Annotated in this window: 57 protein-coding genes and 1 rRNA gene (1 of these 58 running past the window's edge); 33 read left to right on the forward strand and 25 right to left on the reverse strand. The window is 73.7% G+C overall.

Going from position 1 to position 56066, the window contains the following annotated elements:
- Positions 1–88 (forward strand): 5S ribosomal RNA (rrf, locus tag CRP30_RS23440); the annotation flags it as partial.
- A 62-nt stretch (positions 89–150) separates the two neighbouring features.
- Here rrf and CRP30_RS11390 read toward each other — a convergent pair.
- From CRP30_RS11390 to CRP30_RS11405, 4 genes are all read right to left on the reverse strand, one after another.
- The gene (locus CRP30_RS11390; protein WP_097184141.1) at positions 151–1059 is read right to left on the reverse strand and encodes a CE1 family esterase; all 909 of its coding nucleotides are present in this window, start codon (positions 1057–1059) and stop codon (positions 151–153) included.
- A gap of 76 nt (positions 1060–1135) precedes the next feature.
- The gene (locus CRP30_RS11395; RefSeq protein ID WP_097184142.1) at positions 1136–1831 is read right to left on the reverse strand and encodes a hypothetical protein; all 696 of its coding nucleotides are present in this window, start codon (positions 1829–1831) and stop codon (positions 1136–1138) included.
- Positions 1831–2778, reverse strand: a complete 948-nt coding sequence (locus CRP30_RS11400) for an ABC transporter ATP-binding protein (RefSeq protein WP_097184143.1) — start codon at positions 2776–2778, stop codon at positions 1831–1833. Before CRP30_RS11400 ends, CRP30_RS11395 begins: the two co-directional genes overlap by 1 nt.
- Positions 2775–3137 (reverse strand): GntR family transcriptional regulator, encoded by a 363-nt coding sequence (locus CRP30_RS11405; RefSeq protein ID WP_097184144.1) that lies wholly within the window; start codon positions 3135–3137, stop codon positions 2775–2777. Before CRP30_RS11405 ends, CRP30_RS11400 begins: the two co-directional genes overlap by 4 nt.
- 171 nt (positions 3138–3308) lie before the next feature.
- On the opposite strand from CRP30_RS11405, the gene CRP30_RS11410 reads away from it, so the two are divergent.
- The 10 genes from CRP30_RS11410 (at position 3309) to CRP30_RS11455 (ending at position 11997) form a co-directional block, all read left to right on the forward strand.
- The gene (locus tag CRP30_RS11410; RefSeq protein ID WP_097184145.1) at positions 3309–3611 is read left to right on the forward strand and encodes an urease subunit gamma; all 303 of its coding nucleotides are present in this window, start codon (positions 3309–3311) and stop codon (positions 3609–3611) included.
- Positions 3608–3940 (forward strand): urease subunit beta, encoded by a 333-nt coding sequence (locus CRP30_RS11415; protein WP_304528901.1) that lies wholly within the window; start codon positions 3608–3610, stop codon positions 3938–3940. Before CRP30_RS11410 ends, CRP30_RS11415 begins: the two co-directional genes overlap by 4 nt.
- Positions 3940–5661 (forward strand): urease subunit alpha, encoded by a 1722-nt coding sequence (locus tag CRP30_RS11420; protein ID WP_097184146.1) that lies wholly within the window; start codon positions 3940–3942, stop codon positions 5659–5661. The genes CRP30_RS11415 and CRP30_RS11420 overlap by 1 nt, the downstream gene beginning before the upstream one ends.
- A gap of 13 nt (positions 5662–5674) precedes the next feature.
- Positions 5675–6307, forward strand: coding sequence for an urease accessory protein UreF (locus CRP30_RS11425; RefSeq protein ID WP_097184147.1), 633 nt, complete (start codon positions 5675–5677; stop codon positions 6305–6307).
- Positions 6308–6325: 18 nt separating this feature from the next.
- The gene (gene ureG, locus CRP30_RS11430) at positions 6326–7012 is read left to right on the forward strand and encodes an urease accessory protein UreG (protein WP_097184148.1); all 687 of its coding nucleotides are present in this window, start codon (positions 6326–6328) and stop codon (positions 7010–7012) included.
- Positions 7009–7734 carry an urease accessory protein UreD gene (locus CRP30_RS11435; RefSeq protein WP_097184149.1) on the forward strand — a complete coding sequence of 242 codons (726 nt, stop codon included), beginning with the start codon at positions 7009–7011 and terminating at the stop codon, positions 7732–7734. The genes ureG and CRP30_RS11435 overlap by 4 nt, the downstream gene beginning before the upstream one ends.
- Positions 7731–9047: an allantoinase AllB gene (gene allB / locus CRP30_RS11440; RefSeq protein ID WP_097184150.1), complete on the forward strand. Its 1317-nt coding sequence runs from the start codon at positions 7731–7733 to the stop codon at positions 9045–9047. Before CRP30_RS11435 ends, allB begins: the two co-directional genes overlap by 4 nt.
- A gap of 25 nt (positions 9048–9072) precedes the next feature.
- Positions 9073–10194, forward strand: coding sequence for an allantoicase (alc, locus tag CRP30_RS11445; RefSeq protein ID WP_097184151.1), 1122 nt, complete (start codon positions 9073–9075; stop codon positions 10192–10194).
- Between the two features lie 76 nt (positions 10195–10270).
- Positions 10271–10582: a DUF4333 domain-containing protein gene (locus tag CRP30_RS11450; RefSeq protein WP_159961702.1), complete on the forward strand. Its 312-nt coding sequence runs from the start codon at positions 10271–10273 to the stop codon at positions 10580–10582.
- A 35-nt stretch (positions 10583–10617) separates the two neighbouring features.
- A complete protein-coding gene (locus tag CRP30_RS11455) occupies positions 10618–11997 on the forward strand; it encodes an 8-oxoguanine deaminase (protein WP_235003339.1) in 1380 nt (459 codons plus the stop codon).
- A gap of 25 nt (positions 11998–12022) precedes the next feature.
- Here CRP30_RS11455 and egtE read toward each other — a convergent pair whose 3' ends face one another.
- Genes egtE through CRP30_RS11470 form a run of 3 tightly spaced genes read right to left on the reverse strand, consistent with a single transcriptional unit; the run spans position 12023 to position 14498 of the window.
- A complete protein-coding gene (gene egtE, locus CRP30_RS11460) occupies positions 12023–13153 on the reverse strand; it encodes an ergothioneine biosynthesis PLP-dependent enzyme EgtE (protein ID WP_097184153.1) in 1131 nt (376 codons plus the stop codon).
- A gap of 27 nt (positions 13154–13180) precedes the next feature.
- Positions 13181–13915, reverse strand: a complete 735-nt coding sequence (locus CRP30_RS11465) for an anti-sigma factor (protein WP_097184154.1) — start codon at positions 13913–13915, stop codon at positions 13181–13183.
- Positions 13896–14498, reverse strand: a complete 603-nt coding sequence (locus CRP30_RS11470) for an RNA polymerase sigma factor (RefSeq protein WP_097184155.1) — start codon at positions 14496–14498, stop codon at positions 13896–13898. The genes CRP30_RS11465 and CRP30_RS11470 overlap by 20 nt, the downstream gene beginning before the upstream one ends.
- Positions 14499–14664: 166 nt before the next feature.
- Here CRP30_RS11470 and CRP30_RS11475 point away from each other — a divergent pair, with 166 nt between their 5' ends.
- Genes CRP30_RS11475 through CRP30_RS11485 form a run of 3 tightly spaced genes read left to right on the forward strand, consistent with a single transcriptional unit; the run spans position 14665 to position 17146 of the window.
- Positions 14665–15135: a DUF309 domain-containing protein gene (locus tag CRP30_RS11475; protein ID WP_097184156.1), complete on the forward strand. Its 471-nt coding sequence runs from the start codon at positions 14665–14667 to the stop codon at positions 15133–15135.
- Positions 15136–15175: 40 nt separating this feature from the next.
- Complete coding sequence (locus CRP30_RS11480) at positions 15176–15616, forward strand: SRPBCC domain-containing protein (RefSeq protein ID WP_159961704.1); 441 nt, start codon at positions 15176–15178, stop codon at positions 15614–15616.
- A gap of 36 nt (positions 15617–15652) precedes the next feature.
- Positions 15653–17146, forward strand: a complete 1494-nt coding sequence (locus CRP30_RS11485) for an NAD-dependent malic enzyme (RefSeq protein ID WP_200814706.1) — start codon at positions 15653–15655, stop codon at positions 17144–17146.
- Here CRP30_RS11485 and CRP30_RS11490 read toward each other — a convergent pair.
- Positions 17118–18266, reverse strand: a complete 1149-nt coding sequence (locus CRP30_RS11490; protein WP_159961706.1) for a glycosyltransferase family 87 protein — start codon at positions 18264–18266, stop codon at positions 17118–17120. The genes CRP30_RS11485 and CRP30_RS11490 overlap by 29 nt on opposite strands.
- A 202-nt stretch (positions 18267–18468) precedes the next feature.
- On the opposite strand from CRP30_RS11490, the gene CRP30_RS11495 reads away from it, so the two are divergent.
- Positions 18469–19332, forward strand: a complete 864-nt coding sequence (locus tag CRP30_RS11495) for an Fpg/Nei family DNA glycosylase (RefSeq protein WP_235003340.1) — start codon at positions 18469–18471, stop codon at positions 19330–19332.
- Positions 19333–19424: 92 nt separating this feature from the next.
- On the opposite strand, the gene CRP30_RS11500 is transcribed toward CRP30_RS11495, so the two are convergent.
- From CRP30_RS11500 to CRP30_RS11520, 5 genes are all read right to left on the reverse strand, one after another.
- Entirely contained in the window at positions 19425–20633 is a 1209-nt protein-coding gene (locus tag CRP30_RS11500) for an MBL fold metallo-hydrolase (protein WP_200814707.1), read from the reverse strand.
- Positions 20634–20758: 125 nt separating this feature from the next.
- A complete protein-coding gene (locus CRP30_RS11505; RefSeq protein WP_097184159.1) occupies positions 20759–23230 on the reverse strand; it encodes an FtsX-like permease family protein in 2472 nt (823 codons plus the stop codon).
- Between the two features lie 3 nt (positions 23231–23233).
- Positions 23234–23992, reverse strand: coding sequence for an ABC transporter ATP-binding protein (locus CRP30_RS11510; RefSeq protein WP_097184904.1), 759 nt, complete (start codon positions 23990–23992; stop codon positions 23234–23236).
- A 200-nt stretch (positions 23993–24192) separates the two neighbouring features.
- Entirely contained in the window at positions 24193–24903 is a 711-nt protein-coding gene (locus CRP30_RS11515; protein WP_097184160.1) for a response regulator, read from the reverse strand.
- Positions 24900–26081, reverse strand: a complete 1182-nt coding sequence (locus CRP30_RS11520) for a sensor histidine kinase (protein ID WP_097184161.1) — start codon at positions 26079–26081, stop codon at positions 24900–24902. The genes CRP30_RS11515 and CRP30_RS11520 overlap by 4 nt, the downstream gene beginning before the upstream one ends.
- Positions 26082–26171: 90 nt before the next feature.
- Here CRP30_RS11520 and CRP30_RS22500 point away from each other — a divergent pair, with 90 nt between their 5' ends.
- Entirely contained in the window at positions 26172–26315 is a 144-nt protein-coding gene (locus tag CRP30_RS22500; protein WP_159961708.1) for a hypothetical protein, read from the forward strand.
- A gap of 3 nt (positions 26316–26318) precedes the next feature.
- Here the strand turns inward: CRP30_RS22500 and CRP30_RS11525 are convergent, their stop codons facing one another.
- Both CRP30_RS11525 and CRP30_RS11530 read right to left on the reverse strand, forming a co-directional pair.
- Positions 26319–27614 (reverse strand): Rieske 2Fe-2S domain-containing protein, encoded by a 1296-nt coding sequence (locus CRP30_RS11525; protein WP_097184905.1) that lies wholly within the window; start codon positions 27612–27614, stop codon positions 26319–26321.
- A gap of 59 nt (positions 27615–27673) precedes the next feature.
- Positions 27674–28732 (reverse strand): PP2C family protein-serine/threonine phosphatase, encoded by a 1059-nt coding sequence (locus CRP30_RS11530; RefSeq protein WP_097184162.1) that lies wholly within the window; start codon positions 28730–28732, stop codon positions 27674–27676.
- Between the two features lie 377 nt (positions 28733–29109).
- Between CRP30_RS11530 and CRP30_RS11535 the strand changes: the two genes are divergently transcribed.
- The 6 genes from CRP30_RS11535 to CRP30_RS11560 all read left to right on the forward strand — a co-directional run bounded on the left by CRP30_RS11535 (position 29110) and on the right by CRP30_RS11560 (position 35088).
- Positions 29110–30234 (forward strand): sensor histidine kinase, encoded by a 1125-nt coding sequence (locus CRP30_RS11535; protein ID WP_097184163.1) that lies wholly within the window; start codon positions 29110–29112, stop codon positions 30232–30234.
- Positions 30231–30971, forward strand: a complete 741-nt coding sequence (locus CRP30_RS11540; RefSeq protein WP_097184164.1) for a LytR/AlgR family response regulator transcription factor — start codon at positions 30231–30233, stop codon at positions 30969–30971. The genes CRP30_RS11535 and CRP30_RS11540 overlap by 4 nt, the downstream gene beginning before the upstream one ends.
- Before the next feature lie 3 nt (positions 30972–30974).
- The gene (locus tag CRP30_RS11545) at positions 30975–31349 is read left to right on the forward strand and encodes a hypothetical protein (protein WP_097184906.1); all 375 of its coding nucleotides are present in this window, start codon (positions 30975–30977) and stop codon (positions 31347–31349) included.
- Positions 31346–32875 carry a sodium/solute symporter gene (locus tag CRP30_RS11550; RefSeq protein WP_200814708.1) on the forward strand — a complete coding sequence of 510 codons (1530 nt, stop codon included), beginning with the start codon at positions 31346–31348 and terminating at the stop codon, positions 32873–32875. Before CRP30_RS11545 ends, CRP30_RS11550 begins: the two co-directional genes overlap by 4 nt.
- Positions 32876–33068: 193 nt before the next feature.
- Entirely contained in the window at positions 33069–33452 is a 384-nt protein-coding gene (locus CRP30_RS11555) for a DUF485 domain-containing protein (protein WP_097184165.1), read from the forward strand.
- Positions 33445–35088, forward strand: coding sequence for a monocarboxylic acid transporter (locus CRP30_RS11560; RefSeq protein WP_097184166.1), 1644 nt, complete (start codon positions 33445–33447; stop codon positions 35086–35088). Before CRP30_RS11555 ends, CRP30_RS11560 begins: the two co-directional genes overlap by 8 nt.
- Before the next feature lie 135 nt (positions 35089–35223).
- Here CRP30_RS11560 and CRP30_RS11565 read toward each other — a convergent pair whose 3' ends face one another.
- The 3 genes from CRP30_RS11565 to CRP30_RS11575 form a co-directional block, all read right to left on the reverse strand.
- The gene (locus CRP30_RS11565) at positions 35224–35466 is read right to left on the reverse strand and encodes a hypothetical protein (protein WP_097184167.1); all 243 of its coding nucleotides are present in this window, start codon (positions 35464–35466) and stop codon (positions 35224–35226) included.
- A 104-nt stretch (positions 35467–35570) separates the two neighbouring features.
- The gene (locus CRP30_RS11570) at positions 35571–36431 is read right to left on the reverse strand and encodes a manganese catalase (RefSeq protein ID WP_097184168.1); all 861 of its coding nucleotides are present in this window, start codon (positions 36429–36431) and stop codon (positions 35571–35573) included.
- Between the two features lie 192 nt (positions 36432–36623).
- Entirely contained in the window at positions 36624–37313 is a 690-nt protein-coding gene (locus tag CRP30_RS11575) for a sensor histidine kinase (protein WP_235003341.1), read from the reverse strand.
- Between the two features lie 118 nt (positions 37314–37431).
- Here CRP30_RS11575 and CRP30_RS11580 point away from each other — a divergent pair, with 118 nt between their 5' ends.
- The gene (locus tag CRP30_RS11580; protein WP_097184170.1) at positions 37432–38112 is read left to right on the forward strand and encodes a response regulator; all 681 of its coding nucleotides are present in this window, start codon (positions 37432–37434) and stop codon (positions 38110–38112) included.
- 10 nt (positions 38113–38122) lie between these two features.
- Here the strand turns inward: CRP30_RS11580 and CRP30_RS11585 are convergent, their stop codons facing one another.
- Complete coding sequence (locus CRP30_RS11585) at positions 38123–39427, reverse strand: Nramp family divalent metal transporter (protein ID WP_097184171.1); 1305 nt, start codon at positions 39425–39427, stop codon at positions 38123–38125.
- 125 nt (positions 39428–39552) lie between these two features.
- Between CRP30_RS11585 and CRP30_RS11590 the strand changes: the two genes are divergently transcribed.
- Positions 39553–40848 carry a glutamate mutase L gene (locus tag CRP30_RS11590; RefSeq protein ID WP_200814709.1) on the forward strand — a complete coding sequence of 432 codons (1296 nt, stop codon included), beginning with the start codon at positions 39553–39555 and terminating at the stop codon, positions 40846–40848.
- Here the strand turns inward: CRP30_RS11590 and CRP30_RS11595 are convergent.
- Both CRP30_RS11595 and CRP30_RS11600 read right to left on the reverse strand, forming a co-directional pair.
- Positions 40820–42325: a PH domain-containing protein gene (locus tag CRP30_RS11595; protein WP_235003343.1), complete on the reverse strand. Its 1506-nt coding sequence runs from the start codon at positions 42323–42325 to the stop codon at positions 40820–40822. The two genes, CRP30_RS11590 and CRP30_RS11595, sit on opposite strands and share 29 nt — an antisense overlap.
- Positions 42322–42834, reverse strand: a complete 513-nt coding sequence (locus CRP30_RS11600) for a PH domain-containing protein (protein ID WP_097184172.1) — start codon at positions 42832–42834, stop codon at positions 42322–42324. The genes CRP30_RS11595 and CRP30_RS11600 overlap by 4 nt, the downstream gene beginning before the upstream one ends.
- 85 nt (positions 42835–42919) lie before the next feature.
- Between CRP30_RS11600 and CRP30_RS11605 the strand changes: the two genes are divergently transcribed.
- Entirely contained in the window at positions 42920–43249 is a 330-nt protein-coding gene (locus CRP30_RS11605) for a rhodanese-like domain-containing protein (RefSeq protein ID WP_235003463.1), read from the forward strand.
- Positions 43250–43349: 100 nt separating this feature from the next.
- Here the strand turns inward: CRP30_RS11605 and CRP30_RS11610 are convergent, their stop codons facing one another.
- The 4 genes from CRP30_RS11610 to CRP30_RS11625 are packed head-to-tail and all read right to left on the reverse strand — an operon-like array spanning position 43350 to position 46642.
- Positions 43350–44966 (reverse strand): long-chain fatty acid--CoA ligase, encoded by a 1617-nt coding sequence (locus CRP30_RS11610; RefSeq protein WP_097184174.1) that lies wholly within the window; start codon positions 44964–44966, stop codon positions 43350–43352.
- Positions 44967–44998: 32 nt separating this feature from the next.
- Positions 44999–45658: a DNA alkylation repair protein gene (locus CRP30_RS11615; RefSeq protein WP_097184175.1), complete on the reverse strand. Its 660-nt coding sequence runs from the start codon at positions 45656–45658 to the stop codon at positions 44999–45001.
- Positions 45659–45680: 22 nt separating this feature from the next.
- Positions 45681–46313, reverse strand: coding sequence for a class I SAM-dependent methyltransferase (locus CRP30_RS11620; RefSeq protein WP_235003344.1), 633 nt, complete (start codon positions 46311–46313; stop codon positions 45681–45683).
- On the reverse strand, positions 46310–46642 hold the full coding sequence (locus tag CRP30_RS11625; protein ID WP_235003345.1) for a cytochrome P450 family protein: 333 nt from the start codon (positions 46640–46642) through the stop codon (positions 46310–46312). Before CRP30_RS11625 ends, CRP30_RS11620 begins: the two co-directional genes overlap by 4 nt.
- Before the next feature lie 159 nt (positions 46643–46801).
- Here CRP30_RS11625 and CRP30_RS11630 point away from each other — a divergent pair, with 159 nt between their 5' ends.
- The 8 genes from CRP30_RS11630 to araA all read left to right on the forward strand — a co-directional run.
- Positions 46802–47734 carry a DUF5926 family protein gene (locus CRP30_RS11630; RefSeq protein WP_097184177.1) on the forward strand — a complete coding sequence of 311 codons (933 nt, stop codon included), beginning with the start codon at positions 46802–46804 and terminating at the stop codon, positions 47732–47734.
- Between the two features lie 230 nt (positions 47735–47964).
- Positions 47965–49104 carry a multiple monosaccharide ABC transporter substrate-binding protein gene (gene chvE / locus CRP30_RS11635; RefSeq protein ID WP_097184178.1) on the forward strand — a complete coding sequence of 380 codons (1140 nt, stop codon included), beginning with the start codon at positions 47965–47967 and terminating at the stop codon, positions 49102–49104.
- A gap of 183 nt (positions 49105–49287) precedes the next feature.
- Entirely contained in the window at positions 49288–50823 is a 1536-nt protein-coding gene (gene mmsA, locus CRP30_RS11640; RefSeq protein WP_097184179.1) for a multiple monosaccharide ABC transporter ATP-binding protein, read from the forward strand.
- Positions 50823–52076 carry a multiple monosaccharide ABC transporter permease gene (gene mmsB / locus CRP30_RS11645; protein ID WP_097184180.1) on the forward strand — a complete coding sequence of 418 codons (1254 nt, stop codon included), beginning with the start codon at positions 50823–50825 and terminating at the stop codon, positions 52074–52076. Before mmsA ends, mmsB begins: the two co-directional genes overlap by 1 nt.
- Before the next feature lie 23 nt (positions 52077–52099).
- A complete protein-coding gene (locus CRP30_RS11650; RefSeq protein WP_235003346.1) occupies positions 52100–53152 on the forward strand; it encodes a LacI family DNA-binding transcriptional regulator in 1053 nt (350 codons plus the stop codon).
- Positions 53153–53234: 82 nt separating this feature from the next.
- A complete protein-coding gene (locus CRP30_RS11655) occupies positions 53235–54914 on the forward strand; it encodes a xylulokinase (protein ID WP_097184181.1) in 1680 nt (559 codons plus the stop codon).
- Positions 54911–55591 (forward strand): L-ribulose-5-phosphate 4-epimerase, encoded by a 681-nt coding sequence (locus CRP30_RS11660; protein ID WP_097184182.1) that lies wholly within the window; start codon positions 54911–54913, stop codon positions 55589–55591. The genes CRP30_RS11655 and CRP30_RS11660 overlap by 4 nt, the downstream gene beginning before the upstream one ends.
- A gap of 14 nt (positions 55592–55605) precedes the next feature.
- Positions 55606–56066, forward strand: partial view of an L-arabinose isomerase gene (araA, locus tag CRP30_RS11665; RefSeq protein WP_235003347.1) — the 5' portion only. The gene runs 1048 nt beyond the window's last position; the window shows 461 of its 1509 coding nt (coding positions 1–461); its start codon is at positions 55606–55608; its stop codon lies beyond the right edge, outside the window.

Here is a 56066-nt window from a genome sequence, read left to right on the forward strand (position 1 = left end):
CGGCAACATTCCGAACCCGGAAGCTAAGCCTCTCAGCGCCGATGGTACTGCCCTGGAGACGGGGTGGGAGAGTAGGACGCCGCCGGACAACCATTCCCGAAGGGGCCCCAGCCACGCGCTGGGGCCCCTTCGTGCATTCCCGGGCCGTTGTCAGGGCTTCGGGTGGGCTGCGAAGAAGCGCCAGATCTCCGCAGTGGCGTCCAGATCCGGATAGGGCGGATCTGCGGCCGGCCGCAGGGACGACGACCCGGGCCATTGGTGGCCGGCGCCGTCGACGGTCACCAGCTCCACGGAACGTCCGTCGGCACAGCCGCTCACCGATCGGCGGACACGGTCCTCGCTCACCTCCGCCGGCTCGAGGCAGCGGTCGACCGAGCGCCAGAACTCGACGACGTCGTCGACCGGTGGCGGGTCCACGTCGGCCAGCCGCTCCCCCGGCTCGCCGTCCATGCGCACCACGGCGTCCGCCGTCCCGTGCAGGTGGAGGACCGACACAGGTGCGGGGTCCGCGCAGTCGCCGAGCATCGTCCCGGCCACCGGTGCGATCGCTGCGACGACGTCGGTGGAGCAGGCGAGGGTGTAGCTCATCATCCCGCCGTTCGACATGCCTGTGACGAAAACCCGGTCCATGTCCACGTTCGTGCGCCGGGCGACGTCGTCCACCACCGCGGTCAGGAAGGCGACGTCGTGCACGTCCTGGGCGGCCGCCCGGCCGCAGCACCCGCCTCCGGCGTTCCAGGTCCGGTGCATCCCGTCGGGGTGGGCGACCAGGAAGCCCTCCCGGTCCGCGAGCGCCGGCCATCCGTAGGACTCCTCCGCCTGCCGAGCGCTTCCTCCAGCGCCGTGCAGGACGAGGACCAGTGCCGGTTCGGGCGGCAGGTCCGCTGGGCGATGGATGCGGTACGTCCGCTCGTCGTCGCCGATCACGAGATCCTGGACCGACGACCCGGCCGGGACCGGAGCGCTCGGGGAAGGCGCGCGGTCCTCGGTGCGTGCGCAGCCGGACAGCAGCAGGCAGGGCGCCGCGAGCACGGCGAGTGCGCGGCGACCGGTCGTCACCGGGTCACCGTAGAGCCAGCAGGCCCCCGCTCCGTCCGGGGACGGCGCGGGGGCCTGCGAGGTGCCGCCGTGATGGTCAGGGGACGACGCGGCGGATCCCCGGGTAGGCGACGAGTGCGGACAGCAGGGCCACGACCGCGGGGATGCCGACCGTGAGCGTGACGATGGACTGGTCGGCGAACCAGCTCGCGATGTCGGCCCAGGCGCCCAGCCAGGTGACGAGGATCGCCAGGCCACCGAACACCAGCATCGAGACGATGATCAGCCACCAGGTGCCGGCCTGGCCCCAGCGCTTGTGCACGATCCCCGATCCCACACCGGCGAAGGCGAAGGCCATCATCGGCACGCCGGACGCGAGGATCTGGAGGAAGAAGTTGTCGACCTCGAAGGGGCCCGGCGCCCAGTAGCTCATGCCGGCGCCCCATCCGCCGGTCCCGTTCTCGATGGCGACGAGAACCGCGATGGCCACGCCGTAGAGGAGTGACTGGACGACGACCACCAGCGCCGTCCCCAGGTAGAAGGTCCGCCGGCTGATGCTGATGCCCATGGCGAACGGCAGCAGTTGGGTCACCGACTGCACGAACATCACGAGCACGGTGAAGTAGAGAGCCAGGACACCGCCGGTGAACCCGCCGTCATCCTCCCCGGCCGGGGTCAGGTGCCAGATCACGACGTTGATGGCGAAGCTGATGCCGACGACGAGCCATGGGACGCCGAGCATCACCAGCGGGTTGAAGAGGTGCAGGCGCGCTGCCTGGAGGACGCGGTTCATCAGGAGACCTCCTCGAGGTCCTCGGAGGGGGCTGCCCTCAGAGGACTGCGGACCGGGCCGCGGGTCGCAGGGGACTGCAGGCTCATGGCCACCACGAGCTGCTGCAGGTTGGTCGGTTCGACGGTGAGGCCGTGCGTGGCGGCTGCGCGCCGGTCGGCGGCCCCGCCGACGCGGACCACGGCCCGGCTGTGCCCGCCCAGCGACTCGGTGTGCAGGAGTTCGTGCTGCCGGGCGAACGCCTGCACCTTGTCCACGGGGCCGCTGACCGTGAGGGCGCTGTCGCGCAGCGACTCGGCGTCCGTGTCGAGGAGCACGCGGCCCCGGTCGATGAGCAGGACCCGCTCCAGCAGGCTGGCGATCTCCTCGATGAGGTGCGTGGAGAGGACGATCGTGCGCGGGTGCTCGGCGTAGTCGGCGAGCAGCCGGTCGTAGAACTGCTGCCGGGCCACGGCGTCCAGCCCGAGGTAGGGCTCGTCGAACAGCGTCAGCGGAGCCCGGGAGGCGAGGCCGATGATGATGCCGACCATCGAGTTCATGCCCCGGGACAGCTTCCGCACCGGCCGCTTGGCCGGCAGGTCGAAGTCGGTCAGCAGGTCGGCGGCCAGGTCGTCGTCCCAGTGGGGGAAGACCATGGCCGCGGCCGCGAGGGCGTCCTGCACGCGGAACTGCTCGGGGTAGCGCTGCCCCTCCTTGACGAAGCAGATGTCGCGGAGGATGCGGTCGTTCTCGTACGGGCTGGCGCCGAACACCTCCACCCGCCCCGCGGACGGCACGCGGTGGCCGGTGAGGAGCTGCATGAGCGTGGTCTTGCCGGCGCCGTTGCGGCCCAGCAGGCCCGTGATGGCGTCCTTCTCGAAGCTGGTCGTGACCGAGTCCAGGGCGGTGTGCTCCCGGAACCTCATCGTGACGTCCCGCACGGTGGCCGTCGGGTTGGTCCCCGTGGTCATCGCTGGCCCTCCCAATCGTCGATCATCGCCGCGAGGTCGCGGGCGGAGATGCCGAGCTTCTGGGCCTCGGTCATCAGCGGGTGGATGTACTGGTCGGCGAACTCGCTGCGCCGACGCTTGAGCAGCTGCTCGCGGGCGCCCGTGGCGACGAACATCCCGACTCCTCGTCTCTTGTAGAGGACCCCGTCGGTGACCAGTTCGTTCAGGCCCTTGGCGGCCGTGGCGGGGTTGATCCGGTGGAAGGCGGCGAGCTCGTTGGACGAGGGCGCCTGGGTCTCCTCGGCGAGGGACCCGTCGACGATCGCGTTCTCGATCTCCGCGGCGACCTGCCGGAAGATCGGTCCGGCGTCCTCGTTCACGTCGCTGTCCGTGGTGCTCCAGGGCTGCGCGGGTCCCTGGGTTCATTACTCATGTAATGAACCATAGAGGCAGTGAGGCGCGAAAGGCAAGAGTCCAACCGGGCGACGCAACAGGGCTGTCACACGGGCTGGCTAACGTCCGGATTCCGAGAACCCCGGAGGTCGAGCACGTTGCACCTGTCACCGCACGAGCAGGAGCGGCTGCTGCTGTCCTACGCAGCAGAGCTGGCTCGCCGACGGCGCGCACGCGGGCTGAGGCTCAACCTGCCGGAGGCGACGGCGATCGTCACCGACCACGTGCTGGAGGGCGCCCGCGACGGCGGCCTCGTGGCCGAGCTCATGCAGTCCGGCCGCACGGTCCTCACCCGGGACGACGTCATGGACGGCGTCCCCGAGCTGCTGGAGGAGGTGCAGGTGGAGGCGACCTTTCCCGACGGGACCAAGCTCGTCACGGTCCACCACCCCATTCCGTGAGCGGAAGCTTGCGGAGCGATGGAGGCGTCGTCCCCGGTGAGGTCCTCCCTGCGGACGGCGTCATCGAGACGCTGCCCGGCGCCCCTCGCATCGAGGTCGAGGTGACCAACTCCGGCGACCGGCCGGTCCAGGTGGGCTCGCACTTCCACTTCGCCCAGACCAATCGCGCGCTGCGGTTCGACCGCGCCGCGGCACATGGTCACCGGCTGGACATCGCCGCCGGCACCGCGGTCCGTTTCGAGCCCGGCATCACCCGCACGGTGTCCCTCGTCCCGCTCGCCGGCGCCCGTCTCGTCCCCGGCCTCACGGCAGAAGGAGGGCTCGGCTGATGGTGCAGCTGTCCCGCGAGCGCTACGCCCAGCTGTACGGCCCCACCACCGGCGACCGCGTCCGGCTGGCCGACACGAACCTGCTGATCGAGGTCGAGGAGGACCGCTGCGGCGGTCCGGGCCGGGCCGGCGAGGAGGCGGTGTTCGGCGGCGGGAAGGTGATCCGCGAGTCGATGGGCCAGGGCCGCGCGACCCGCGCCGAGGGCGCTCCCGACCTGGTCATCACCGGCGTCGTCGTCCTCGACCACTGGGGCATCGTCAAGGCCGACGTCGGGATCCGCGACGGGCGGATCGTCGCGCTGGGCAAGGCCGGCAACCCGGACACCATGGACGGCGTCCACCCCGCCCTGGTCATCGGTCCCGGCACCGAGGTGCTGGCTGGGAACGGGAAGATCCTCACCGCGGGTGGCATCGACTGCCACGTGCACTTCATCTGCCCGCAGATCGTCCCGACGGCGCTCGGATCCGGCGTCACGACCCTGATCGGCGGCGGCACGGGCCCGGCCGAAGGGTCGAAGGCGACCACGATCACCCCGGGGGACTGGTACCTCGCCCGCATGCTCGAGGCGATGGACCCGCTGCCGGTGAACGTGGCCCTGCTCGGCAAGGGCAACACGGTGCGGCGGGAGTCGCTGGTCGAGCAGCTCCGGGCCGGTGCGAGCGGGTTCAAGCTGCACGAGGACTGGGGATCGACGCCGGCCGCGATCGACGCCGCGCTGACCGTCGCCGGCGAGCACGGGGTCCCCGTGGCCCTGCACAGCGACACGTTGAACGAGGCCGGCTTCGTCGAGGACACCCTCGCGGCGATCGCCGGCCGGACCATCCACGCGTACCACACCGAGGGCGCCGGGGGCGGCCACGCACCGGACATCATCACCGTCGCCGGCCACCCGAACGTGCTCCCCAGCAGCACGAACCCGACCCGGCCGCACACCGTGAACACGCTCGACGAGCACCTCGATATGCTCATGGTCTGCCACCACCTGGACAGCTCCGTCCCCGAGGACCTCGCCTTCGCCGAGAGCCGGATCCGGCCGACGACGATCGCCGCCGAAGATCTGCTGCACGACCTGGGCGCGATCTCGATGATCGGGTCGGACGCGCAGGCCATGGGCCGGGTCGGCGAGGTCGTGCTGCGGACGTGGCAGACCGCGCACGTGATGAAGGCCAAGCGTGGCTCGCTGGCCGGCGACGGCGCCGCCGACAACCTCCGGACCCGCCGGTACGTGGCCAAGTACACGATCTGCCCGGCCGTCGCGCACGGGATCGACGGCGAGCTCGGCTCGGTGGAGCCGGGCAAGCTCGCCGACCTGGTGCTGTGGGACCCGAAGACGTTCGGGGTCCGGCCGCACGTCGTGCTCAAGGGCGGCATGATCGCCTGGGCCCAGATGGGTGACGCGAACGCGTCGATACCGACGCCGCAGCCGGTCCTACCGCGACCCATGTTCGGCGCCTACGGCAAGGTCCCGGCGCTGACGTCGGTGCACTTCGTCGCACCGGCGGCGATCGAGGCGGGGCTGGCCGACCGGCTGGCGATCGACCGGAGGCTCGTCGCGGTCACCGACACGACGCGGCTGACCAAGGCGGACATGCCGCAGAACACCGCGCTGCCCGACATCCGGGTCGACCCCGACACCTTCACGGTGTCGGTCGATGGCGAGGTATGGGATGCCGAGCCGGTGCGCGAGCTGCCCATGGCCCAGCGCTACTTCCTCTTCTGAGGGCCCGCTTCCCATGACCTCAGCGCTGCTGACCCTTGCCGACTCCCGGCTGCCGGCTGGTGGGCACACCCACTCGGGCGGCGTGGAACAGGCGATCGCGGCGGGCATCGTGCACGACCCGGGCAGCCTCGCCACGTTCCTGCGCCGCCGGCTGGCCACGTCCGGGCTGGTAGCGGCAGGTCTGGCGGCAGCGGCGTGCGGTGCGGCCGCGGAGCGGCTGGCGGCGCTGGACGACGAGGCCGATGCCCGCACGCCGTCGCCGGCCTCGAGGACGGCGTCGCGGCAGCAGGGGCGCGGGCTGGTCCGCGTCGGCCGCCGCGCCTGGCCCTCGCCGCTCTGGGACGCCCTGACCGATCGGCCGCACCACCCGATCGCTCTGGGTGTCGCCGCCGGAGCGGGTGGGCTGGCTCCACGGGACGCCGCATCCGCCGCCGCCTACCTGTCGATCAGCGGTCCGGCGACGGCGGCCCAGCGGTTGCTCGCGATGGACCCGCTCACCGTCGCCGCGGTGACCGCCCGGCTCTCGCCCGACGTCGACGACGTCGCCGAACGCGCCGTCGGCGAGCTGCCGGCCGCCACCGATCCGCTCCTCGACCTGCTGGCCGAGGTGCACGCCGCCCGGAAGGACCGGTTCTTCGCCTCATGACGCTCACCAGGAGTCCGCATGCCGCCTGACCACAACCTCGACGACTACGTGGACCCGTACGCCCCCGGGCACCGCCACTCCGCAGACGGCAAGCCGGGACCGCTGCGGGTCGGGCTCGGCGGACCGGTCGGCTCGGGCAAGACCGCGCTGGCCGCCGCGCTGTGCCGCACCCTGGGCGCCGAGTACGACCTCGCCGTCGTCACCAACGACATCTACACGACCGAGGACGCCGACTTCCTGCGCCGCAACGCCGTCCTGCCCGACGACCGGATCGAGGCGGTGCAGACCGGCTGCTGCCCCCACACCGCCATCCGCGACGACATCACCGCCAACCTCGACGCCGTCGAGCTGCTGGAGTCGCGGCACCCGGGGCTGGAGCTGGTCCTGGTGGAGAGCGGTGGCGACAACCTGACCGCGAGCTTCAGCTACGGCCTGGTCGACGCGCAAATCTTCGTCATCGACGTCGCCGGCGGGGACAAGGTGCCGCGCAAGGGCGGACCGGGGGTGACGGCCGCCGACCTGCTGGTGGTCAACAAGACCGACCTCGCCCCGATGGTCGGCGCCGACCTCGACGTCATGCGCCGTGACTCCGCCGCGGTGCGGAACGGGAAGCCGACGCACCTGATCTCGCTGCGCGAGGACCCGTCGGCCGCGACCGTGGCGGAGTGGGTGCGGGAGCAGATCCGGGCCCGCGTGCTCGTGTGAGGACGGTCGTCCAGATCGTCGCCCGGCCCGGTCCGGGCGGCCGGACCGTGCTGCCGGTCGTCCGGGCCGGCGGGCAGCTCGCCGTCCGGCGGACGGGCGCGGCGTCGGTGCACCTGGTGGCGACGGCGTTCGGCCCGCTCGGCGGGGACGACGCCGAGATCTCGCTGGTCGTCGAGGAGGGCGCGCGCCTCGCCGTGCGGTCGGTGGCCGCGGCGATCGCGCTGCCCTCGCGCGGTGAGCCGCTGCCCTCCGCCCAGCGCATCCGTGCCACGGTCGCCGGCGCGCTCGACCTCCGGCTCGAACCCACGGTGGTGGCCGTCCGGGCGCACCACCAGGCGGAGCTCACCGCTCACCTGGCCGACGGCGCGGTACTGACCGCCACCGAGCAGGTGCTCCTCGGCCGCAGCGGCGAGGAACCGGGCCGCTGGACCGGGACGACGCGGATCGAGCGGGCCGGCCGGCCGGTCCTGCACACCACCGTCGGGCTGGGGCCGGGAGAGCCGGCCTGGTTGCCCCCGGTGGCTCCCCGGGCGTATGCCTCCACCGTGCACAGTGCAGCCGAGGGGCCTGCCGACGACGCAGAGGTGGCGACGGGCGAGGACGCCGTCCGGCTGCCGCTGCCCGGCGGCTGGGTGACGACCGCCTGGGGCACCGAGCTGCACCGTGTGGTCGGTGCGGTCGACGCGCTGTCGCCCGCTGCAGACCTCCGAGGAACCGCATGAGCCTCGTCGTCCGGGCCCGCCGGGTGCTGCTGCCCGAGGGCGAGCGGGCCGCCGCCGTGCACAGCGAGGACGGCCGGATCACCGCCGTCACGGCGTTCGACGACGCACCCGCCGCGGTCACCCTGGCCGACGACGAGGTGCTGCTGCCCGGGCTGGTCGACAGCCACGTGCACGTCAACGAGCCGGGCCGCACGGAGTGGGAGGGCTTCGCGTCGGCGACCCGTGCCGCGGTCGCCGGTGGCGTCACGACGATCGTCGACATGCCCCTCAACTCGATCCCGGCGACGACCACCCTCGACGCGTTGCACGTGAAACGGGCGGCGGCGAAAGGCCAGGTCAGCGTGGACGTGGCCTTCTGGGGCGGGGCGGTCCCGGGCAACGTCGACCAGCTGCGGCCGCTGCACGAGGCGGGCGTCGTCGGCTTCAAGTGCTTCCTGCTCGACTCCGGCGTCCCCGAGTTCCCGCCCCTCGACGACGAGGGTCTGCGGGCCGCGCTGGCCGAGCTGGCGGCCTTCGACGGTCTGCTCATCGCGCACGCGGAGGACGCCGACGTGATCGCAGCGGCACCCGCACCGCGCGGGCCGAGCTACGCGGGGTTCCTCGCGTCCCGACCGGGAGCGGCCGAGGAGTCCGCCATCGGCCGGTTGGTGGCGGCCGTGGCCGACACCGGGGCGCGGGCGCACGTCGTCCACCTGGCGGACGCCGATGCCCTGCCCGTCCTGCGGAGGGCCCGGGCGCAGGGGGTGCGGATCACGGTCGAGACCTGCCCCCACTACCTGACCTTCGCCGCCGAGGATGTGCCCGACGGGGCCACCGCCTTCAAGTGCTGCCCGCCGATCCGCGAGGTCTGGCACCGCGAGGCGCTGTGGGCGGCGCTGGCCGACGGCGACGTGGACCTGGTGGTGAGCGACCACTCGCCGTGCACGCCGGAGCTCAAGCGGCTCGACGACGGCGACTTCGGCGCTGCCTGGGGCGGGATCGCCTCCCTGCAGGTGGCCCTGCCGGTGGTCTGGACCGGCGCGCGCGCCCGCGGGATCGGGCTGGACCGGGTGGTGCGCTGGATGGCCGAGGCGCCGGCGCGGCTGGCCGGGCTGCCGACCAAGGGGGCGATCGCCGTGGGACGGGACGCCGACCTGGTGGCGTTCGCACCGGAGGACCGCTGGACCGTCGGCGAGCTGCAGCACCGCCACCCCGTCACGCCCTACGCGCACCGCGAGCTGCACGGCGTGGTCCGGCGGACCTGGCTGCGCGGCCGGCCGGCGGACGGCACCCCGATCGGGCGCCTGCTCCGGCGCGGCGGCATGCCAGAGTGACCCCCCGCCGGCACCGAGGAGCCCCATGAGCGACTTCACCCGCCTGCCCGACCTCGCCAGCCGTGCCCTGGGCGGGGCGGTGGTGGCGGCGAACGACGAGTCCTTCGCCGAGCGCGAGAACCTCGTCCTGCCGGCGGCTCCGGTGGCCCGGACGGAGTTCGGCCCCAAGGGCAAGGTCTACGACGGCTGGGAGACCCGTCGTCGGCGCACCCCGGGCCACGACTGGGCCGTCGTCCGGCTGGCGACGCCGGGCATCGTCGCGGGCGCCGTCGTCGACACCGCGTTCTTCACCGGCAACTACCCGCCGCAGGCCTCGCTCGACGGCGCCGCCATCGAGGGGCACTGCTCCGTCGACGAGCTGCTCAAGGCCGACTGGCAGCCGCTGCTGCCGGTCCACGGCCTGGCCGGCAACACCCACAACGTCTTCCCGGTCCACTCCGGCCGCCGGGTCACCCACGTCCGGCTCAACATCCACCCCGACGGCGGCGTCGCGCGGCTCCGGGTGCACGGCCACGCCGTTCCGGACCCCCGGCTCCTCGACGCCGGGCCCGTGGACCTGGCGGCGCTGGAGAACGGCGCCCTGATCAGCGGCGTGAGCAACGAGTTCTACGGCCGGCCGGAGCAGCTGATCGCCCCCGGCCTGGCCCGCAGCATGGGCGAGGGCTGGGAGACCGCCCGGCGGCGCGACTCCGGCAACGACTGGGTCGAGGTGACCCTGGCCTGCGAGGGCGTCGTGACCCTGGCCGAGCTCGACACCAGCTGGTTCCTGCACAACGCCCCGGGCACTGCCGCGCTCATCGGGATCGGCCCCGACGGCGAGGTGCCGGTCCTGCCGCGGACCCGCCTGCAGCCCGACACCCGCCACCGCTTCGTCCTCGACGGCGCACCGGCGGTGGAGAAGGTGCGGCTCGACGTCCACCCGGACGGCGGCATGGCCCGGCTGCGGCTCTGGGGTCGGCCGACGGCCCGGGGCCGGGCCGCGCTCGGACGGCGCTGGTTCGACGCCCTGCCGGACCTCCAGGCGCTCGAGGTGCTCGGCTCGATCGGGGTCCCGCCGGAGACCGCCGGCCGCCTGGTGGGTGCCCGGCCCACGACGGGAGACCTGCCGGCGGCGGTGGCCCGCTTGGTCGACGGTGCGCCCGCCTGACCGGCGCGCAGGAATCGATGATCCCCCCGGCCGCGCGCCGCTAGGGTCGGCGCACCCTCGGACCAAGGAGCCGCCCGTGTCCCGCCGTCGACTGCGCCTGCTCGTCGCCACCCCCTTCCTCGCCGTCGGGCTCAGCGCCTGCGGTGCCGGCTCGCTCGCCGCGGACGACGTCGCCGAGGGGGCCGAGGACGCGCTCGAGGCCGAGGTCGGGCTCCGCCCCGAGGTGTCGTGCCCCGACGAGCTGGCGGCCGAGGTCGGCGCGGAGACCCGCTGCACGCTCAGCGTCGAGGGCGACGACCAGGAGTACGGCGTCACGGTGACCGTCACGTCGGTCGAGGACGACACCGCCAACTTCGACGTCGAGGTGGACGAGGAGCCGCTCGAGTAACGCGTCCGTCACCCCGGCTGGGCAGGATCCCGGTCGTGGACATTCCCGCGCGCGCCGACCTGCTGGTCACCGACGCCGAACTGGTCGCCACCGTCGACGACGCCCGCCGCGAGATCGCCGGCGGCTGGGTGGCCGTCACCGACGGCGCGGTCAGCGGGCTCGGCGGGCCGGGCGACCCGAGGCCGGATGCCGTGACGACGATCGACGGGCGTGGCTGCCTGGTGACGCCGGGCCTGGTGAACACCCATCACCACCTCTACCAGAACCTGACGCGCGCCTTCGCGCCCGCCCTGACCGGCGGTCTCTTCGACTGGCTCGTGACGCTCTACCCGCTGTGGGCGCGGCTGGACGAGGAGGCGGCGTACGTCAGCGCCTACGTCGGCCTCACCGAGCTGGCGATGGGCGGCTGCACCACCTCGACCGACCACCTCTACGTGCACCCCCGCGGCGCGGGCGACCTCATCGCCGCCGAGGTGGCGGCCGCGCGCGACCTCGGCATCCGGTTCCACCCGACGCGCGGCTCGATGTCGCTGTCGGTGAAGGACGGCGGGCTGCCGCCGGACTCCGTCGTCCAGGACGACGACGAGATCCTGGCCGACTCCCAGCGTCTGGTGGAAGCGCTCCACGACCGCTCGCCGCTGGCGATGACCCGCATCGCGCTGGCCCCGTGCTCGCCGTTCAGCGTCTCCACGGAGCTGATGACCCGCACCGCCGAGCTGGCCGCGCGGCTCGACGTCCGGCTGCACACCCACCTGTGCGAGACGCAGGACGAGGACGCGTTCTGCCTGGAGACGTTCGGCCGCCGCCCGGTCGACTACCTCGCCGACGTCGGCTGGATGACCGACCGGACCTGGCTCGCGCACGTCGTGTGGCCCTCGCCGGAGGAGGTGACCCGGCTGGGCGCGGCGGGCGTGGGCGCGGCGCACTGCCCGTCGTCCAACATGATCCTGGGCAGCGGGCTGTCGCCGGTGGCCGAGCTGCGCGCCGCGGGCGCCCCGGTCGGGCTGGGCGTGGACGGCTCCGCCTCGGCGGACTCGGCGTCGCTGTGGCTGGAGGCCCGCACGGCGATGCTGCAGGGCAAGCTGCGGCACGGTGCGGGCGCGATGTCCGCGCGGGACGCCCTCGAGATGGCCACGCGCGGGGGAGCTGCCTGTCTCGGGCGGACCGGTGAGGTCGGCGAGCTGTCCGTGGGGGCGGGCGGCGACCTCGTCGTGTGGTCGCTGGAGGGCCCGCGGTTCGCCGGTGCGCTGTCGGACCCGGTCGAGGCGTGGCTGCGCTGCGGCCCGGTCTCCGCCCGGGACACCGTCGTCGGCGGGCGGCTGGTCGTGGAGGACGGGCGGCCGGTGCACGCCGGGCTGGACGAGCAGCTCGCCGTCCACCGCCGGGTCTCGGCCGCGATGCAGCGGGGCCGTTGAAGGGCCGAAGTGGCCACTTCGGCCCCTAGAGGGCGGCGGCGAGGGCCTCGAGGTCGTCGAGCTCGACGTCGAGGTGCGGCGACACCCGCAGCACCGGGCCGGTCATCTCACCGGGCGCGCGCTCGGGGCCGATGGCGCTGACCACGATGCCGTGCTCGGTGAGCAGGGAGCTGCGGACGCCCACCACGTCCACGCCGTCCGGCGGGCGCAGCGTCGTGGTGCCGGTCGGCTCGTGCAGCGGCTCGACGACCCGCCAGCCGCCCACGCCGTCGAGCAGCTCGCGCGTGGTGCGCCCGATCGACGCCAGCCGCTCGCGCACCCGATCGGGACCGGCGGCCAGGTGCTCGCCGACCGCCACGACGAGGCCCACGCGCCCGGCGATGTGCGCCTCACCGGACTCGAACGCGCGCATCGGCGGCACGCCCTCCGGCTCGGGCAGCACCGGTGTGAGCTGCCGGGCCAGCGCGGGCCGGACGCAGAGGACGCCCACGCCCCGCGGCCCGGCCAGCCACTTGCGGGAGGTCCCGTAGACGACGTCGGCGCCCACGTCGGCGTCGGCGTGGCCCAGCGACTGGGCGGCGTCCAGGACGAGCGGGACCCCGGCGGCGCGGCACACCGCCGCCACCTGGGCGGCCGGGTGCAGCAGGCCGCGGTGACTGGGGACGTGGGTCAGGTGCACGAACGCCGGCGGGTCGGACGCGAGCAGGCGTTCCACGCCCTCGACGTCCACCCGGCCCACCCCGTCGACGGGCAGCGGCTCCGGCCGGAGACCGTACGTGCGCAGCTGGGCGATGTTCGGCGCGTACTCCCCGGGCAGGCAGGCCACCCGCGAGCCGGCCGGCAGCCGCCACCCGGTGAGCAGGGCGACCAGTGCGGCCTGGGCCGACTCCACGAAGGCGACGTCGGCCGCCGCCATGCCGGCCAGCCCGCCGATCACCGAGCGGCCCTGCTGGAGCAGGTCGTCGGCGGTGGCCTCCGCGACGTACCCGCCGAGCTCCGCCTCGTGCCGGGCGTGGTGCGCGGTGGACTCCAGCGTCCGGTGGCTCTGCCGGCTGCAGGCTGCGCTGTCCAGGTGCCGGCCGGCGGGGCGGGGGCGGGCCTTGCGCCACGCGGCGCCGAGGTCCTCGTGGAGCAGAGGGGACTGCGGAAGGCTCACTGGCACCAGGCTAGGCGAGCGCGTCGCTCAGGTGTCCAGCTCCCCGCGCGCCACGGAGACGCCCGAGTGCGTCGGGTCGCCGTCGAGCGGCTCCACCGAGACGTCGACCAGCGGGAACCGCCCGAGGTCGAGATCGGCCGGCAGCTCCACGGTCTGCGTGCCGGGGCGGACGACCCCGAGCGGCACCATGTCGACCACGTCGCGGTCGATCAGCCAGATCTCGTAGTACTCGGCGTCCAGCGCCGGCGCGTCCAGCTCGACGCGGACGACCCGCGAACCGTCCTCGAGCTCCACCACCTCGGCCCGGCCGGAGGCCTCGTTGTCGGCCAGCGGGTCGAGTGCGACCGCGGTGACCGCCTCGCCGTCGTCGCCGTTCTGCACCACGGCGACCGCTCCGGCACCCACCACCGCGCCGGCGAGGACCGCGGCGGCGACGAGGAGCGCCGGACGACGGCGAGGGCGGAACGGGAGCACCGTGGCGGCGCGGACCGGCTCCGCAGCCGGCGGGTCGGCGACGACGTCGTCCCGGACGGTCGCCGAGACGCCGGTCGCGGCCACGATGGCGTCCCAGACTGCCGGCGGCGGCGCCACAGCGGGGCCGGGAGCGGCGAGCTGGGGGACGGCGACCGCGTCGACGGCCCGCTGGAGGGAGGCGACCTCCGACCGGCACGCCTCGCAGGTGGCGAGGTGGGCGGAGTCGTCGGCAGGCAGGGGCTCGCGCAGCGCGGCGAGGGCGAGCTGCTCAGGCGTGCAGTGCTGCACCGTCCACCTCCAACCTGGTCCGGAGCCGTTCGAGGGTGCGTCGGATGTGGGACTTCACCGTGCCGAGCGGCAGTCCGGTGCGCTCGGCGATCTGGGCGTGGGTGAGGTCCTCGAAGAACGCCAGCTCGATGATCCCTCGCTGTGGCTGGCCCAGGAGGTCCAGCTCGTCGAGCACCAGGATCCGGTCGGCGACCTGGGTGTCCACGCCTGCGGTGACCCGTTCGGCCGGGCCGGCCTGCGCCTCGGACATCGCGGCCTCGGTCTCCCGGCGCTGCTTGTCCCGGCGCGCCCAGGTGTCGGCGATCTTGTGCCGCGCGACCCCGACCAGCCAGCCGGGGAGCGGGCCCTTGTCGGCCCGGTAGCCCGCCCGCCCGGTCCAGGCGGAGACGAAGGTCTGCTGGGTGACGTCCTCGGCGTCCGGTCCGGGACCGAACGCCCGGACCGCCATCCCGTGGATCTGGCCCGCCCACCGCTCGTAGGCGAGCGCGAGCGCCTGCTCGTCACCTGCGGCGAAGCGGCGGCCGATCTCCCGGTCGTCCGGCTCGGCGGCGGCGGGTCGCGCCTGCCGTCGGTCCGTCGCCATGCCCCGAACGCTACCGAGCCGCAGAGGGCGCACCGCCACCAACTCGCTCACGGGCGCACCGTGCCGCTCGCTGGCACCGGACCTCCCTGGCTCGAACGGGTGCTGCACTCCTTCTTCCGCGAGCATCGGTCGTCCGGATGCAGGCCACTGCGGGAGGATCGGCCGCATGGCCATCGAGCGGGACCGCGACATCGACGGCCGGGCCCGCAACGCCCGACCGCGCGACGCCCTCGGCCGGCCCCTGCCCTACGACGCCGTCGGTGAGGAGCGGGCGCCGGAGGGGATCGTCCGGCCGCCGGACCGGGCGCTGGACGAGGCGCAGGAACTGCTCGACGCCGGACGCCCCTTCCACGCCCACGAGGTGCTCGAGGACGCGTGGAAGTCCGCGCCGGAGGACGAGCGCCGGCTGTGGCGCGGCCTGGCGCAGCTCGCCGTCGGCCTCACGCACGCCGCCCGGGGCAACCAGCTGGGCGCGGCGACCCTGCTGGAGCGTGGTGCCGGCAACGTGGCGCCCTACGCCGCGGCGCGGCCGCACGGCATCGACGTCGCCGGCCTCGAGGGGTGGGCGCGACGCCTGGCCGCCGACGCGACCGGCGGCCGCGACCTCGACGTCGGGGCGCCCCGGCTGCGGGGATGAGATCTGGCCCTCCGTCGCCGGGCGGAGCAGACTCCCGGTCGTGAGGAGCTTCGAGGCCGTCACCCGTATCGACGCCGACCCCGCCGCGGTCTGGGCGCTGCTGACCGACGTCCACGGCTGGCGGGACTGGGACTCCGGCGTCGACCGCATCGAGGGCCGGGTCGCCCTCGGCGAGCCGATCACCGTCTACGCCACGATGATCCGCAGCCGGCCGTTCACCGCGACCGTCACCGAGCTCCGCCCGCAGGAGGCGATGCGCTGGCGGGGCGGTCTGCCCGGCGGGCTCGCCGTCATCGAGCGGACCTACGCCCTGGACGCCCAGGACGGCGGCGGGACGGTGCTGACCGTGCGCGAGGACCACTCCGGACCGCTCGCCGGGGTCCTCGGACGGACCACCCCCGACCTCAACCCGTCCTTCCGGCAGTTCTGCGCCGGACTCAAGGCGAAGGCGGAGGGACGAGTCTCACGCCCGGCCGGCTGAGGCCCGCCACCACGCGGTGAGACGATGGACGCCGTCATGAGCACCGATACCGCGCCCGCAGCCGGCGCCGCCGAGCCCGTCCCCGCCGCCGTCCCCCGGGGGCCGGTGACCTCCGCGTCCTACTCGATCACCGTGCGGCTCACCTCCGACGGTGACCCGGCGAGCATCGGGCGCATCGCCACGGCCGTGGGGTCCGCCGGGGGTGCGGTCACCGCGATCGACGTCGTCGACTCCCGCTCCGACGGGCTGACCGTGGACGTCACCTGCTCGGCCGCCGACGCCGCCCACTCCGAGGAGATGGTCGAGGCACTGCGCGCCGTCCCCGGCGTGACGGTGCGCAAGGTCAGCGACCGCACCTTCCTGCTGCACCTCGGCGGCAAGCTGGAGATCGCGTCGAAGGTCCCGCTGAAGACCCGCGACGACCTCTCGATGGCCTACACCCCCGGAGTGGCGCGGGTCTGCCTGGCGCTGGCCGAGCACCCCGAGGACGTCCGCCGGCTGACGATCAAGGGCAACACCGTCGCCGTCGTCACCGACGGATCCGCGGTCCTCGGTCTCGGCGACATCGGCCCCGGCGCCGCGATGCCCGTCATGGAGGGCAAGGCCGCGCTGTTCAAGCGGTTCGCCGACATCGACGCCTGGCCCATCTGCCTCGACACGCAGGACGTCGACGAGATCGTGCGCACCGTCGAGCTCATCGCGCCCGGCTTCGGCGGCATCAACCTCGAGGACATCGCGGCCCCGCGCTGCTTCGAGATCGAGGCCCGGCTCCGCGACAAGCTCGACATCCCCGTCTTCCACGACGACCAGCACGGGACGGCGATCGTCGCCCTGGCCGCGCTGAAGAACGCGCTGCGGGTCGTGGACAAGTCTCTGCCCGACGTGAAGATCGTGGTCGCCGGCGGAGGTGCGGCGGGCACGGCGATCGTGCACCTGCTGCTCAAGGCCGGCGCCGGCAAGGTGCTGGTCTGGGACCGCGAGGGCATCCTCTCGCCCGACGACGACCGGCTCGGCCCGGCGAAGAAGGACCTCGCGCAGCTCACCAACCCCGGGGCCGAGCGGGGCGAGCTGCCCGACGCGCTCGAGGGGGCCGACGTCTTCATCGGGGTCAGCGCCGGGAACGTGCTGAAGGTTGAGGACCTCTCCCGCATGAACGAGCGGGCGATCGTCTTCCCGATGGCCAACCCGACGCCGGAGGTGGACCCGGTGCGCGCGCGTGAGTACGCGACGATCGTGGCCTCGGGCCGGTCGGACCTGCCGAACCAGATCAACAACGTGCTCGCGTTCCCCGGGGTCTTCCGCGGCCTGCTGGACGCCCGGGCCACCGAGATCAGCGACGGGATGCTGCTCGCGGCGGCCGACGCGCTCGCCGCCGTCGTCAAGGACGACCAGCTGAACGCCAACTTCATCATCCCGAGCGTCTTCGACCCCGCCGTCACCACGGCCGTGGCCGCTGCCGTGGCCGACCAGGCGCGGCACGAGCCGGGCGCGACCGTCGAGGTCAGCGGGGTGGAGACCACCCGGGCCTGACGGCCCCCGCGGGCTCGGGGGCCCCGGGCGGGGGCGACCGGAGCGCGGCGACGGCGCACGTGCCGAGCAGGAGCAGCCAGCCCCACAGCGGCAGCAGGCGCAGCAGCACGTCCGGCAGCCCGGTGAGGTCCTCGATGTGCCAGGCGTTCGTGGTGGTGAACAGGTAGACCCCCGCCCACGCCGGCCAGCTGCGCACCAGGCTGCCGGGCCGGGCCGCGGTCAGCAGCAGCGGGAGCAGGTAGATGCCGTAGTTCGCCCACGAGAACGACGACGCGAGCATCGTGCCGAGCATCAGCAGCGGCACGACCTCCAGGGGAGCCATCGGCCCCGACCGCCGCCGCCAGGCCACCCAGCAGGCCAGGCCGAAGGCGGCCACCCGCAGCGCCACGTCCAGGCCTCCGGGGAGCCCGAGCTCGACGGCGGCGCCGTGGATGGACCGGTTGTACGGGGCCAGCACGTCGCGGTTGCCGTCCGCGAGGAGCGGCAGGACGCCGGTGATGAAGACGTCGCGGTCGGGCACGGTGAGCAGGCCCACGGCCGTGAGCACGATCCCGCTGGCGGCGGCGGCCAGCAGGGCGCGACCGCGCTGCAGGAGCACCAGCGCGAGGACGACCGGGGCCAGCGTCGGCTTGACCGCGCACACCGCGCCGAGCAGGACACCCGCCGCGACGTCCCGGCGGGCCATGAGCAGGGCGATGACGCTCGCCTCGGCCAGCAGGAGGACGGTGTCGATGTTCCCCTGCGCGAGTAACCCGATCAGGGGTCTGCTGTGGGCGAGCAGCAGGAGGACGCCGGGGACGACGGGGGAGTCGGCGCGGACACCCACCAGGCGCAGGATCAGGACGGCGGCGGTCACCGCGGCGGCCAGTCCGCCCAGCACGACCACGACCACCGCCGCCCGGAACGGCAGCAGCCCCAGCGGCGCGAGCAACCAGCCCGCCAGCGGGGGGTAGATGAACTCGAGGTGGGAGTCGTACAGCGGCCCGCCGGAGGCCAGGCTGGCCCCGCCCCGCCAGAGGATGGCCAGGTCATAGGCGTTCCCGGTCGACGAGCGCACCGCGATGTGGAGGAGGGAGCCGACGGCCAGCGGCCACAGCACGGCCCGGGCCACCCGCGTCACGGCCGCCGGATCGCGCCCCGGGCCCAGCGGTGGAAGCGACGGTGTCCCCGACGGGGGAGACGCCAGGCGGGTCGAGGTGGGCCGCACGCGAACCGCTTTCCGGTCGGACATCGCGCCCGGGGCCGGGCACGAGCCTGGTGGTACCCGCTCGCCGTCGACGACACCCGGACGTGGGACGCGTGCGGCGTCGCGAGCGGGGATCATGGTCACCGTGCCGGAGCTGCCCGAGGTGGAGGCGCTGGCCGCGTTCCTGCGCGAGAACGCGGTCGGCCACGTGCTGGCGCGCGCCGACCTGGCGTCGGTCCAGGCGATCAAGACCTTCGACCCGCCGTTGAGCGCCCTGGGCGGGCTGGAGATCACCGGCGTCGGCCGGCACGGCAAGTTCCTCGACCTCGACGTCTCCGGTGTGCACCTCGTCGTCCACCTGGCGCGGGCGGGGTGGCTGCACTGGCGCACCGGGCTGCCGCCCGCGCCGCCGAAGCCCGGCAAGGGCCCGCTGGCACTGCGCGTGCACCTCGACGACGGGAACGGCTTCGACCTCACCGAGCAGGGCACCCGCAAGGGGCTGGCGGTGTACGTCGTCCGGTCGCCGTCGGAGGTGCCCGGCATCGCGAGGCTCGGCCCCGATGCCCTGCAGGTCGACCGCGAGCAGTTCGCCGCCCTCATGGCCGGCCGCAGCGGCCAGCTCAAGGGCGCGCTCACCGACCAGACGCTGATCTCCGGCATCGGCAACGCCTACTCCGACGAGATCCTGCACGCCGCTCGGCTGTCGCCGTTCAAGGGCGCGGACAAGCTCAAGGACGACGAACTGATCCGTCTCTACGAGGCCATGCGGGCGACGCTGACCGACGCCCTCGACCGGCAGGCGGGCCAGAAGGCGGCGACGATGAAGGGCGAGAAGCGCTCCGGGCTGCAGGTGCACGCCCGCACCGGGCTGCCGTGCCCGGTCTGCGGCGACACCGTCCGCGAGGTGAGCTTCGCCGACACCTCGCTGCAGTACTGCCCCGCGTGCCAGACCGGCGGCAAGCCGCTGGCCGACCGGCGGATGTCCAAGCTCCTCCGGTAGTCGAGGATCGCGGCTGCGCGAGAGTGCACTTCGCGGGGCTACCGGCGCTGGGATGGCCCGGAATGTGCACTGTCACCGCGGACGGTGACGGGTCAGCCAGGGAGCAGGGAGAGGAGCCGGGTCAGCGTGCGGGCGAGGACCGACGTCCCGACGCCGCCGTCGCCGGCCGCCGCGGAGTCCGCGGCCGACCCCACCGCCGTCCACCAGTCGTGCAGGGGTGGCGGGTCGAGGACGTCGATGCGCTCACCGGGCTGCGGGACGACGACCTCCGCGCCGGTCCGCGCGACGGCCGTCAGGAGGCGCTGCACCGGCTCGGCCCAGCGGTGGAACGCCAGGTTGAAGGTCGCCCAGTGGATCGGCAGCAGCACCCGTCCTCCGAGGTCGCCGTGCGCGCGCGCCGCCTCCTCGGGGTCCATGTGGATCGCGTGCCAGGCGTCGTTGTAGGCGCCGACCGGCAGGAGGGTGAGGTCGAAGGGCCCCAGGCGAGCGCCGATCGCGGCGAACGCGGGGGTGTAGCCGGTGTCCCCGCCGAAGAAGACGCGGTGCCGTGGCCCAGCCAGCGCCCACGAGGCCCAGAGCGTGGTGTCGCGGTGGAAGTAGCGCCCCGAGAAGTGGCGCGCCTCGGTGCAGGTGAGCGTCAGCCCACCCACGGTGTGGCTCTCGTCCCAGTCCAGCTCGACGATGCGCTCCTCGGGCACGTGCCACTTGCGCAGGTGCTCGCCGATGCCGATCGGGACGACGAACGGCGCCGTCTGGGTGGTGAGCAGTGCCCGCACGGTCGGCAGGTCGAGGTGGTCGTAGTGGTCGTGCGAGATGAGCACGGCGTCGACCTGGGGGAGCTCCTCGAGGGGCATCGGGGGCTCGTGCAGGCGGGTGGGGCCGAACACCGGCGACGGCGAGACGCGGTGCCCCCACACCGGGTCGACCAGCACTCGCTGGCCGTCGATCTCGAGCAGGGCGCTGGCGTGCCCGAACCAGGTGACCGCCAGCTCGGCGGCGTCCGCCGGGATGGCCGCCCGCGACAGCGGGATCGGGCCGCCCGGCAGGCCGACGTGCCGCTCCTCGTGCCACTGCCGCAGCAGCCCGTCGCGGGTGTTGGCGGGGGAGAGGGCCGGCGTGGGCATCCGGTTGTGGAACTTGCCGTCGGAGAACTGTGCGGACCGGCTCACGACGGGGCGCAGCCGGCGGCGGTGGGCGCCGAGGGCTGTCGGCAGTCCCCAGGCGGCTGCGGCGACGAAGCCCGCCGGGCCGGCGAGGATCGAGGCGACGAGGGCGGCACGGCGGGCGATACGGGACGGCACGGTCCCAGCATCCCAGCCGGAGCTGCATGGCTGCTGTGAGCCGGGCGACGTTCCCGCGGCGAGATCTGCACACTCGCGCCCATCGAGGCGCTGATGAGGGCGAATGTGCAGATCTCGGCGGACGGTCAGCCGGCGATGGCGGACACCGGCGACGTCCGGGCGGCGCGGCGGGCCGGCAGGACCGAGGCCAGCAGCCCGGCGACCGTGGCGACGGCGACTATCACGGCCACCTGCAGCCACGGCACCGACAGCACGATCTCGCCGATCTCGCCGAGCACGGAGGCGGCGCCGATGAGCCCGTACGCCCCGCCGACGAGGACCCCGAGCACCGCCGCCACACCTGCGACCAGCACCGCCTCCCAGGCCAGCAGCCCGCGCAGCTGGCCGCGGGTGAGGCCGAGCGCCCGCAGCAGGCCGTTCTCCTGCCGGCGTTCCACCACCGACAGCGCCAGGGTGTTGCCCACACCGATCAGGGCGATCAGCACGGCGATGCCCAGCAGACCGGTGACGACGAGCAGCAGCAGGTCGAGCACCTCGTCGATCTGGTCCCGCAGGGTCACCAGCCCGGTCACCTGCGCCGCCGGGTCGATCTCGGCGACGACGTCGGTGATCCGGTCGACGGCGCCGACCTGACCGTCCGGTTCGCCGTCGGTGAGGCGCAGCCACAGCTCACCCAGCCCCGTCTCGGGCGCGACGGCGCGCAGGTCGTCCGCGGTGAGCATCAGCGGCTGGCCGGAGTCGACCACCAGCGCGGTGAACGTGCGCTGTTGGCCGGGCGCGCCCAGGGCCACGGGATCGCCGTCCCGCACCGCCCACGTCTCGGCCAGCCACTCGGGGAGGAGCGCCTGACCGGGCACCGGCAGGGCCAGCTCCTCCGTCGACCGCAGGACCGGCTCCGTGGCGGCGGCGTCGACCCCGAAGGTCCACGTCGGCTGACCGTCGGGACCGGTGACGTCGGCGGAGATGACGGCGGCCCCCCGGTCGACGCCGTCGAGGTCCTCCAGCGTCGCCAGCAGCGACGCCGGCAGGGCGCCGTCGAAGCTGCTCACCACGATGTCGGTGGGGAACTCGGCGGCCAGCCCGGCCTGTGCCGTGGCCCTCGTGGAGGCCGCGCCGACGACGAAGGCGCTGGTCAGCGTGACGCCGATGAGCAGGGCCGTGGCGGTCGCCGCCGTCCGACGGGGGTTGCGGGTGGCGTTGCCGGCCGCGAGCTGGGCCGGGACCCCGCCGAAGCGCCCGGCGAGCCGGCCGGCGGCCGCGACCACGGGCGGAACGGCACGCTGGGCGAGCAGCACGATGCCCAGGAAGCTCAGCACCCCACCGGGCAGCGCGATCAGCACCTGCCCCATCGCCACGCCCAGGGCCATGAGGCCGACGCCGGGCAGCAGGAGGAGCAGGCCGAGCACCAGCCGCAGCACCCCCGGCCGGGAACGCAGCGGCGCCGGATCCACCGGCCGCAGCGCGGCCAGCGGCGCGACGCGGGTGGCGGCGCGGGCGGGGGCGAGGGCGGCGAGCAGCGTCACCAGCGTGCCGACCAGCACGCCGGCGACCGGCGCGTACCAGGGGATCGACAGCCCGGTCAGGGGGATGGGCGACTCGCCGCCACCGGCGAGCGCGGACACCGCGGCAGCCAGCCCGATGCCGGCTGCGACGCCGATCGTGGAGGAGGCCAGGCCGGTGACCACGGCCTCGCCGAGGACGCTGCGGCGCACCTGCCGGGCCGTGGCGCCGACGCAGCGCAGCAGGGCGAGCTCACGGGTCCGCTGGGCGAGGAGGACGGCGAAGGTGTTGGCGATCACCAGCCCGGCGACCAGCACGGCGACCGTGCCGAACACGAGCAGCACCGCGGCCAGGGCCGTCGTGTTGCCCATCATGGCCGCGGCGGCGTCCGCCGCGCGCTCGGAGCCGGTGCGCACCTCGACCGGCCGGTCGCCCAGGGCGGCGGCCGTATCGGTGCGGACCTGCTCGTCGGAGAAGCCGGGAGCCGCGGCGACGCGCAGCTCGAGGGGATCGGCCGCACCCCATTCACGGGCCTGCTCGGGCGTGACGAAGGCCCGGCCGTAGAGCCCGGCCTCCGGGTCGCCGCTCAGGTCGACGATGCCGGTGACGGTCACCTCCGACGTGGACTCGTCGCCGGCGGCGTCGTAGGTGGTCACGGTGAGGACGTCGCCGACGGCGGCCCGCGCGCGGTCGCTGACAGCGACCTCGCCGGGACGGTCGGGCAGCGCGCCGTCGGAGACCCGCTGCCACCGCAGCGCGGGGTCGTCGGCGACGGTGCCGACGAACAGGTACTGGGAGCCGGTGCGGCCGGGGACGGCGGCCTGGATCGACGTCTCGAAGGAGGGCGCGACCGCGGCGACCGAGGACAGGCCGGCGACCGCGTCGGCGTCGTCGGCGAGGGAGGAGCCGTCGTCGGAGGTCACGACCGCGGCCGCGCCCACGTACTGCGCACCGACGGCGTTCAGCACGGTGCTCCGGGCGGTCTCGTTGAGCACGAGCGTGGCCACGACGAAGCCCACCGCGATGACGACGGCGAGGGTCGAGGCCAGCAGGCGGGCGACGTGCGCCCGCACCTGGGCGAAGAGGACGCTGCGCACCGGTCAGGCCCCCAGTCCGCGCAGCGCGTCGAGCACGGACTCCGCCGTGGGGTCGCTCAGCTCGCCGGCGAGCAGGCCGTCGGCCAGCAGCACGACGCGGTCGGCGTAGGCGGCGGCGACGGGGTCGTGGGTGACCATGACGACGGTCTGGCCCGTCTCCTTGACGCTGGACCGGAGCAGTCCGAGCACCTCCGCGCCCGAGCGGGAGTCCAGGTTGCCGGTGGGCTCGTCGGCGAAGACGACGTCCGGCCGCGGGAGCAGTGCGCGGGCGATGGCCACCCGCTGCTGCTGGCCGCCGGAGAGCTCGTGCGGGCGGTGGCCGAGCCGCTCCCGCAGGCCCAGGCGGGCGACGACCGAGTCCATCCACGCCGTGTCGGGACGCAGGCCGGCGAGCTGCATGGGCAGCACGATGTTGTCCCGGGCGTCGAGGACGGGGAGCAGGTTGAAGGACTGGAAGACGAACCCGATCCGCTGGCGGCGCAGCTTGGTCAGCTCGTCGTCCCGGAGGCGGGTGAGGTCCGTGCCGCCGAGCCAGACCTCGCCGGCCGTGGCCGTGTCCAGGCCGGCCAGGCAGTGCATGAGCGTGGACTTGCCGGAGCCGGACGGGCCCATGATGGCGGTGAACTCCCCGGCGGCGAACGCGACGTCCACCCCCGCGAGTGCGTGCACGGCGGTCTCGCCGCTGCCGTAGGTCTTGCGCAGTCCCGTCGCCCGCACGGCGGCGGTGGACAGCGGGGCCGGTGGCTCACCGGGAACGGTCATGACGGGGACGGACACAGGTACCTCCGAGGCAGTGATCAGGACGGTGATCACGCTGCCGGTCGGGCACGTCGCCCCGCGTCGGAGCCGGGGCGGGTCTTGTCCTCGCGCATCCTGCGCCCGCGGGACTACGCCGTGTCATCCTCCGGTCGGACGGCCTCCTTTCGGGGCCCGCCCCGAGCCTGCGAGGGGTGGGGAGGAGGTCAGGCGTCGCGGAGGAGGTCGGCCGGCTGCACGAGGCCGGTGCGGTAGGCCAGGACGACGGCCTGCACGCGGTCGCGGGAGCCGGTCTTGGCCAGCACCCGGCCGACGTGCGTCTTCACCGTCGCCTCGCTGACGACGAACCTCGCCGCGATCTCGGTGTTGCTCGCGCCGTACGCCATGAGCTCCAGCACCTCCCGCTCGCGGGGGGTGAGGTCGGCGATGGCCCGGGCGTCGGTGCCGGCCGCCGCTCCAGCTCCCCCACCCACCCCCGACCCGCGGAGCATGGGCGCGACGTGCTGGAGGAGCCGCCGGGTGGAGCTGGCCGCGATCACCGAGTCGCCGGCGTGCACGGTGCGCACGGCGGCCAGCATCTCCTCCGGCGGCGCGTCCTTGAGCAGGAACCCGCTGGCCCCGGCGCCGATCGCCGCCACCACGTACTCGTCGAGGTCGAAGGTCGTCAGCACGACGACGCGCGGTGCACCGGGCAGGGCGGTCACCTGTCGGGTCGCCTCGATGCCGTCGGTGCCGGGCATGCGGACGTCCATCAGGACGACGTCGGCACGGGTGCGGGCCAGCAGCTGTACCGCGCTCGCGCCGTCGCCGGCCTCGCCCACGACGGTGAGGTCGGCCTGGGAGTCGATGACCATGCGGAAGCCGGCGCGCACCATCTGCTGGTCGTCGACCAGCACCACCCGGATCGGCTCGCTCATCGCTTCCGACCGTAGGGCAGCGCGGCGTGCACCCCGAAGCCGCCTCCTGTCCGGGGCCCGGCCTCCAGCCGGCCGCCGTGCAGCGATGCCCGCTCGTGCATGCCGCGCAGCCCCTGTCCCTTGCCGTCGTGGTCCACCATCGTGGCCGATGCGCCCCGTCCGTCGTCGAGAACCGACAGCTCCAGCGCGTCGGGCCGCCACTGCAGCCGCACCCATGCCCGGCCGGCCGGCCCGGCGTGCTTCAGCACGTTGGTCAGGGACTCCTGCACGATCCGGTAGGCCGCCAGCTGCGGTCCCGCGGACATGGGGCGCGGGTCGCCCTCGATGATCAGGTCGACGTCCAGGCCGCTGGCCCGCACGTCCTCGACGAGGGCCGGGATCGCGGCGACGTCGGGTTGCGGGGCGTACTCCTCGCCGCCGCCCTCGCGGAGGACGCCCAGCAGCGAGCGCATGTCGGTGAGCGCCTGCCGGCCGGTGGCCGCGATGGCCTCGAGCGCGCCGGTGGCGGCCTCCGGATCGGCCTTCCCGGCGTACCGGCCGCCGTCGGCCTGGGCGATGACGACCGAGAGGGAGTGGGCGACGACGTCGTGCAGCTCGCGGGCGATCCGGGCGCGCTCGGCCGTGGCCGCCAGCCGCATCTCCTGGTCGCGCTCCTGCTCGAGCAGCTGCGCACGCTCCTCCAGGGCCGACTGCCGCTGCATCCGCACGCGACGCAGGTCGCCCAGCGCCCACGCTGCGACGACGGCGACACCGATCGACCCGGCGGAGATGACCAGCGCGTCGCTGGAGTCGAAGGTGTAGTACCGGAGGGCGGCCAGCACCGCCCCGACGAGGCCGACGGCCAGCCCCGCCCGGCCGGCCCACCGCGGCGCGTACGCGGCGAGCGAGTAGATCATCACCAGCGCGGCGAAGTTGGCGGCGAGGAACGTGCTGAGCAGGACGAGCTCGAGCAGGCCGGCGGCGATGACGACGCCGGCCGCCGGGATCGGGGCCCGCCGGCGCCAGGCCAGCGGCACGACGAGGACGGTCCCGAGGACCAGGGCCGTGCCCTCGGCCTCCCAGTAGCTGCCGGCCGGCATGACCACCGTGACGAGGAAGATCCCGGCCGCGATCGCCACGTCGACCGCGAACGGGTGCTCGCGCAGCCGGATCGCCAGGCGCTCGAGGGGACTCTCCATCGCGGTCGAGCCTAGGCAGCCGGCCCGGAGCAGTCGTCGTCCCTGAGGGGGAGACGCGTGTCCTACCCCGGTCTGAGGTAGGACGGGTGCATGACCGAACCGGGAGAGCCGGAGGACGAGGGCGGGGACCCGGCCTGCTGGCTGCGCCGGGTCTGCCCCGCCTGCGGCCGGCTGGCCGAGGAGGACCCACCCACGTCGTGCGCCGCGTGCGGCGCCGAGCTCGACCCGGGCTGACCGTCAGGCGGCCAGCTGCCGCCGACCCACCGCCATGAAGTCGCAGAGCGCCTGGCGGAGGGCGATCCCGCGGGCGTCGGCCGGCACGTGGACCTCGTCGCGCCGGTCCAGCGGCAGCCCGGCGAGGTCCAGCGCCGCCTGGGAGCGGATGTCCTCCTCGAGGAGCTGCTGCTGGAGCGCGATCTGCCCGGCCGCCGTCGCCGGGGTGGGCAGGGGCTGTCCCGGCCCGGCAGAGAGCAGCAGGCAGACGTAGAGCCGGGAGGAGTCGAGGTCCTCGGGCTGCACCAGGTAGACGATCGTGGTCGCCGCCCCGGAATCGAGGAATTCCTGCCGGAGCCGGAGCTGGAAGGGCGCCCGGTAGGTGTAGGTGGTGCGCCGGCGCTGCCGCAGCGGCCGGCCGCCCAGGGCGACCTCCGGGTCCACCGGGTTGTCGCACCACTGTTCCTGCACGCTGGTGAACCCGCCGGGCTCGGGCTCCACCCGGTAGGGCGCAACCTCGGCGCTGTCGGTCGGCCCGATCGTCGACGCGTGGACGAACGATCCGTGCGTGGCGTCGAGGAAGGTGTCGGCCAAGGGGCCCGCCGGTCCGGGAGAGCGCAACGGCCGCAGCCAGCGGCTCACGAAGCGGCGGTCGACGGCCTCGGGCACCTCGAGGTCGACGTCGGCCGGCTCGTCCGGGGCCAGCCAGATCACGCCCAGGCGCTCGCGCACCCCGTGGGCGGGCGGGTCCGCGCGGAGCCCGCTCCCCTCGCGGCGCAGCGTCCAGTTCCGCCCGAGCAGGCGCACCTGCAGCCAGCCACCGGGCCGCAGCTCGCGGGACAGTGCGACGGGGTGCCACGCGTGCTCGAGGGACGGGTCGAGATTGCCGAAGACCGGTCCGGGCGGGGCGGGCGATCCGGGGACCGGCTCGGCCGCGGAGGCCGTGCGCGGTGGGGACGGCGTCGCTGTCGGGTCGGGCGCGAGCCAGACCCAGCCGTGCCGTTCCTCCACCGCCCACGGGGTGGCGAGGTCCGCGCGGGGTGGCGAGGTGCCGGCCGGACCGAGGGAGGGGATGTCCACGCACCGGCCCTCCGTGTCGAAGCGCCAGCCGTGCGCCGGGCACTGCAGACGCCCCTCGACCACGGAGGCGGTGGCCAGCGGCACCAGCCGGTGCGGGCAGCGCGCGGGAAAGGCGCTCACCTCGCCACCCGGTCGCAACCGGACGACGACGAACGCCCGTCCGGCGGCGCCCACGGGCACCGGCGTCGTCCCCACCTCGGCGGCGCGAGCCACCGGGTACCACCCCGTCGTCGAACCCATGGCCGCCATTGCAGCCGACGCGGGTTTTCGCGGCGTTACGTTCCGCGCAACGATGTGCGTCAGCCGGCGGCAGCCCCGACGGGTTCGGCCCGCAGGGCCACCATGCAGAGGTCGTCGGCCGGGGCCCCTCGGGCGAACGTGGTCACGGCGGCGACGAGGGCGTCGAGGACGGAGGCCGGTGTCGCTCCGCGGTGCTCGCGCAGCACCTGCCGGGCCCGTTCCTCCCCGAACAGGGCGATCGGCGCCGAGCGGTCGCGGTCCGCGGTCCGTCCCTCGAGGAGCCCGTCGGTGAAGACCAGCAGCCCGCGACCGTCCGCCAGCCGGGTCGTACCCGCCTCGACGACGAGCGGCTCGGCCCCGATCCCGAGCGGGACACCGATCCGGCCGCCGGGCAGGGCGGCCGCCGTGTCCAGGTCCCAGGGGACGTCGTGTCCGGCAGCGGCCCAGCGGACGGTGCTCTCCGGGGCGGCTGCGACGTTCAGGCACACGACGGTCACGAACGGGGACGGGCCGTTCCCTGTCCCGCTGGTCTCGGACAGGGCCGTGTTCGCGAGCTGGAGGAGCTGGACCGGGTCGCTGGTGAACCGGGCGAACGTCGCGCAGGCGGCCCGCACGAACGCGGCGCAGCGGGCGGCCTCCAGGCCGTGCCCGACGACGTCGCCGACGACGATCGTCGTGCTGCTCGCGGGCCCCTCCACGACGAGGTAGAAGTCGCCGGCGACCAGGCCGTCGGCTGGGGTGAACGAGGTGGCGATGTGCAGGTGCGGCCGATCCGGCACGTCCCGCGGCGTCAGCACCGCCCGCAACGACTCCAGCTCCGCCAGCTCCTCCTCCTGCGCGCGGACGCGGAGGGCGAGCGCGCGCTCGCGCCGCAGCAGCAGCGTGACCAGGACGCCCACGCCGAAGAACACGAGGGCGCGGTTCATGGCGGCCAGCCAGACGGTCGCCCCGCCGAGATCCGGGTGCGGGGCCAGGAGCACCTTGTCGACCACGAACATCAGCGTGGTCGCCGTCGCCGTCAGCAGGGCGCCGCGCAGCTCGAACCAGTACCCGGCCAGCACGATCGGGACCAACCCGTACATCGCCACGGCCAGGCCGGGGGTGGAGGCGCTCGCCATCAGCGCCCACAGCGCGACCAGCAGGACGAGGACGAGGAGCGTCTGGTCCCGCCGACGCGTGAGCCGCCCCGCGAGGGAAGCGGATCGCGGGCGGCCGGCGGACGGATTTCCTCTCCGCCCCGCTCTCACCAGGTGAACCTAACAGCCGGGACGGACCCGCCCGGGCACCCCGGAGTCCGGGTTCCACCCACGGAACGGGCGTCGCGTCCTCGTCGCACACCCGGACCGGGGACACGCCCCCGACCCGGGTGGTGCCGGTGACCTCTCAGGTTCTACCGTGCGCTGGCTCACCTTCCGCCCGACGGGAACCATGGGCCTGGACTGCGGGGAGGGAGGGTGGGGCCGGGGGGCTCGCACCGCCCCGGCGCCGGACGTCGATGCGCGATGCACTGCGGTGGCTGCGGCCCGGCCACCTGGGCACGGAGGCGGAGCAGGCGACGTTCCGGACCCTCCACTCGGCGTCCCGCACGGCACCGGCGCTGCGCGAGGGACTGACTCCCGGCTCTGCGGAGCGCGCGATCCGGCACCTGCGGGACCTGCTCGGCGTGCCGGCGGTCGCCCTCACCGACACCGTGGCGATGCTGGCCTGGGACGGCCGCTTCAGCCATCACGCAGGGGATGCGGCGGGCCTCGCGGCGATCCTCCTGGAGTCCGGCAACACGGTGGTCCGCGACCGCACGGACTTCCCCTGCGCGGACGCAGGCTGCGGGCTGCGGCAGGTCGTGGTCAGCCCGCTCGTGGTGGAGGACCGGGTGGTCGGCACCCTGCAGGCGTTCACCTCGTCGGCGTCGGCCGGGCTGGTCCGGGCCGTAGCCGAGGTGGCGCGCTGGGTGTCGGGCAACCTGGAGCTGGCGGAGCTCGACGCGTCCCGCACCCGGCTGATGGAGGCCGAGGTCCGGGCGCTGCGGGCGCAGATCAGCCCGCACTTCATCTACAACTCGCTCGGCGCGATCGCGTCGTTCGTGCGGACGGACCCCGAGCGCGCCCGCGAGCTGCTGCTGGAGTTCGCCGGCTTCACCCGGTACTCCTTCAGCCGGCACGGTGAGTACACGACGCTGGCCGAGGAGCTGCGCTCGATCGAGCGGTACCTCGTCCTGGAGAAGGCGCGGTTCGGCGACCGGCTGCAGGTGACGCTGCGGGTGGCGCAGGAGGTCCTGCCGGTCGCCGTCCCCTTCCTCTGCCTCCAGCCGCTGGTGGAGAACGCGGTGCGGCACGGGCTGGAGCGCAAGCCGGGCACCGGGACCGTGACCATCATCGCCGCGGACCAGGGTGGGGAGTGCCTGATCTCGGTGGAGGACGACGGCGTGGGGGAGGACCCGGAGAAGGTGCGACGGGCGCTGGCCGGCGACGTCTCCGTGGACTCGGTGGGCCTGGGCAACGTCGACGCGCGGCTGCGGACCGCGTTCGGCGACGACTACGGCCTGGTCGTCGAGACGGGTCCCGGAGCGGGCACGAAGGTTATCGTGCGGGTCCCGAAGTTCGCCCCGGGAGTGCGTCCATGACCGAGCGGCTGACCGTTCTCGTGGTCGACGACGAGCGCCCGGCGCTCGAGGAGCTGCGCTGGCTCCTCGAGCGCGACGAGCGGATCGAGACGGTGCTGAGCTGCGACTCGGCCACCGAGGCGCTGCGCCTCCTCCAGGAGCGGGGCGTGGACGCCGTCTTCCTGGACATCCGGATGCCCGGGCTCAGCGGGGTCGACCTGGCGCGGGTGCTGTCACGGTTCAAGGTGCCGCCCCCGGTGGTCTTCGTGACCGCCTACGACGACCACGCCGTCGACGCCTTCGAGCTCGGGGCCGTCGACTACGTCCTCAAGCCCGTCCGCGACGACCGGCTGGCCGAGGCCGTCCGCCGGGTGGTCGGCGCCCGGGCCGGTGGTCCCGCGTCGGTGGACGACGACATCGCCGTGGAGCTCGGCGGGGTGACCAGGTTCGTGCAGCGCTCCAGCGTGGGCTACGTCGAGGCGCAGGGCGACTACGCGCGGCTGCACACCCCGTCCGGCAGCCACCTGGTGCGGGTGCCGCTGACCACCTTGGAGGAGGCCTGGAAGGACGCCGGCTTCGTGCGGATCCACCGGTCGCTGCTGGTGGCGCTCCAGCACGTCGAGGAGGTCCGGATGGACGCCGGCCGGTGCACGGTGGTGGTCGGCGGCACGCAGCTCGGCGTGAGCCGGCGGCACACCCGAGAGCTGCGCGACCTCCTGGTGCGCCGCGCGCGGCCCGGCACCCCGGGCAGGGGATGACCGGTGTCGGAGACCACGCCGCGCCGGGTGCGCGTGACGAGCCCGCGCACGGTCGCCGCCCGCGCCCAGCGGGTGCCGCCCGCCCGGGAGATCGACGCCCAGACGCTCCTGGGTGAGGTGTACATGTCCTCGCTGCTGCGCTCCCAGCTGCGGCTCGCGCTGCTCGCCCTCGCGGCGCTCGCGGTCCTCGTCGGCGGGATCCCGCTGGTCTTCTGGCTGGCGCCGGAACTGTCCGAGGTCGAGGTGCTGGCCGTGCCGCTCCCGTGGCTGCTGCTGGCATTCGCCGTCTACCCGTTCCTCTTCCTGATCGGCTGGCTCTACGTGCGCGCCGCGGAGCGCAACGAGCGCGACTTCACGGACGTGCTGGACCGGTCGTGACCGCCGCCGGGTACAGCGTCGTCGGCGTCACGGCGGTCTTCGTGGCCACGCTGGCGGTCGGCGCCTACGGCTGGCGGTTCTCCCGCACCACGAGCGACTTCTTCGTCGCGTCGCGCACGGTGCGGCCCGGGCTCAACGCGTCGGCCATCGGCGGGGAGTACCTCTCCGCGGCGTCGTTCCTCGGTGTCGCCGGCCTGGTGCTCGCCTTCGGCACGGAGATGCTCTGGTACCCGGTCGGCTGGACCGCGGGCTACCTCGTCCTGCTCGTCCTGGTCGCCGCCCCGCTGCGCCGTTCCGGCGCCTACACGCTGCCGGACTTCGCCGAGAGCCGGCTGGAATCGCGCGGGGTGCGGCGGCTGTCCGCGCTGCTGGTCGTCGCCATCGGCTGGCTCTACCTCATGCCGCAGTTCCAGGGCGCCGGCCTGGCGCTGGCCTCCACCACCGGCACCGGCCCCTGGCTGGGGGGCGTGCTGGTCGCGACGGTGGTGGTCGTCAACGTGCTGTTCGGCGGCATGCGCAGCATCACGTTCGTCCAGGCGTTCCAGTACTGGCTGAAGCTCACCGCGCTGCTGTTCCCGCTGCTGTTCATGGCCGCGATCTGGTTCGGCGACGGCGCGGTCTCCCCCGCCTCGGCCGAGATCGGGGACGGCGGCGGGGCCGGCGACTCGTGGGTCTCACCGCTCGCCGGGACGCAGCACGAGGTCTACACGACCTACTCGATCATCATCGCCACGTTCCTCGGCACGATGGGCCTCCCGCACGTGGTGGTGCGCTTCTACACCAACCCCGACGGCGCAGCGGCCCGCCGCACGACGCTGTTCGTGCTGGGCCTGCTCGGCCTCTTCTACCTCCTGCCGCCGGTCTACGGCGGCCTGGGCCGGATCTACGCGCCGGACCTGGTGAGCAGCGGCCGGACCGAGTCGGTGGTGCTGGAACTGCCGGCGCGCATGGTGGCGGGCACGGCGGGCGACCTGCTGTCCGCGCTGACGACGGCGGGAGCGTTCGCGGCGTTCCTCTCCACGTCGTCCGGGCTGACCGTCGCGGTGGCCGGCGTGATCAGCCAGGACGTGATGGGCCGCCGGTTCGGCGGGGTGCGCGCCTTCCAGGCCGGCGCCGTCGTCGCCGTCGTCGTCCCCCTCGGCCTCTCCCTGCTCACCGAGGGCGTGGGCGTCGCCCAGGCCGTGGGTCTCGCCTTCGCCTTCGCCGCCTCCACCTTCTGCCCGCTCCTGGTCCTGGGCATCTGGTGGCGCCGGCTCACCGACGTGGGCGCGATCGCCGGCATGCTCGTCGGCGGGGGGTGCGCTGGCGGGGCGGTGCTGGGCACCCTGCTCGGCGTGGCACCCGGGGGCTGGCCGGGCGCGCTGCTCGCCCAGCCCGCCGCCTGGACCGTCCCGCTGGCGTTCCTCACCATGGTGGCGGTCTCGCTGGCCACCCCCCGGCGCGTACCGCGGCACGCCGCCCGCACGATGGTCCGGCTGCACACCCCCGAGGCGGTGCAGCTCGACCGGAGCACCCCGCCGCGGTGAACCGGGCGAGCTGCCCGACGGCGCCGGACGCGACCGCTCGTCCCGCAGGACCGGCCGTACGTCGACCGGCGGTGGCCGCTCGGCGCAGCGTCCGCACGCCGTCCTGACGCCACCGGAGCACACTTCTACCGTGACAGGGCTCACATCCCGCCCCCTGCGTGAGCCCCGCCCGACCTGACCAGGAGGTCGCACCGTGACCGAGCCCGAGGAACGGCGTCTGCTGACGCCCGAGGAGTATCTGGCTGCGCAGAACTCCCCCGAGTTCCAGGACCTCAAGAAGAGGTTCCGCGCCTTCGCCTTCCCGATGACGTTGGCGTTCTTCGCCTGGTACCTGCTCTTCGTCCTGCTCTCGACCTACGCGCACGACTTCATGTCCACCAAGGTGTTCGGGAACGTGAACCTCGGCCTGTTGCTCGGTCTGGCCCAGTTCGTGTCCACCTTCGTGATCACGCACCTGTACGTGAACCACGCCAACAAGCGCACCGACCCGATCGCCGACGAGATGCGCGAGCGGCTCGAGCACCACGACTACGCCGGCCCGCGCGGCACCGGCACCGAGGGGGCCACCCGTGTCTGACGTCCTCGCCGCCGACAGCGCCACGATCGGCGAGCCCGCCGTCAACATCTCGATCTTCGGCGTGTTCGTCCTGATCACCCTGGTGATCACGTTCCGGGCCAGCCGCAACAACAAGAGCGCGGCCGACTACTACGCCGCGGGCCGCAACATCAGTGGACAGCAGAACGGCCTGGCCATCGCGGGGGACTACCTGTCGGCGGCCTCGTTCCTGGGCATCGCCGGCGCCATCGCCGTCTACGGCTACGACGGCTTCCTGTACTCGATCGGCTTCCTGGTCGCGTGGCTGGTCGCGCTGCTCCTCGTCGCGGAGCTGATGCGCAACACCGCACGGTTCACGATGGCCGACGTCCTGGCTTTCCGGATGCGGCAGCGGCCGGTCCGCATGGCCGCCGCGATCTCGACGCTCGCGGTGTCGCTGTTCTACCTGCTGGCCCAGATGGCCGGCGCCGGTGGTCTGGTGACCCTGCTGCTCGGGGTCAGCGGCGAGGCGGCCCAGGCCGTCGTCGTCACCGTCGTCGGCGCGCTGATGATCTTCTACGTCCTCGTCGGCGGCATGCGCGGCACCACCTACGTCCAGATCATCAAGGCCTCGCTGCTGATCGTGGGCGCGTTCGTGATGACCGTGTGGGTGCTCGGCAAGTACGGGTTCAACCTGTCCTCACTGATCGGTGGCGCGCAGGACCTGGCGGTCGAGGGGCGCGACGTCGCGGCTCCCGGTGCCCAGTACGGCGCGACCGGCACGTCGAAGCTCGACTTCGTCTCGCTCGGCCTGGCGCTGGTCCTCGGGACGGCGGGTCTGCCGCACGTGCTGATGCGCTTCTACACGGTGCCCACCGCCAAGGACGCCCGACGTTCGGTCGTCTGGGCCATCTGGCTGATCGGCATCTTCTACCTGTTCAGCCTGATCATCGGCTACGGCGCCGGCGCGCTGGTCGGGCCGGAGCGGATCCTCGCCGCCCCGGGCGCGGTCAACGCCGCCGCTCCGCTGCTGGCCTTCGAGCTCGGCGGCACGGTGCTGCTGGGCATCATCGCCGGCGTCGCGTTCGCCACGATCCTCGCGGTGGTCGCGGGGCTCACCATCACGGCGTCCGCCTCGTTCGCCCACGACGTCTACGCGTCGGTGATCAAGAAGGGGCAGGTCACCGGGAACGGCGAGGTGCGGGTCGCGCGGATCACCGCCGTCGTGATCGGCGCGGTCTCCATCGGGCTGGGCATCCTGGCGCTGCAGGCAGGCATCAACATCGCCTTCCTGGTGGCCCTGGCCTTCGCGGTGGCGGCCTCGGCCAACCTGCCGACGATCCTCTACACGCTGTTCTGGAGGAACTTCACCACCCAGGGCGCCCTGTGGTCGATCTACGGCGGGCTCATCGCCTGCGTCACGCTGATCATCTTCTCGCCGGTCGTCTCCGGTGCACCGGTCAACCCGGTGACCGGTGTGAGCCCGTCGCTGATCCAGGACGTGGACTTCTCCTGGTTCCCGCTCAACAACCCCGGCCTGGTGTCGATCCCGCTCTCGTTCTTCCTGGGCTGGCTCGGCTCGAAGCTGTCGAAGGAGCGCCCCGACGAGCTCAAGTCCGCGGAGCTCGAGGTGCGTGCCTTCACCGGCATCGGGGCGGAGAAGGCCGTCGCCCACTGATGAAGGACCCAGCACGCCGCCGAGGCGCGCGTCCCCTGCGGGGGCGCGCGCCTCGCGCGTCGTGCGGTCGACCTCGCGGTAGGGCAGCCGGGCACGCGGTCGACGGCGTGGAGGGCGTGCGCGCCGCGAGGACCTTCAGGCCGCGGCCGCCGGTGCGGGTGCCGGTGCGGCCTCCGCGGTGAGGACGACGACCTCCGCCGAGGACGACGCCCGGTGGTGCCGGGCCACCCAGCGCGCGGTCAGGCCGGCGAGGACGACGAGCCCGGCGAGCGTGGCCCGACCCGGGTTCGCCAGGGCGACGGCGATCGCGGCGGCGTAGACCACCGACAGCGCCACGAGGGCGGCCGGCAGGTGGGGCAGGTGCAGGTGCGGGTGCATGACGGACCTCCTGGACGGGTGCCCCGCCGGCCGGCGGCCGGTCCCCGGGAGGGACGGGCCGCCGTCCGGCGACGGCACAGGAGAAGCGGTGAGGTCGCCAGACCTCAGGTCAGCATGTCCTTGGCCTTCTGCAGGAGGTTCTTGACCTCCGTCTGCGGGGTCGGGTACAGCCGCGGGTCGCCCGGCGGCAGGATCGGCGCGTCGGCGGTGGCCTCGATGCGACGGGCCGCGAACGTGGCCCGCCCGTCGATCGACGGTCCGGAGGCCCAGCTGCCGGCCGCCGCGTCAGGACCGTCGGAGGTGTCGATGAAGGTGTAGCCGAGGTCGCCGACCTCCTCCTCCAGCGGGAACGCCTCAGGCACCGGGATGCCCTCGAGCCCCTCCGTCTTGAGGTCCTCGATCGCCGCCAGCCACTGCTGCTGGTGGTAGTGGTCGCGGGTGATGAGGAACCGGAGCAGGTCCTTGACGCCCGGGTCGTCGGTCATGTTGTAGAGCCGGGCCACCTGAAGACGGCCCTGCATCTCCGCGGTGGCGTTGTACATGAAGTCGGCCATCAGGTTGCCGCTGGCGGTCACGTACGCACCGGTCCAGGGGTTGCCCATGGAGTCCATGTACGAGGCGCCCGCACCGTTGACGATCGGGTGCTGCGGGTTGTGCTGGCCGTAGCCGGCTGCCGCCTCCTTGCTGCGGTCGGCGGCGTCCGGCTTCAGCGGGATGTGGTCGAGCAGCCGGTCGATCATCGTCACGATCATCTCGACGTGCGCGAGCTCCTCGGTGCCGATCGCCAGGAGCATGTCCTTGTACTTGCCGGGCAGCCGGCAGTTCCAGCCCTGCAGCAGGTACTGGGTGGCGACGGTCATCTCGCCCCACTGGCCGCCGAGGACCTCCTGCATCTTGCGGGCGAAGTCCGGGTCCGGAGCGTCGGGCTTGGCCTCGTACTGGAGAGCGTGGAAGTGCGTGAACACGGGGGGCTCCTCTGGGTCGTCCGGCACCCGCTGTCGCGGCTGCACCAGAGGACTGCCCACCCCCGCTGGCCTGCCCGTGCCGTCCGGTGGCCCCCTGGTGCCAATCGGACGAGCCCGTGTCAGGTGAGCGGGACAGCCCCTCTGCAGGGGCCCGCGCCGAGCTCGCGAGGCGTGGGGAGCAGAGGGGTCCTTCTAATGGTCGGGCAGCTGGACCCGGAGGGTCAGGGCGTCGTCGACGTCGTCCCAGACGACCCACCCGCCCAACTCGCGCGCCTGCTGCTGCACCGACCACAGGCCCAGTCCGGTGAGGTCGGCCGGGGGGCGCGTGGTGCGGAGGTGCTCGACGATCCGCTGCACCGGGATCCCGGCCTGGGTGACGGCGAACTCGACCCAGCCGCCCCCGCTGGTGATGCCCAGTTGGACCGGCGCACCGTTCCCGTGCCGGTGGGCGTTCTCCAGCAGATTGACCAGGATCCGCTGGAGCCGTGCGTCGCCGACCTCCACGCCGCCGGCGGTCGCGTCCAGCTGCACGGTCAGCTGTCCGCGCGGAAGACCGGAGGCGGCGACCGAGGCGGCGACCACCTCCGGGATCATCCGGCCGCGGTCGGCGCGGCGGGGCGGTGCTCCGCCGGTCGCCTCGGCGGTGCGCAGCAGCGAGGTCAGGTGCGCGGCCTGGGCCTGCGCCAGCACGAGAACCTCGTCGCGCCCCGGGGTCGTCCGGTCGAGGTGGTGGAGCGCGCTCTCCAGACAGCTGAGCGAGCCGCGCATGTCGTGGCACAGCGCTCTGACCAGTGCGTCCTCGGTGGACGGCGGCGGGTCGGCGCGTCGGACCGGCGCCGACCGGCGGAGCCGGGTGCGCAGCGACCGGAGCAGCGGCGGCACGAGCCGACCGCGCCCGGGGGACGACGTGTGATGAGCAAGAATCACGGGCATCTCCGCCCCACACCAGCCGACCAGCACGAACTCAGCTGATCTGCCGACGTCTGGGGGACACGCAGGCATGGACGGCGCTGTTGTTTCACGCCGGACCCAGGTAGACGTGATTGTGGTCGATGACCACCCACTTTTCACCCGGGGACTGTCACTCCTCCTCCCCGACGTGAGCGAGGGCCGGGTCCGCGTCGTCGGCACGACCGACGACGCCTCCGCCGCGGCTGCGCTCGTGCAGCGGCACCGGGCCGACGTCGCCGTCGTCGACGTGCAGATGCCGCCGCCCGGCGGTGCCCGGGCGATCGCCGCCATCCGCCGGGTCGAGCCGACGGTGCGGGTGGTGGCCATGTCGGGATCGGCCGATTCCGACGCGGCGGTCGAGGCGCTGCGGGCCGGTGCCGCCAGCTTCCTCCCCAAGACGGCGGACCCCGAGGCGCTGGTCGAGCCGCTGCTCGCGGTGCTCGACGGCTGGTCGGTGCTGCCCGAGGCGCTCCTGCGCCGCCTGCTGGAACGCGCCGCCCCGACCGACGACGAGGGGATCGCCGGTCAGCTCAGCGCCGACGAGCGGCGGCTCTGGCGGCTGATCGCCGGGGGTGCCGGGACCATGGACATCGCCACCACGCTGCACGTCTCCGAGCGGACGGCGAAACGGCTGGTCGCCCACCTGCTGCGGCGTCTCAACGTCGCGACCCGCGTCGAGGCGGCGGGGCTGGCCGGCCGGGTCGGACTGGAGCAGGGCACCGGCCGCTGAGGCCCGCGGGTCAGCCGACGGCGAGCTGCACGAGCAGGTGCGCGTTGAGGCCGATGATCAGCGCCGCGACCACGCAGCCGACGGCCGTCGTCCGCCGCCGGTTGACCCAGGCGCCCATGACGGCGCGACGGCTGGTCAGCCACAGCAGCGGGACCAGTGCGAACGGGATGCCGAAGCACAGCACGACCTGCGACCACACCAGCGCCGTCGTCGGGTCGACCCCGAGCAGGAGCACCGCGAGCGCGGGGGCGAGCGTGATGAGCCGGCGGGCGAGCACCGGGATCCGGCGGCGCAGGAAGCCGGCCATCACGACCTGGCCCGCGTGGGTCCCGACCGACGACGACGCGAAGCCCGAGGCCAGCAGCGCGATGCCGAACACGATCCCGGCGCCCCGGCCCAGCTGGTCGCCGAGGCCGGCGTGGACCGCCTCCAGGGAGCCGTCCATTCCGGTGCCGGTGAACAGCTGGGCGGCGATGACCAGCATCGCGGCGTTGATCAGTCCGGCGAACCCCATGGCGACGAGCACGTCGATCCGCTGCGCCCGGAGGAGGCGGCGCCGTCCCCCCGTGCTGCGGCCGGCGGTGACGGCGTCGCCGTAGCGGCCGGGCGTGAGGGCGGAGTGCACGTAGATCACGTGCGGCATGACCGTCGCCCCGAGGATGCCGGTCGCCAGGATCAGGCTCTCCGGCCCGGCGAAGGAGGGGACCAGCCCCGCGGCGGCGCCCCCCACGTCCACTCCGGAGCCCACGAGCGTGTAGCCGAAGCCCAGGCCGATGACGAGCAGCAGCCCGGTGATGACCCGCTCGAAGGGCCGGTGGCCGCGCGACTGGGTGGCCAGCAAGCCGAACGCGACGACGGCGGTGATGACGCCGCCGATGGGCAGCGGCACCCCGAAGAGCAGGTTGAGTGCGACGGCGCCGCCGACGATCTCCGCGAGGTCGGTGGCCATGGCGACCGCCTCGGCCTGCAGCCACAGTCCGCGCGTGACCGGGCGCGGCAGCCGTTCGCGGCAGAGGGTGGCGAGGTCCCGCCCGGTCGCCAGCCCGAGCTTGGCGGTCAGCGACTGGATGAGCATCGCCATGAGGTTGGCCGCGACGATGACCCAGAGCAGCGTGTAGCCGAAGGACGCCCCGCCGGAGAAGTTGGTCGCGAAGTTGCCCGGGTCGACGTACGCGACCGAGGCGACGAAGGCGGGCCCGAGGAGCGGCCACAGGCGCCGCCGGGAGGTCGGCGCGGGCTTCCGGGGCGGCGCGGCGCCGAGCTGGGGCGGCAGCGCGGTCGGCAGCAGGGCGGCCTCGGACTTCGACAGGTACACGACGGGCCTCGCTCGGGACAGAGGGCTGGTGAGGCTGTCCTGCCCGCCGTGCGGGGACCGGTCGGGCCGTTCCGTGGCCCCCGGGGGCCACACCGCCGGAGCCGACGGTGGATAGGGTCCGCCGGGTGACCGCGAGCCAGCCGACGACGCTGGCCTGCGTCGACATCGGGTCCACGTTCACCAAGGCCGCGCTGGTCGATCCGGCGACCGGTCGGCTGCTCGCCACCGCCCAGTCGCCGACCACGCTGGACGACGTCGTGACCGGCGTCCTGGCCGCGACCGCAGGGTTCCCCGACGCCCCGGTGGTCGCCTGCTCCAGCGCGGGCGGGGGCCTCCGCCTGGCGGTGGTCGGCTACGAGCAGCTGATCAGCGCCGAGGCCGGGCACCGGGCGGCGCTGTCCGCCGGCGCCCGGGTGGTGCACGTGACCGCCGGGGTGCTGGACGCGGAGCGGCTGGCCGCCCTGCGCGCCGCCGCGCCGGACGTCGTCCTGCTGGTGGGCGGCACCGACGGCGGCGAGGCCTCGGTGCTGCGGGCCAACGCGGCCGTCCTGGCGGGTGCGGACTGGTCCGTCCCGGTCGTGCTGGCGGGGAACGCCGCGGTGCGGGACGAGGTGGCCGCGGTCCTGCGCGGCGGCGGGCTGCCGGTGCACGAGGCGGGCAACGTGCTGCCCGACATCGGCCGGCTCTCCCCGGAGTCCGCCCGGGCGGCCATCCGGGCGGTGTTCCTGGAGCACGTGATCGGGGGCGACCGGCTGTCCACCGATCCCCGGCTCCGTTCCTGGGTGCGCGCCGTGACGCCGGACGCCGCCCTTGAGGGCGTGACGGTGCTGGCCCGGGTCCTGGCCCCGGCCGAGGTGTCGGTCGTCGCGCTCGACGTCGGCGGCGCCACCACGGACGTCTACTGCGTGCCCGATCCCGACGCCGAGCAGGCGACGCTCGGCCGCGAGGCGGTCGGGATCCCGGCCCGGCGCCGGACCGTGGAGGGCGACCTGGGCGTCTCGTGGAGCGTCGACGCGCTGCGCGAGGCGGCCGCCGCGGAGGGACTTCCGACGCCGGGGGAGGACCCGCTCGCCCTCGGGGAGGCCGCCGCGGTCGTCGCGCTGCGCCGGCACCTGCGGGCCGAGGCGGCCTACGGGCCCGGCGGTGCGAGCGCCCGCTCCGCGCGGCTCGTCGTCCTCTCCGGCGGGGTGTTCCGGCACGCCGCACCGGCCGACGTCGACCAGGTCCTCGCCCGGCTCGCCGAGGATGCCGGAGGCGCGGGCAGTGTGCTGGGCGGGAAGGCGGTGATCGTGGACCGCCGCTACGTGCTGGCCGCCATCGGCCTGCTCGCCGCCGAGCACCCCGCGGCGGCCACCGCACTCGCCGACGACCTGGTGCGCGGCGGCGACCGGGTCACCCCGTTGGCGCGGCGACCGGCCTGAGCTCGTCCGCCCACGCCTCGGAGGCGGCCGCGGCGAAGGCCGCGACGTCGTCGGCGGCCATGTCGACGGCGGTGTAGCCACCGCGACCGGCCCCGACGCAGGCGGTGACGCTCGCCAGTCCGGCACGACGCTGGAACGGCGACTGCTGCACCTGCCAGCCGACGACCGCGCGCCGCTGCAGCACGGCCTGCTCCCGGACGAGCCACCCGCTGCGCACGGCGAACGCGCCCGCGCCGGCCGCGTGCCCGAGGGCGGCGTAACGGCCCAGCCCGAGCGGCACACCGAGGGCCAGGAGCACCAGCCCGAGGACGAGCACCCACCACCAGCCCAGCAGCGGCGTGAGGGCCGCACCCGCGGCGGTGACCAGCAGGCCGGCCGACACCGCCCGCACGATCCGGCGGCGTCGCGCCGCCGGCGGGTGCTGGCGGAGCGGACCGGGCTCCGGGACGAGGCGGACGCCGAGCGAGCGCGCCTCGTCGCGGGGACCCAGCGGCAGCAGCTGCCCGCGGCGGGTGGCGTCCCCGAGACCGGTGACCAGCGCGTTCACGCGCGCCGCCCGCACCCAGCGCATGCCCAGGCCCTCCGACAGCGTCCACCCGCGGATCCGGTCGATCTCCAGCTCGGTGTGCCGCCGGGTGACCAGCCCGCGGGCGGCGACCAGCGACCCGCCCCGGCGGGTCAGCCGGAACCCCCAGTTGACGACGGCGGCGCCGATGATCGACCCGGCCACGAGCACGACCAGCGCCACCACGACCACGACGACGACCGCCTGGACGCCGGAGACGTGCACGCCGTCGAGGTCGGGCCGGAACCGTTCGGGCAGCTCCTGGGCCAGCCGCATCAGCGCGCCGACCGCGGCCATCGGCACCGCGAGGTAGCTGCCCACGAGCGGGGCGTAGAGCAGCCACCGGTTGTCGAAGCGGGCGAACGGCTCCTCGGGCGCCGGCTCGGCGTCCTCGCTGAGGGGGGCGGTCGAGCGGTGCGTGAGGACGGAGGCCCGCAGCCGGTCGCCCTCGGCCCGGCTCACGCCGTCGACGACGAGCTCCTCGTCCTTGTCCGCGGCTCCGGCCGCGGCGTCGATGCGGACGCGGACCAGCCCGAAGACGCGGTGCAGCGGTCCCGCCTCCACCTCGACGCCCCGGATGCGGTCGTTGGGCACCGTGCGCACCGAGCGGGACAGCAACCCACGGGTGACGACGACCGACGCCGGTCCGTCGGCGTAGGTGAACCGCCACCAGGAGAGGGCCGCGGTGGCCAGGGACAGCAGCGTGACGCCGACGACGAGGGCGACCACGGTCGTCGTCCCGCCGCCCAGTCCGGTGGCGGCGACAAGGGGGATCATGGCCGGCACGAACTGGCGGGCCTGGCGGAAGGTCGCCGTGTGCACCAGCACGATCCGGGGCGAGGTGCGCCGTCCGGTGTCCACCGGCCGGGGCGGCGGCGTGGTCGGCGGCGGTGTGGTGGGAGGCGGTGTCACGTCGCCTGGTCGCGGACCTGCTCGGCCCGGTGCGCGAGGTCGTCGGCCACCTGCTGGGCGACGTCGGACTCCAGGTGCCAGATGTGCACGGTGCCCTGGGACGAGGCGGTCAGCACCGCGACCGTCGACAGGCCGAACATCTGCTGGAGCACCCCCCGGGTGACGTCGACGGTCTGGATGCGGGAGATGGGGACCAGCGTCCAGGTCTGGCTCAGCCAGCCCGTGCGGGTGAAGACGGCGTCCTGGGTGATCTCCCAGCGGTACACCCGGTGCTTGAACCAGGGGCGGACGCCGATGGCGACGACGGCGTAGAGGACGACCGCGGCCGGGGCCGCCCACCGCAGCTCGGGTAGCACGCCCGGGGAGTCCGACGGGACGAAGATCGCCACCAGGGCCGCGAGCACGCCGAGGATCACCGAGCTGATCACGCTCTCGGTGACCCAGAGCCCGATCGCCGACCGGGACAGCGACCAGGCCGGTTCGCGAACGGGTGCAGGGGTGGTGGTCATGGGGGCGGGCGGCGGGTGATGGTCATCGCAGTCCATCCTGGCAGTGCCGTCGCCCGGTCCGTGCCGTGCCACGATGGAACGCGTGATGCCGCAGCAGGTGCCGACCGTCTCCGTGAGCGAACTGCCCGACGACGCGGTGATCCTCGACGTCCGCGAGGACGACGAGTGGGTGCACGGCCACGCGGAGAGCGCGACGCACATCCCGATGGGCGACGTGCCGCCGCGGCTCGACGAGCTCCCCGACGCCGACCCCCTCTACGTCATCTGCCGCAGCGGCGGGCGCTCGGCGCGGGTGGCCGCCTGGCTGAACCAGAACGGGTTCGACGCGGTGAACGTCGCCGGTGGCATGGGCGAGTGGGAGGCGGCCGGCAAGCCGATGGTGAGCGAGACCGGCCAGCCCCCCTTCGTCCGGTAACGAGGGGCCCGTCCGACAACGAGGGGCCATAGTGGCCACTTCGGCCCCTCCAGGGGTCGGTTCCCGACCGGAGCAGGGGCCGTAGGGGCCACGTCGGCCGTCAGCTCGGGAGCGCGTACTCGGCGAACTTCGTCCGCAGGTCCTTCTTCGAGAACTTGCCGACGCTGGTCTTGGGCACCTCGTCGATGAACTCGACGGCCTCCGGCATCCACCACTTCGCCACCAGTGGCTTGAGGTGCTCGAGGATCTCCTCCTGCGTGACCGACTCGCCCTCCTTGACGACGACGCAGGCCAGCGGGCGCTCGTCCCACTTCGGGTGCGGGATGCCGATGACCGCGGCCTCCTTGACCGCCGGGTGGCTCATGATCGCGTTCTCCAGGTCCACCGAGCTGATCCACTCGCCGCCGGACTTGATCAGGTCCTTGGTGCGGTCGGCGATGCGGATCGAGCCGTAGGCGTCCATCGCCGCGACGTCCCCGGTCTTCATCCAGCCGTCCTCGGTGGTGAGCTCGGTGCCGGCGTCCGGGTTGTAGTAGTCCTGCGCGCACCACGGCCCGCGCACCTGCAGCTCGCCGGTGGCCTTGTCGTCCCACGGCTGCGGCTCGAGGGTGTCGGCGTCGACGATGCGGGCCTCCACGCCGAGGAACGGGATGCCGGCGCGGGCCCGCTGGGTCGCCTTCGTCTCGTCGTCGGCGTCCTCGTACCGGTTGGGCAGCACACCCGACGACGCCACCGGGTGGGTCTCGGTCATGCCCCACGCCTGCAGGATCGGGATGCCGACCTGCTCGCGGTAGGCCTCCGACAGGGCCTTCGGGACGGCGGAGCCGCCACAGCCGATGTCGCGGAGCTTGTGCGGCTTGCCGGCCAGGTGGGGGAGCACGCCCTGCCAGATGGTCGGGACGCCGGCGGTGAACGTGACGCCCTCGTCGATGATCAGCTTGGCGATCGCCTCCGGCTGCATCAGCGCGCCCGGCATGACCAGCGAGGCCCCCGCCGCGGGAGCCGCCTGCGCGATGCCCCAGGCGTTGGCGTGGAACATCGGGACGACCGGCATGGCGACGTCGCGGATGCCCAGCCCGAAGGCGTTCGGAGCCATCACGCCCATGGTGTGCAGGAACGTCGAGCGGTGCGAGTAGACGACGCCCTTCGGGTTGCCGGTGGTGCCGCTCGTGTAGCACATCGAGGCGGCCAGGCCCTCGTCCTCGACGTGGAACTCGACCGGCTCGGCGTCGGCCAGGAGCGTCTCGTAGTCGAGGATTCGAGCGTCGTCGGGGATCTCGTTGTCGCCGCCGTCGTCCATGACCACGACCTGCTTGACCGTCTTCATGGTGTCGATCAGCGACCACAGCAGGGGCAGGACCGTGCGGTCGACGAAGATGACCTCGTCCTCCGCGTGGTTGGCGATGTAGGTGAGCTGCTCCGGGAAGAGCCGCACGTTGAGGGTGTGCAGCACGCGCCCGGTGCAGGGCGCGGCGAAGTACAGCTCGAGGTGGCGCTGGCTGTTCCAGCCGAACGTGCCGACCCGGCCGTCGCTGCTGATGCCCAGGGTGTCGAGGACACCGCCGAGCTTGCGGGTGCGCTGAGCCCACTCCGCATAGGTCGCCCGGGTCACGCCCCCGGGGTTGTTGGTGACGATCGTGCCGTCGCCGTAGTGCTGCTCGACGTGCCGGAAGATCGCGTCGACGGTCAGGGGGGTGTCCTGCATGAGCCCGCGCATGGCCGGATCCTGCCAGTGACGGCGCTCACGTTCTACCGGGGAGGGCGACGCTCCAGCTCGCGCAGGGCGTCCCGGCCGACCCAGCGGGCGCCGGGACCGCCGGACACCAGCTCCTGCGCGGTCTCGACGGCGCGCGCGTGCAGGCCCGGACTGCGCTTGCCGATCTGGCGCAGCGCCCAGCTCGCCCCCTTGCGGACGACGGTCCGCTCGTCGTCCGCCCGCTCGGCGATCGCCCACAGGAACGGCTCGAACCGGTCGTCGCCGGACACCTTGTCCGCGACGGCGAGGCCGGCCATCACCGCGAAACCGGCGCGCTTCACGACCGGCTCCGGCCGCCCGCTCCACTCCAGCGCCAACGGTGCGCCGAACGGCGTGTGCCGGACGAGGTTCTGGCACACCTGGTCGCACAGGTCCCAGGACGCGAAGCCGGCCGCCCACCCGTCCAGCTGCTCCGCGGTGACCTGCCCCGGCTCCTCGACGAGGCTCGCCAGGATGCGGGCCTCGTGGACGCCGGAGGCCCAGAGCCCGGCCGCCAGCTCGTGCGAGCGGCCGAGCTCCTTCGCCAGCGCCCGCAGCTCGGCGACGGTGACGCCGAGGACGGTTCCGCCGCCGATGCCGTAGCGCGCCATGCCGTCCAGCCGCGACGGGTCGGCAAGGGCGCGCAGCCGGTCGAGCACCTGGTCAGGGGCCATGCCCGCATCCTGCACGGAGGGCTCAGCGCAGACGGCGGACGCGCAGCACCACGTCGTCGGTGTGGTGCGCGCCGGCGCCGCCCTCGGGCGCGACGCGCGGCCTCTGCTCGTCCACCTCCACCTGCCAGGCGTCGTCGAGGAGGGCCGCCACCATCGAGGGCCAGACGTAGTCGGCCGGGTCGAAGTCCCCGTCGTGCGCCTCCTGGGCTTCCATCCCCGCGTGGTGCACGAGCAGCAGGACGCCGCCCGGCGCCACCGCGTCGAGGAGGGCGCGCTCCGCGGCGGCGTCCGGGGTGCGGAGCAGGGCCGGGTACTGCGCCGACACGAGGTCGAAGGACCGCGGCGGCAGCGCCGCCTCGGCCAGGCCGGCGTGCACCCAGTGGACCTCGACGCCGGCGTCGCGCGCGTGCCCGGCGGCCCGCTCCAGCGCGACGCCGGAGACCTCGAGGGCCGTGACGTCCCACCCGTTGCGCGCCAGCCACACGGCATCGGCGCCCTCGCCGCAGCCCACGTCGAGGACCCGCCCGGGCGTCATCCCGGCGACCTCGGCCACGAGAGCGCCGTTGGGTCGGCCGCTCCACAGCTGCTGCCGGTCGGCATACCGCCGGTCCCATTCCGCCTGCACCGCGGGGTCTCCCACGTAGTCGTCGGTCACCCGCACAGGCTGAGGCCGCGCACCCCGGATCGGCTACTCCCGTTGCTGATCAGCCGGCGCAGTCGCGTGTGGTCCGGCGGCTCCATCTCCAGGATCGCGTTCCGGTGGATCAGGTTGAAGCTCGCGAACCGCTCGCCGGGCTCCTTGTCCTGCCAGATCCGGCCCAGCCGGCGGTCGCGGAGGACGGCGTTGGACTCGGCGTGCGTGAAGGCCAGCCAGAGGCCCAGCCCCTCGTGCCACTGGACCGGCGCCGCCTGCCGGGCCCGGACGAACGAGGGGTACGGGTCCGCGACGACGGACGCATCGGCGAGATCGAGCGGGGTGGTCACGGCAGCGAGCCTAGGGAGCCTGCGCGGCCGTCCTGATGCCGACTTCTGCGTTCTCGTGGCCATCGGGGGACTGATGACCACGAGAACGCAGAACTCGCCTGCGACAGCGCGACCGGGCGACCGGTGCCGCCGCGAGGGACCCCACCTACGCTGCACCGCATGGCTTCCCGCAAGCGCTCCTCCGCCCCCGCTGCCACCGCGCCGGAGGGCATCAACCCGAAGGCCCCGTGCTTCTGCGGCTCCGGGCGTCGCTACAAGCACTGCCACGGCTCGGGTTACGCCCCGCCGGTGAGCCGGCCCTTCGAGGGTCTGCCCGGCGAGCCCGACTGGGTGGCGCTGCGGGAGCTCGTGCCGGCGGCCACCGCCACCCTCCGGACGACGGACGGCCGGGAGGTCACCCTCGCGAGCGTGCTGCCCGGCGGCACGCCCGCCCTCGTGCGGGCCAACGGCGAGATCGTGGTCGGCGTCCAGATGCAGACCTCCTCCGACGACGTCAGCCGGGACATCGGCACCGCCCTGGCCGCCGCCCTCGAGGCGCCGGCCGGGGCCCCCGTCGACCCGGGCCCGATCGGTGCCGCCGGTTCCGCGGGTCCCCGCCTGCAGGAACTCCTGGACGTGTCCGCGCCCTTCGAGGTCGTGGTGCACGACGACTTCGCCTTCTGGCTGGAGGGCACCGAACCGAGCCAGGCGGCGCTGCACGGCCTGGAGCACGCGAACGAGGCGGTCCTGCCGACCGTCCGGCTGCCGGGGCTCGAGGCCGCCTACTGGGTGCGGCCGGGCAGCGAGCGCGCGCACCTGCGCTGGGTGCGCCCGGAGCCGGAGGAGGAGCTCCTCGACGCGCTCGCCCGGCTCTCGGCGTCGGAGCAGATCCTGCTCGGTGAGGGGACCCGCTACGCCGGCGCCTTCCGCGCGCTCGGCCTCGTCGTCCCCGTGTGGGACCTCCCCGCCGACGTGCCGGCCGAGGAGTGGATCGGCCCGGCGACGGAGTTCCAGACCCGGCTCGAGCAGGCGCTCACCGTCACCGAGCCGCTCACCAGCGACGAGCGGCGGGCCCGCGCCGGCCTGATCTCGCGCCAGATCACGCTGCGCTGACCGGCCGGCGTCGTCCCGGGAGCCGTCCGGGGCCGGCGCGTGCAGGGCTGGAGCCGTCCGGTGAACCTCTCCCCATGCCCAGATGACCGGCGCGTTACGCGACCGTGACAACTAAAGAGCGAGGAGGGGTTGACGGCGTTGGTTGTTAGCGCTCACATTGACTCCGCTCGCGTCGCGCGGGCCTGCGCCGGGTCGAGTGGTGGCAGTTGTCTCGAAGAGGAGATCAATACGTGAGCAGGAAGCTCGGCTTCACCGCCGCGAGCGCCGTCCTGGCGCTCACGCTGGCGGCATGTGGTGGCGAAGGCGCCGGCAGCAGCTCCGGCGGCGGAAGCGGCTCGGACGAGGACCTGTCGATCGGCGTCTCGATGCCGACCCAGACCTCCGAGCGCTGGATCGCCGACGGCGAGTCCGTCCAGGAGCAGCTCGAGGCCGAGGGGTACGAGGTCGAGCTGCAGTACGCGAACGACGACATCCCCACGCAGTCGCAGCAGGTCGACCAGATGATCACCCAGGGCGTCGACGCCCTGATCATCGCCGCGATCGACGGCACCGCGCTCAGCAGCCAGCTGCAGGCCGCTGCTGACGCCGGCATCCCGGTCATCTCCTACGACCGGCTGATCCGCGACAGCGAGAACGTCGACTTCTACGTCAGCTTCGACAACTTCAAGGTCGGCGTGGCGCAGGGCAACGCGCTGCTGACCGGGCTCGGCATCGCCAACGAGGACGCCCCCGACGGCACCGCCACCGGCCCGTTCAACATCGAGCTGTTCGCCGGTTCGCTGGACGACAACAACGCCTTCTTCTTCTTCGACGGCGCCATGTCGGTCCTGCAGCCCAAGATCGACGACGGCACCCTGGTCGTGAAGTCCGGCCAGACCACCATCCAGCAGGCGGCGACGCTCCGCTGGCAGCAGGAGACGGCGCAGAAGCGCATGGAGGACCTGCTCACCTCCAGCTACAACGACGGCACCCGCGTCGACGGCGTCCTCTCGCCCTACGACGGTCTGTCCCGCGGCATCATCACCGCGCTGCAGAACGCCGGCTACGGCTCGGCGGCCCAGCCCATGTCGGTCGTCACCGGTCAGGACGCGGAGATCGCGTCGGTCAAGCTGATCGCCGACGGTGTCCAGAGCTCCACGATCTTCAAGGACACCCGTCTGCTGGCCGAGCAGGCCGTCATCGCCGCCCAGGCGTTCCTCGAGGGCGACGAGCCCGAGGCCAACGACACCGAGTCCTACGACAACGGCGTCAAGGTCGTCCCGGCCTACCTGCTCCCCGTCGTCACGGTGTTCGCCGACGACATCGAGAAGGAACTGGTCGAGACCGAGTACTGGACGGCCGAAGAGGTCGAAGCCGGCCAGGCCGACTGACCTCGAGCACCACAGACCGGCCGGGCCCGGTGGCGATCTCGCTGCCGGGCCCGGCCGCACCACCCCGCACCACCCGGGCCGCCCGGCGTCTAGCCCGCAGGCCCCGCACCTCCCACACTCTTGAACACCGCGCGCACCCGCCCTGTCCTGTACGCGCAGACGAGCCGAAGGACGACGGAGTCCATGGACGACAACATCCTGGAGATGCGCTCGATCACCAAGACCTTCCCGGGCGTCAAGGCGCTCGAGAACGTCTCCCTGGCCGTGCGCCGGGGCGAGATCCACGCTATCTGCGGTGAGAACGGCGCCGGCAAGTCCACGCTCATGAAGGTGCTGTCCGGGGTCTACCCGGCAGGCAGCTACGACGGCGAGATCGTCTTCGACGGCCAGGCCGCGTCCTTCGGTGGCATCCGCGACAGCGAGCACGTCGGGATCGTGATCATCCACCAGGAGCTCGCGCTGGTCCCGTACCTGTCGATCGCGGAGAACATCTTCCTCGGCAACGAGCGCCGCGGCCGTGGCGGCCTCATCGACTGGAACAAGGCGAACGCCGAGGCCACCGAGCTGCTGCAGTCGGTCGGCCTCGACGAGAACGCCGTCACCCCGGTCGGTCAGCTCGGCGTCGGCAAGCAGCAGCTGGTGGAGATCGCGAAGGCGCTGTCCAAGGACGTGCGCCTGCTGATCCTCGACGAGCCCACCGCCGCGCTCAACGACACCGACTCCGAGCACCTGCTCAACCTGCTGCGCCGCCTCAAGGAGCGCGGCATCACCTCGATCATGATCTCGCACAAGCTCAACGAGATCACCGCGATCGCCGACCGCGTGACCGTCATCCGCGACGGGCAGACGGTCGAGACGCTCAACCTGGACGCCGGCGAGGTCACCCAGGAGCGGATCATCCGCGGGATGGTCGGCCGCGACCTGGAGAGCTACTACCCCGAGCGGACGTCGGACCCGGGCGCTGAGGTCCTCCGCGTCGAGGACTGGACTGTCTGGCACCCGACGCAGGACCGCAAGGTCGTCGACGGCGCCAGCTTCACCGTCCGCGCCGGCGAGGTCGTCGGCATCGCCGGCCTCATGGGTGCCGGGCGCACGGAGCTCGCCATGAGCATCTTCGGCCGCTCCTACGGCCGCGACATCTCCGGCCGGATCTTCATGCACGGCAACGAGGTGCGGGCCCGCTCGGTGGCCGAGGCCATCGACCGGGGCATCGCCTACGCCACGGAGGACCGCAAGCGCTACGGCCTCAACCTCATCGAGGACATCCGGCGCAACGTCTCCGCGGCCGCCCTCGGCAAGCTGTCGCGCCGGGGCTGGGTCAACGGCAACGAGGAGACGAAGGTCGCCGAGGAGAGCCGGCGCAGCATGAACATCAAGGCGCCCAGCGTGATGTCGATCGTCGGCAAGCTCTCGGGCGGCAACCAGCAGAAGGTCGTGCTGTCCAAGTGGCTGTTCACCGACCCGAACGTGCTGATCCTCGACGAGCCCACCCGCGGCATCGACGTCGGCGCCAAGTACGAGATCTACACCATCGTCAACCGTCTCGTGGCGGCCGGTAAGGCCGTCGTCGTCATCTCCTCCGAGCTGCCCGAGCTGCTCGGCATCTGCGACCGCATCTACACGCTGTCGGCCGGCCGCATCACCGGCGAGATGCCGGTGACCCAGGCGACGCAGGAGAACCTCATGGAACTCATGACCAAGGAAAGGGAGTCCGTCTGATGGCCACGACCGCGACCCCGCAGGCCGACCCGACTCCCAAGGAGCCCGAGGCCACGCCCGCCGCTGCGCTGACCACCGGCACCAGCGACCTCCGCCAGCTGCTGCTGCGCAACCTGCGCCAGAGCGGCATCTACATCGCGTTCGTCGCGATCGTGGCGCTGTTCGCGATCCTCACCGAGGGCCTCTCGCTGAGCCCCGGCAACATCACGAACATCGTCCTCCAGTACTCCTACATCCTCGTGCTGGCGATCGGCATGGTCCTCGTGATCATCGCCGGGCACATCGACCTGTCCGTCGGATCGGTGGTCGCGCTCACCGGTGCGGTGTCGGCGGTGCTGGTCATCCAGCGGGACTACCCGTGGTGGGTCGGCATGCTCGCCGCGATCGCCGTCGGCCTCGCCGTCGGCGCATGGCACGGGTTCTGGGTCGCCTACGTCGGGATCCCGGCCTTCATCGTGACCCTCGCCGGCATGCTGCTGTTCCGCGGGCTCACCCTGCAGGTGCTGGGCAACATCTCGCTCTCGCCGTTCCCCTCGGAGTACAGCAAGGTCGCCAGCGGCTTCCTCAACGGGCTGCTCGGCGGCAACGGCTACGACGCCTTCACGCTGCTGATCGGCGCGGTCGCCGTCGCGGGGTACGCGGTCAGCGGCTTCCGCACCCGCGTCGCCCGGATCAAGTACCAGCAGCCGGTCGAGTCGTTCCCGCTGTTCGTCGGCCGGGTGCTCGTCGTCGGCGCCGTCGTCATGTACTTCGCCTGGCAGCTGGCCCACGCCCGCGGCCTGCCGATCGTGCTGATCATCCTGGCGGTGCTGATCATCGCCTACGGCGTCATCTCCAAGCGGACCGTCTTCGGCCGCCAGATCTACGCCATCGGCGGCAACCTGGCGGCGGCCCAGCTGTCCGGCGTCAAGGTGAAGGTCGTCAACTTCTGGATCTTCGTGAACATGGGCTTCCTGTCCGCGATCGCCGGGATCATCTACTCCTCGCGGTCCAACGGCGCCCAGCCCGCGGCGGGCAACATGTTCGAGCTCGACGCCATCGCCGCCGCCTTCATCGGTGGTGCGGCCGTCACCGGTGGTGTCGGCACCGTCGTCGGCGCCATGGTCGGCGGTCTGATCATGGCCGTCATGAGCAACGGCATGCAGCTCATGGGCGTCGAGCAGCAGATCCAGTCGATCGTGAAGGGTCTCGTGCTGCTGCTGGCCGTCGCCTTCGACGTGTACAACAAGCGCCGTGCCGGGACCTCTCGCTGAGCGCTGAGCCGTTCGGGCAGCCGGTGCGACGCGGAGGAGCGGTCGAGGCCGAGGGGGCGCCCCGGCCGCTGGTGATGTCCGACGTCGCCGCGCTCGCAGGGGTGTCGCACCAGACGGTGTCCCGGGTCGTCAACGGGCACCCCAACGTCGCTCCGCAGACCCGGGAGCGGGTGGAGCGGGCGATCGCCGAGCTGGGCTACCGGCCCAACATCGCGGCGCGGGCGCTGGTCACCGGCTCCACCCGCACGCTCGGGCTCGTGACGGTGAAGATCGACCAGTACGGGCCGGCGCAGACCATGATCGGCCTGGAGAACGCCGCCCGGGCGGCCGGCTACTCGGTGAGCGTCTCGATCCTGGACGACGCGACCGCCGCCGCGATGCGCGACGCCATCGACACCTTCGTCGCCCAGCGGGTCGACGGCATCGTCGCGCTCTCCACGTACGACGACGCCGCGGAGGCGCTCCGCGCCCTCGACCCGCCGGTCCCGCTGGTCGCGGTCCAGGTCGGCGGCGGCGAGGACCGCCCCGCCGTCGGTGTCGACCAGGAGACCGGGGCCCGGCTGGCCACCCGCCACCTGCTCGGCCTGGGGCACCGGACCGTGCACCACGTCGCCGGACCCGCCGACTCGCAGGAGGCGCGCGGCCGGATCGACGGGTGGCGGTCGGAGCTCCGGGCCGCCGGTGCGCCCGTCCCCGAGGAGCTGCTGCGCGGCGACTGGACCGCCTCGTCGGGCTACCTGGCCGGGAAGGCGCTGGCGGCGCGCATCCACGGCGGCGAGGACATCACCGCGGTCCTCACCGCGAACGACCAGATGGCGCTCGGTCTGCTCGCCGCCCTGCATCAGTGCGGACTGCGCATCCCCGAGGACGTCAGCGTCGTCGGGTTCGACGACCTGCCCGAAGCGCCGTACTTCACGCCGCCGCTGACCACCGTGCGGCAGGACTTCGCGGAGCTGGGACGGCGGGGCGTGCAGTTGGTCCTCGCGCGCATGAACGGTCAGGACCTGCACCCCGAGCCGGTGCCGACGGCTCTCCTGGTCCGGTCGAGCACGGGCCCCGCCCGGGTGCGGACGTGAGGGCCACGCTGGGTGTTAGCGCTAACATGCGATCGGTCCTCGGGACCCTGGCCTGTCCCCGGCGGCGAGAGGGTGCCTTGAGATGACGATGGAAGCCGGCCCAGCGATCACCGGCGGTCGCACCGCCCTCGGGATCGAGCTGGGGTCGACCCGGATCAAGGCCGTGCTGATCGGCCCGGACCACGAGCCGCTCGCCGTCGGCAGCTCCGACTGGGAGAACCAGCTCGTCGACGGGCTGTGGACGTACTCGCTGGACGCGGTCCGGGCCGGGGTGCAGGAGAGCGTGGCGACCCTGGCCGACGACGTGCGCCGCCGCCACGGGGTCGACCTGTCCACGGTCGGGGGCATGGGCGTGTCCGCGATGATGCACGGCTACCTCGCCTTCGACGCCGACGGCGAGCTGCTGACGCCCTTCCGCACCTGGCGGAACACGAACACGGGCCGGGCCACCGTGCGGCTCAGCGTGGAGTTCGGCGTCAACATCCCGCACCGGTGGAGCGTCGCGCACCTGTACCAGGCGATCCTGGACGGCGAGGAGCACCTCGGCCGGCTGGACCACCTGACGACCCTGGCCGGCTACCTGCACTGGCAGCTCACCGGCGAGAAGGTCCTCGGCATCGGTGATGCCAGCGGCATGTTCCCGATCGACAGCAGCACCGGCGGTTACGACGCCACGATGCTCGCCCGGTTCGACGAGCTGGCCGCCGAGGCCGGGGTCGAGCTGACCCTGGCCGACCTGCTGCCCGCCGTCGCCCTCGCCGGCCGCCCGGCCGGCACGCTCACCGCGGCGGGCGCCACGCTGCTCGACCCGTCCGGGCGGCTGGGTCCCGGCATCCCGCTGTGCCCTCCCGAGGGTGACGCAGGTACCGGCATGGTCGCCACCAACTCGGTCGCTCCGCGCACGGGCAACGTCTCCGCCGGCACGAGCATCTTCGCCATGGTCGTGCTCGAGCACGAGCTCACCCGGGTGCACCGGGAGCTCGACCTGGTCACCACACCCGCCGGCGACCCGGTGGCGATGGTGCACTGCAACAACGGGGCCAGCGAGCTGGAGGCCTGGGCCGGGCTGTTCACCGAGTTCGCCCGCGCGCTGGGGTCCGAGGTGGGCACCTCCGAGGTCTTCGAGACCCTGTTCGCCGCGGCCCTGGGCGGTGCCAGCGACGGCGGCGGGATGCTCGCCTACAACTACCTCTCCGGGGAGCCGATCACGGACCTGGAGGAGGGCCGGCCGCTCTTCCTGCGGTCGCCGGACAGCCGGCTCGACCTCGGGTCCTTCATGCGCACGCACCTCTACGCGTCCCTGGCCACGCTGCGGATCGGCATGGACGTCCTGCAGAGGACCGAGGGCGTACGGCTGATGCGGATGTTCGCGCACGGCGGCCTGTTCAAGACCGAGGGCGTCGCGCAGCGGTTCCTCGCCGCCGCCATCGACACCCCCGTCTCCGTCGGCGACGTCGCCGGAGAGGGAGGGGCCTGGGGCATCGCCGTCCTGGCCGCCTTCGCCGCCGATCGCTCCTCGGGTCGGTGCGCGCCGGAACAGGCCCTGGCGGACTACCTGGACACCAGGGTCTTCACCGGCGCGACCCTGCAGACCGTCCACCCCGACCCGGCCGACGTCGAGGGCTTCGACGCGTTCATGCGGCGCTACGTCGCCGCCCTGCCGGTCGAGCGGGCCGCCGTGGCGCACGTGGCGGTGGGCCGGCGGCAGACCGCCGACAGCGAGCCGACCGCGACCGTCCCGACCGAGGAGGAGCCGGCATGAGCGTTCCCACCCCGACCGAGCGGGGGAGCCACCGCGCGCTGCGGGAGCACGTCGCCGCCCTGCACGCCGAGCTCACGCGCTACGGCCTGGTCACCTGGACGGCCGGCAACGTGTCCGGCCGGGTGCCGGGCGAGGAGCTGTTCGTCATCAAGGGCAGCGGCGTCTCCTACGACGAGCTGACCTGGGAGGGCATCACGGTCTGCGACCTGGACGGGACCGTCGTCGACGGGGTCAAGGCGCCGTCGTCGGACACCGCCGCCCACGCCTACGTCTACCGGACCATGCCCGAGGTCGGCGGTCAGGTGCACACGCACAGCCCGTACGCGGCCGCCTGGGCCGCCCGGGGCGAGGAGATCCCGTGCGTCCTGACGGCGATGGCCGACGAGTTCGGCGGCCCGATCCCGGTCGGCCCCTTCGCGCTCATCGGTGACGACTCGATCGGGCAGGGCGTCGTCGCGACGCTGAAGGACTCTCGCTCGCCGGCGGTCCTCATGCAGAACCACGGGGTCTTCACCATCGGCCGGGACGCGAAGGCGGCGGTGAAGGCCGCGGTCATGACCGAGGACGTCGCCCGTACCGTGCACCTCTCGCGCCAGCTCGGCGAGCCCATCCCCATCGCGCAGGCGGACATCGACTCGCTCTACGCGCGGTACCAGAACGTGTACGGACAACGCTGATGGAGGACTTCCCTGTGACTGCCCCGTTCGAAGGTCGCGAGGTCTGGTTCCTGACCGGGAGCCAGGGGCTGTACGGCGAGGAGACCCTCCAGCAGGTCGCCGCGCAGTCCCAGCGGGTCGCGACGGCCCTCGACGAGGCCGCGGAGGTGCCGGTCCGCGTCGTCTGGAAGCCGGTGCTCACCGACGCCGGCGCCATCCGCCGGATCCTGGGCGAGGCCAACGAGGACCCGGGCTGCCTCGGCGTCATCACCTGGATGCACACGTTCTCGCCGGCGAAGATGTGGATCTCCGGCCTCGACGCGCTGCGCAAGCCGCTCCTGCACCTGCACACCCAGGCCGACGCCGCCCTGCCGTGGGCGACGATCGACATGGACTTCATGAACCTCAACCAGGCCGCGCACGGCGACCGGGAGTACGGGTTCATGCTCACCCGGCTGCGCGTCCCGCGGACGACGGTCTCCGGGCACGTCTCGAA

This window comes from Blastococcus haudaquaticus, assembly GCF_900230285.1.
Lineage (GTDB): Bacteria > Actinomycetota > Actinomycetes > Mycobacteriales > Geodermatophilaceae > Blastococcus_B > Blastococcus_B haudaquaticus.

Bases quoted from the DNA above. Each gene is read 5' to 3' on its own strand.
- CRP30_RS11540 (WP_097184164.1), top strand. From the start codon at position 30,231: ATGACCGAGCGGCTGACCGTTCTCGTGGTCGACGACGAGCGCCCGGCG.
- CRP30_RS11565 (WP_097184167.1), bottom strand. From the start codon at position 35,466: ATGCACCCGCACCTGCACCTGCCCCACCTGCCGGCCGCCCTCGTGGCG.
- CRP30_RS11530 (WP_097184162.1), bottom strand. From the start codon at position 28,732: ATGGCGAGCGCCTCCACCCCCGGCCTGGCCGTGGCGATGTACGGGTTG.
- CRP30_RS11485 (WP_200814706.1), top strand. From the start codon at position 15,653: ATGAGCACCGATACCGCGCCCGCAGCCGGCGCCGCCGAGCCCGTCCCC.
- CRP30_RS11600 (WP_097184172.1), bottom strand. From the start codon at position 42,834: ATGACCACCACCCCTGCACCCGTTCGCGAACCGGCCTGGTCGCTGTCC.
- CRP30_RS11425 (WP_097184147.1), top strand. From the start codon at position 5,675: ATGACCTCAGCGCTGCTGACCCTTGCCGACTCCCGGCTGCCGGCTGGT.
- CRP30_RS11470 (WP_097184155.1), bottom strand. From the start codon at position 14,498: ATGGCGACGGACCGACGGCAGGCGCGACCCGCCGCCGCCGAGCCGGAC.
- CRP30_RS11395 (WP_097184142.1), bottom strand. From the start codon at position 1,831: ATGAACCGCGTCCTCCAGGCAGCGCGCCTGCACCTCTTCAACCCGCTG.
- CRP30_RS11515 (WP_097184160.1), bottom strand. From the start codon at position 24,903: ATGAGCGAGCCGATCCGGGTGGTGCTGGTCGACGACCAGCAGATGGTG.
- CRP30_RS11580 (WP_097184170.1), top strand. From the start codon at position 37,432: ATGGACGGCGCTGTTGTTTCACGCCGGACCCAGGTAGACGTGATTGTG.
- CRP30_RS11525 (WP_097184905.1), bottom strand. From the start codon at position 27,614: ATGGGTTCGACGACGGGGTGGTACCCGGTGGCTCGCGCCGCCGAGGTG.
- CRP30_RS11655 (WP_097184181.1), top strand. From the start codon at position 53,235: ATGACGATGGAAGCCGGCCCAGCGATCACCGGCGGTCGCACCGCCCTC.
- CRP30_RS22500 (WP_159961708.1), top strand. From the start codon at position 26,172: ATGACCGAACCGGGAGAGCCGGAGGACGAGGGCGGGGACCCGGCCTGC.
- CRP30_RS11535 (WP_097184163.1), top strand. From the start codon at position 29,110: ATGCGCGATGCACTGCGGTGGCTGCGGCCCGGCCACCTGGGCACGGAG.
- CRP30_RS11400 (WP_097184143.1), bottom strand. From the start codon at position 2,778: ATGACCACGGGGACCAACCCGACGGCCACCGTGCGGGACGTCACGATG.
- ureG (WP_097184148.1), top strand. From the start codon at position 6,326: ATGCCGCCTGACCACAACCTCGACGACTACGTGGACCCGTACGCCCCC.
- CRP30_RS11610 (WP_097184174.1), bottom strand. From the start codon at position 44,966: ATGCGCGGGCTCATGCAGGACACCCCCCTGACCGTCGACGCGATCTTC.
- allB (WP_097184150.1), top strand. From the start codon at position 7,731: ATGAGCCTCGTCGTCCGGGCCCGCCGGGTGCTGCTGCCCGAGGGCGAG.
- alc (WP_097184151.1), top strand. From the start codon at position 9,073: ATGAGCGACTTCACCCGCCTGCCCGACCTCGCCAGCCGTGCCCTGGGC.
- mmsA (WP_097184179.1), top strand. From the start codon at position 49,288: ATGGACGACAACATCCTGGAGATGCGCTCGATCACCAAGACCTTCCCG.
- mmsB (WP_097184180.1), top strand. From the start codon at position 50,823: ATGGCCACGACCGCGACCCCGCAGGCCGACCCGACTCCCAAGGAGCCC.
- CRP30_RS11660 (WP_097184182.1), top strand. From the start codon at position 54,911: ATGAGCGTTCCCACCCCGACCGAGCGGGGGAGCCACCGCGCGCTGCGG.
- CRP30_RS11475 (WP_097184156.1), top strand. From the start codon at position 14,665: ATGGCCATCGAGCGGGACCGCGACATCGACGGCCGGGCCCGCAACGCC.
- CRP30_RS11495 (WP_235003340.1), top strand. From the start codon at position 18,469: ATGGTCACCGTGCCGGAGCTGCCCGAGGTGGAGGCGCTGGCCGCGTTC.
- CRP30_RS11420 (WP_097184146.1), top strand. From the start codon at position 3,940: ATGGTGCAGCTGTCCCGCGAGCGCTACGCCCAGCTGTACGGCCCCACC.
- CRP30_RS11520 (WP_097184161.1), bottom strand. From the start codon at position 26,081: ATGGAGAGTCCCCTCGAGCGCCTGGCGATCCGGCTGCGCGAGCACCCG.
- CRP30_RS11605 (WP_235003463.1), top strand. From the start codon at position 42,920: ATGCCGCAGCAGGTGCCGACCGTCTCCGTGAGCGAACTGCCCGACGAC.
- CRP30_RS11615 (WP_097184175.1), bottom strand. From the start codon at position 45,658: ATGGCCCCTGACCAGGTGCTCGACCGGCTGCGCGCCCTTGCCGACCCG.
- CRP30_RS11510 (WP_097184904.1), bottom strand. From the start codon at position 23,992: ATGACCGTTCCCGGTGAGCCACCGGCCCCGCTGTCCACCGCCGCCGTG.
- CRP30_RS11630 (WP_097184177.1), top strand. From the start codon at position 46,802: ATGGCTTCCCGCAAGCGCTCCTCCGCCCCCGCTGCCACCGCGCCGGAG.